General features: G+C 72.0%; 57 protein-coding genes, 2 tRNA genes and 1 other RNA gene (1 of these 60 running past the window's edge). 26 read left to right on the top strand and 34 right to left on the bottom strand.

Features of this window, described 5'->3' with window-relative positions; all coding sequences use genetic code 11:
* The 4 genes from KZQ38_RS21465 to KZQ38_RS21450 form a co-directional block, all read right to left on the bottom strand.
* On the bottom strand, positions 1 to 424 hold the 5' portion of the coding sequence (locus tag KZQ38_RS21465) for a RidA family protein (protein WP_219443913.1). Its footprint begins 35 nt before the window's first position; 424 of the gene's 459 nt are visible here — the first part of the coding sequence; it begins with the start codon at positions 422 to 424; its stop codon lies off the left edge, out of view.
* Entirely contained in the window at positions 421 to 576 is a 156-nt protein-coding gene (gene sp36 / locus KZQ38_RS21460) for a Sp36 family protein (protein WP_219443912.1), read from the bottom strand. The genes KZQ38_RS21465 and sp36 overlap by 4 nt, the downstream gene beginning before the upstream one ends.
* 74 nt (positions 577 to 650) lie before the next feature.
* Positions 651 to 827 (bottom strand): DUF397 domain-containing protein, encoded by a 177-nt coding sequence (locus tag KZQ38_RS21455; RefSeq protein ID WP_219443911.1) that lies wholly within the window; start codon positions 825 to 827, stop codon positions 651 to 653.
* A 10-nt stretch (positions 828 to 837) separates the two neighbouring features.
* On the bottom strand, positions 838 to 1,692 hold the full coding sequence (locus KZQ38_RS21450) for a helix-turn-helix domain-containing protein (protein ID WP_219443910.1): 855 nt from the start codon (positions 1,690 to 1,692) through the stop codon (positions 838 to 840).
* A gap of 123 nt (positions 1,693 to 1,815) precedes the next feature.
* On the opposite strand from KZQ38_RS21450, the gene KZQ38_RS21445 reads away from it, so the two are divergent.
* From KZQ38_RS21445 to bagB, 5 genes are read left to right on the top strand one after another with little or no spacing between them, the layout of a single operon-like run.
* Positions 1,816 to 2,070, top strand: a complete 255-nt coding sequence (locus KZQ38_RS21445) for a hypothetical protein (protein ID WP_219443909.1) — start codon at positions 1,816 to 1,818, stop codon at positions 2,068 to 2,070.
* Positions 2,067 to 2,321, top strand: coding sequence for a hypothetical protein (locus KZQ38_RS21440; protein WP_219443908.1), 255 nt, complete (start codon positions 2,067 to 2,069; stop codon positions 2,319 to 2,321). Before KZQ38_RS21445 ends, KZQ38_RS21440 begins: the two co-directional genes overlap by 4 nt.
* Positions 2,322 to 2,325: 4 nt before the next feature.
* A complete protein-coding gene (locus KZQ38_RS21435) occupies positions 2,326 to 2,577 on the top strand; it encodes a hypothetical protein (protein WP_219443907.1) in 252 nt (83 codons plus the stop codon).
* A 43-nt stretch (positions 2,578 to 2,620) separates the two neighbouring features.
* A complete protein-coding gene (bagA, locus tag KZQ38_RS21430; protein ID WP_219443906.1) occupies positions 2,621 to 3,613 on the top strand; it encodes an ATPase BagA in 993 nt (330 codons plus the stop codon).
* A complete protein-coding gene (gene bagB, locus KZQ38_RS21425; protein ID WP_219443905.1) occupies positions 3,610 to 4,731 on the top strand; it encodes an ATPase BagB in 1,122 nt (373 codons plus the stop codon). The genes bagA and bagB overlap by 4 nt, the downstream gene beginning before the upstream one ends.
* A gap of 35 nt (positions 4,732 to 4,766) precedes the next feature.
* Here the strand turns inward: bagB and KZQ38_RS21420 are convergent, their stop codons facing one another.
* Positions 4,767 to 5,054 carry a WhiB family transcriptional regulator gene (locus KZQ38_RS21420; RefSeq protein WP_219443904.1) on the bottom strand — a complete coding sequence of 96 codons (288 nt, stop codon included), beginning with the start codon at positions 5,052 to 5,054 and terminating at the stop codon, positions 4,767 to 4,769.
* A 259-nt stretch (positions 5,055 to 5,313) separates the two neighbouring features.
* Between KZQ38_RS21420 and KZQ38_RS21415 the strand changes: the two genes are divergently transcribed.
* On the top strand, positions 5,314 to 7,752 hold the full coding sequence (locus tag KZQ38_RS21415) for a penicillin-binding protein (protein ID WP_219443903.1): 2,439 nt from the start codon (positions 5,314 to 5,316) through the stop codon (positions 7,750 to 7,752).
* Positions 7,749 to 8,213, top strand: a complete 465-nt coding sequence (locus KZQ38_RS21410; RefSeq protein ID WP_219443902.1) for a P-loop nucleotide/nucleoside kinase family protein — start codon at positions 7,749 to 7,751, stop codon at positions 8,211 to 8,213. The genes KZQ38_RS21415 and KZQ38_RS21410 overlap by 4 nt, the downstream gene beginning before the upstream one ends.
* On the opposite strand, the gene KZQ38_RS21405 is transcribed toward KZQ38_RS21410, so the two are convergent.
* Positions 8,210 to 8,677 (bottom strand): GatB/YqeY domain-containing protein, encoded by a 468-nt coding sequence (locus KZQ38_RS21405; RefSeq protein WP_219443901.1) that lies wholly within the window; start codon positions 8,675 to 8,677, stop codon positions 8,210 to 8,212. The two genes, KZQ38_RS21410 and KZQ38_RS21405, sit on opposite strands and share 4 nt — an antisense overlap.
* Before the next feature lie 64 nt (positions 8,678 to 8,741).
* On the opposite strand from KZQ38_RS21405, the gene KZQ38_RS21400 reads away from it, so the two are divergent.
* From KZQ38_RS21400 to KZQ38_RS21370, 7 genes are all read left to right on the top strand, one after another.
* A complete protein-coding gene (locus KZQ38_RS21400) occupies positions 8,742 to 9,704 on the top strand; it encodes a metallophosphoesterase (RefSeq protein ID WP_308258512.1) in 963 nt (320 codons plus the stop codon).
* 21 nt (positions 9,705 to 9,725) lie between these two features.
* Positions 9,726 to 9,799 (top strand) — tRNA-Pro (locus tag KZQ38_RS21395).
* A 235-nt stretch (positions 9,800 to 10,034) separates the two neighbouring features.
* Positions 10,035 to 10,388, top strand: a complete 354-nt coding sequence (locus KZQ38_RS21390) for a PadR family transcriptional regulator (RefSeq protein ID WP_219443899.1) — start codon at positions 10,035 to 10,037, stop codon at positions 10,386 to 10,388.
* Positions 10,389 to 10,399: 11 nt separating this feature from the next.
* A complete protein-coding gene (locus tag KZQ38_RS21385) occupies positions 10,400 to 10,981 on the top strand; it encodes an HAAS signaling domain-containing protein (protein WP_219443898.1) in 582 nt (193 codons plus the stop codon).
* Between the two features lie 267 nt (positions 10,982 to 11,248).
* The gene (locus tag KZQ38_RS21380; protein WP_219443897.1) at positions 11,249 to 11,470 is read left to right on the top strand and encodes a hypothetical protein; all 222 of its coding nucleotides are present in this window, start codon (positions 11,249 to 11,251) and stop codon (positions 11,468 to 11,470) included.
* Positions 11,471 to 11,488: 18 nt separating this feature from the next.
* Positions 11,489 to 12,277, top strand: coding sequence for a class I SAM-dependent methyltransferase (locus KZQ38_RS21375; RefSeq protein ID WP_219443896.1), 789 nt, complete (start codon positions 11,489 to 11,491; stop codon positions 12,275 to 12,277).
* A complete protein-coding gene (locus KZQ38_RS21370; RefSeq protein ID WP_219443895.1) occupies positions 12,274 to 14,091 on the top strand; it encodes a S9 family peptidase in 1,818 nt (605 codons plus the stop codon). The genes KZQ38_RS21375 and KZQ38_RS21370 overlap by 4 nt, the downstream gene beginning before the upstream one ends.
* Positions 14,092 to 14,131: 40 nt before the next feature.
* On the opposite strand, the gene KZQ38_RS21365 is transcribed toward KZQ38_RS21370, so the two are convergent.
* Complete coding sequence (locus KZQ38_RS21365; protein WP_219443894.1) at positions 14,132 to 14,608, bottom strand: Dps family protein; 477 nt, start codon at positions 14,606 to 14,608, stop codon at positions 14,132 to 14,134.
* Between the two features lie 129 nt (positions 14,609 to 14,737).
* On the bottom strand, positions 14,738 to 15,298 hold the full coding sequence (locus tag KZQ38_RS21360; RefSeq protein ID WP_219443893.1) for an NADPH-dependent FMN reductase: 561 nt from the start codon (positions 15,296 to 15,298) through the stop codon (positions 14,738 to 14,740).
* 79 nt (positions 15,299 to 15,377) lie between these two features.
* Between KZQ38_RS21360 and KZQ38_RS21355 the strand changes: the two genes are divergently transcribed.
* Positions 15,378 to 16,445, top strand: coding sequence for an alpha/beta hydrolase (locus KZQ38_RS21355; RefSeq protein WP_219443892.1), 1,068 nt, complete (start codon positions 15,378 to 15,380; stop codon positions 16,443 to 16,445).
* A gap of 31 nt (positions 16,446 to 16,476) precedes the next feature.
* Here KZQ38_RS21355 and KZQ38_RS21350 read toward each other — a convergent pair whose 3' ends face one another.
* From KZQ38_RS21350 to KZQ38_RS21340, 3 genes are read right to left on the bottom strand one after another with little or no spacing between them, the layout of a single operon-like run.
* Positions 16,477 to 17,214 carry a hypothetical protein gene (locus KZQ38_RS21350; RefSeq protein WP_219443891.1) on the bottom strand — a complete coding sequence of 246 codons (738 nt, stop codon included), beginning with the start codon at positions 17,212 to 17,214 and terminating at the stop codon, positions 16,477 to 16,479.
* Positions 17,211 to 17,525 (bottom strand): DUF2563 family protein, encoded by a 315-nt coding sequence (locus tag KZQ38_RS21345; protein WP_219443890.1) that lies wholly within the window; start codon positions 17,523 to 17,525, stop codon positions 17,211 to 17,213. Before KZQ38_RS21345 ends, KZQ38_RS21350 begins: the two co-directional genes overlap by 4 nt.
* Before the next feature lie 13 nt (positions 17,526 to 17,538).
* The gene (locus tag KZQ38_RS21340) at positions 17,539 to 17,829 is read right to left on the bottom strand and encodes a YbaB/EbfC family nucleoid-associated protein (RefSeq protein WP_219443889.1); all 291 of its coding nucleotides are present in this window, start codon (positions 17,827 to 17,829) and stop codon (positions 17,539 to 17,541) included.
* An 85-nt stretch (positions 17,830 to 17,914) separates the two neighbouring features.
* On the opposite strand from KZQ38_RS21340, the gene KZQ38_RS21335 reads away from it, so the two are divergent.
* Positions 17,915 to 18,127: a hypothetical protein gene (locus KZQ38_RS21335; RefSeq protein ID WP_219443888.1), complete on the top strand. Its 213-nt coding sequence runs from the start codon at positions 17,915 to 17,917 to the stop codon at positions 18,125 to 18,127.
* Positions 18,128 to 18,187: 60 nt separating this feature from the next.
* Here KZQ38_RS21335 and KZQ38_RS21330 read toward each other — a convergent pair whose 3' ends face one another.
* On the bottom strand, positions 18,188 to 19,633 hold the full coding sequence (locus KZQ38_RS21330; protein ID WP_219443887.1) for a catalase: 1,446 nt from the start codon (positions 19,631 to 19,633) through the stop codon (positions 18,188 to 18,190).
* Positions 19,630 to 20,058 carry a Fur family transcriptional regulator gene (locus KZQ38_RS21325; protein WP_219443886.1) on the bottom strand — a complete coding sequence of 143 codons (429 nt, stop codon included), beginning with the start codon at positions 20,056 to 20,058 and terminating at the stop codon, positions 19,630 to 19,632. Before KZQ38_RS21325 ends, KZQ38_RS21330 begins: the two co-directional genes overlap by 4 nt.
* Before the next feature lie 97 nt (positions 20,059 to 20,155).
* On the opposite strand from KZQ38_RS21325, the gene KZQ38_RS21320 reads away from it, so the two are divergent.
* The gene (locus tag KZQ38_RS21320) at positions 20,156 to 21,331 is read left to right on the top strand and encodes an MFS transporter (protein WP_219443885.1); all 1,176 of its coding nucleotides are present in this window, start codon (positions 20,156 to 20,158) and stop codon (positions 21,329 to 21,331) included.
* On the opposite strand, the gene KZQ38_RS21315 is transcribed toward KZQ38_RS21320, so the two are convergent.
* From KZQ38_RS21315 to KZQ38_RS21305, 3 genes are read right to left on the bottom strand one after another with little or no spacing between them, the layout of a single operon-like run.
* Positions 21,291 to 21,824, bottom strand: a complete 534-nt coding sequence (locus KZQ38_RS21315; protein ID WP_219443884.1) for a GrpB family protein — start codon at positions 21,822 to 21,824, stop codon at positions 21,291 to 21,293. The two genes, KZQ38_RS21320 and KZQ38_RS21315, sit on opposite strands and share 41 nt — an antisense overlap.
* Before the next feature lie 53 nt (positions 21,825 to 21,877).
* Entirely contained in the window at positions 21,878 to 22,942 is a 1,065-nt protein-coding gene (locus KZQ38_RS21310; protein WP_219443883.1) for an aspartate-semialdehyde dehydrogenase, read from the bottom strand.
* Positions 22,939 to 24,204 (bottom strand): aspartate kinase, encoded by a 1,266-nt coding sequence (locus KZQ38_RS21305; RefSeq protein WP_219443882.1) that lies wholly within the window; start codon positions 24,202 to 24,204, stop codon positions 22,939 to 22,941. The genes KZQ38_RS21310 and KZQ38_RS21305 overlap by 4 nt, the downstream gene beginning before the upstream one ends.
* Positions 24,205 to 24,316: 112 nt before the next feature.
* On the opposite strand from KZQ38_RS21305, the gene KZQ38_RS21300 reads away from it, so the two are divergent.
* Positions 24,317 to 25,519: a glycosyltransferase family protein gene (locus KZQ38_RS21300; protein WP_308258511.1), complete on the top strand. Its 1,203-nt coding sequence runs from the start codon at positions 24,317 to 24,319 to the stop codon at positions 25,517 to 25,519.
* Positions 25,519 to 26,091, top strand: a complete 573-nt coding sequence (locus KZQ38_RS21295) for a nitroreductase family protein (protein ID WP_219443880.1) — start codon at positions 25,519 to 25,521, stop codon at positions 26,089 to 26,091. Before KZQ38_RS21300 ends, KZQ38_RS21295 begins: the two co-directional genes overlap by 1 nt.
* 548 nt (positions 26,092 to 26,639) lie before the next feature.
* Here the strand turns inward: KZQ38_RS21295 and KZQ38_RS21290 are convergent.
* Positions 26,640 to 26,939 carry a hypothetical protein gene (locus KZQ38_RS21290; protein WP_219443879.1) on the bottom strand — a complete coding sequence of 100 codons (300 nt, stop codon included), beginning with the start codon at positions 26,937 to 26,939 and terminating at the stop codon, positions 26,640 to 26,642.
* A 223-nt stretch (positions 26,940 to 27,162) separates the two neighbouring features.
* Here KZQ38_RS21290 and leuA point away from each other — a divergent pair, with 223 nt between their 5' ends.
* Positions 27,163 to 28,956: a 2-isopropylmalate synthase gene (gene leuA / locus KZQ38_RS21285; protein WP_219443878.1), complete on the top strand. Its 1,794-nt coding sequence runs from the start codon at positions 27,163 to 27,165 to the stop codon at positions 28,954 to 28,956.
* Positions 28,957 to 28,993: 37 nt separating this feature from the next.
* Here leuA and KZQ38_RS21280 read toward each other — a convergent pair whose 3' ends face one another.
* Positions 28,994 to 29,590: a TetR/AcrR family transcriptional regulator gene (locus tag KZQ38_RS21280; protein ID WP_219443877.1), complete on the bottom strand. Its 597-nt coding sequence runs from the start codon at positions 29,588 to 29,590 to the stop codon at positions 28,994 to 28,996.
* Between the two features lie 91 nt (positions 29,591 to 29,681).
* On the opposite strand from KZQ38_RS21280, the gene KZQ38_RS21275 reads away from it, so the two are divergent.
* Positions 29,682 to 30,245 carry a TIGR03086 family metal-binding protein gene (locus KZQ38_RS21275; protein WP_219443876.1) on the top strand — a complete coding sequence of 188 codons (564 nt, stop codon included), beginning with the start codon at positions 29,682 to 29,684 and terminating at the stop codon, positions 30,243 to 30,245.
* 39 nt (positions 30,246 to 30,284) lie between these two features.
* On the opposite strand, the gene KZQ38_RS21270 is transcribed toward KZQ38_RS21275, so the two are convergent.
* From KZQ38_RS21270 to KZQ38_RS21250, 5 genes are read right to left on the bottom strand one after another with little or no spacing between them, the layout of a single operon-like run.
* On the bottom strand, positions 30,285 to 31,403 hold the full coding sequence (locus KZQ38_RS21270; RefSeq protein WP_308258510.1) for an ABC transporter ATP-binding protein: 1,119 nt from the start codon (positions 31,401 to 31,403) through the stop codon (positions 30,285 to 30,287).
* On the bottom strand, positions 31,400 to 32,395 hold the full coding sequence (locus KZQ38_RS21265; protein WP_219443875.1) for an ABC transporter ATP-binding protein: 996 nt from the start codon (positions 32,393 to 32,395) through the stop codon (positions 31,400 to 31,402). The genes KZQ38_RS21270 and KZQ38_RS21265 overlap by 4 nt, the downstream gene beginning before the upstream one ends.
* A 3-nt stretch (positions 32,396 to 32,398) precedes the next feature.
* Positions 32,399 to 33,337: an ABC transporter permease gene (locus tag KZQ38_RS21260; RefSeq protein ID WP_219443874.1), complete on the bottom strand. Its 939-nt coding sequence runs from the start codon at positions 33,335 to 33,337 to the stop codon at positions 32,399 to 32,401.
* Positions 33,338 to 33,341: 4 nt separating this feature from the next.
* A complete protein-coding gene (locus tag KZQ38_RS21255) occupies positions 33,342 to 34,346 on the bottom strand; it encodes an ABC transporter permease (protein ID WP_219443873.1) in 1,005 nt (334 codons plus the stop codon).
* Positions 34,347 to 34,375: 29 nt separating this feature from the next.
* On the bottom strand, positions 34,376 to 36,058 hold the full coding sequence (locus KZQ38_RS21250) for an ABC transporter substrate-binding protein (protein ID WP_219443872.1): 1,683 nt from the start codon (positions 36,056 to 36,058) through the stop codon (positions 34,376 to 34,378).
* A 230-nt stretch (positions 36,059 to 36,288) separates the two neighbouring features.
* On the opposite strand from KZQ38_RS21250, the gene KZQ38_RS21245 reads away from it, so the two are divergent.
* Positions 36,289 to 39,543 carry an AfsR/SARP family transcriptional regulator gene (locus KZQ38_RS21245; protein WP_219443871.1) on the top strand — a complete coding sequence of 1,085 codons (3,255 nt, stop codon included), beginning with the start codon at positions 36,289 to 36,291 and terminating at the stop codon, positions 39,541 to 39,543.
* Here the strand turns inward: KZQ38_RS21245 and KZQ38_RS21240 are convergent.
* From KZQ38_RS21240 to KZQ38_RS21215, 6 genes are all read right to left on the bottom strand, one after another.
* Complete coding sequence (locus tag KZQ38_RS21240) at positions 39,530 to 40,015, bottom strand: uridine kinase family protein (protein ID WP_219443870.1); 486 nt, start codon at positions 40,013 to 40,015, stop codon at positions 39,530 to 39,532. The genes KZQ38_RS21245 and KZQ38_RS21240 overlap by 14 nt on opposite strands.
* Positions 40,012 to 40,605 carry a recombination mediator RecR gene (gene recR, locus KZQ38_RS21235; protein WP_219443869.1) on the bottom strand — a complete coding sequence of 198 codons (594 nt, stop codon included), beginning with the start codon at positions 40,603 to 40,605 and terminating at the stop codon, positions 40,012 to 40,014. Before recR ends, KZQ38_RS21240 begins: the two co-directional genes overlap by 4 nt.
* The gene (locus tag KZQ38_RS21230) at positions 40,605 to 40,931 is read right to left on the bottom strand and encodes a YbaB/EbfC family nucleoid-associated protein (protein ID WP_219444020.1); all 327 of its coding nucleotides are present in this window, start codon (positions 40,929 to 40,931) and stop codon (positions 40,605 to 40,607) included. Before KZQ38_RS21230 ends, recR begins: the two co-directional genes overlap by 1 nt.
* 67 nt (positions 40,932 to 40,998) lie before the next feature.
* The gene (locus KZQ38_RS21225) at positions 40,999 to 43,272 is read right to left on the bottom strand and encodes a DNA polymerase III subunit gamma and tau (protein ID WP_219443868.1); all 2,274 of its coding nucleotides are present in this window, start codon (positions 43,270 to 43,272) and stop codon (positions 40,999 to 41,001) included.
* A 31-nt stretch (positions 43,273 to 43,303) separates the two neighbouring features.
* Positions 43,304 to 43,398: signal recognition particle sRNA small type (gene ffs / locus KZQ38_RS21220), an RNA gene on the bottom strand.
* A gap of 22 nt (positions 43,399 to 43,420) precedes the next feature.
* Entirely contained in the window at positions 43,421 to 44,128 is a 708-nt protein-coding gene (locus KZQ38_RS21215) for an inositol monophosphatase family protein (protein ID WP_219443867.1), read from the bottom strand.
* A gap of 71 nt (positions 44,129 to 44,199) precedes the next feature.
* Between KZQ38_RS21215 and KZQ38_RS21210 the strand changes: the two genes are divergently transcribed.
* Positions 44,200 to 45,099 carry an Lrp/AsnC family transcriptional regulator gene (locus tag KZQ38_RS21210; protein ID WP_219443866.1) on the top strand — a complete coding sequence of 300 codons (900 nt, stop codon included), beginning with the start codon at positions 44,200 to 44,202 and terminating at the stop codon, positions 45,097 to 45,099.
* On the opposite strand, the gene KZQ38_RS21205 is transcribed toward KZQ38_RS21210, so the two are convergent.
* Complete coding sequence (locus tag KZQ38_RS21205; protein WP_219443865.1) at positions 45,096 to 45,488, bottom strand: hypothetical protein; 393 nt, start codon at positions 45,486 to 45,488, stop codon at positions 45,096 to 45,098. The genes KZQ38_RS21210 and KZQ38_RS21205 overlap by 4 nt on opposite strands.
* Before the next feature lie 25 nt (positions 45,489 to 45,513).
* A complete protein-coding gene (locus KZQ38_RS21200) occupies positions 45,514 to 45,903 on the bottom strand; it encodes a helix-turn-helix domain-containing protein (RefSeq protein WP_257901825.1) in 390 nt (129 codons plus the stop codon).
* Positions 45,904 to 46,035: 132 nt separating this feature from the next.
* On the opposite strand from KZQ38_RS21200, the gene KZQ38_RS21195 reads away from it, so the two are divergent.
* The 3 genes from KZQ38_RS21195 (at position 46,036) to KZQ38_RS21185 (ending at position 46,796) form a co-directional block, all read left to right on the top strand.
* Positions 46,036 to 46,254: a helix-turn-helix domain-containing protein gene (locus KZQ38_RS21195; protein ID WP_219443863.1), complete on the top strand. Its 219-nt coding sequence runs from the start codon at positions 46,036 to 46,038 to the stop codon at positions 46,252 to 46,254.
* The gene (locus tag KZQ38_RS21190; RefSeq protein ID WP_219443862.1) at positions 46,251 to 46,586 is read left to right on the top strand and encodes a hypothetical protein; all 336 of its coding nucleotides are present in this window, start codon (positions 46,251 to 46,253) and stop codon (positions 46,584 to 46,586) included. Before KZQ38_RS21195 ends, KZQ38_RS21190 begins: the two co-directional genes overlap by 4 nt.
* Before the next feature lie 125 nt (positions 46,587 to 46,711).
* A tRNA-Ser gene (locus KZQ38_RS21185) sits at positions 46,712 to 46,796 on the top strand.
* Positions 46,797 to 46,851: 55 nt separating this feature from the next.
* Here the strand turns inward: KZQ38_RS21185 and KZQ38_RS21180 are convergent.
* The 3 genes from KZQ38_RS21180 to coaD form a co-directional block, all read right to left on the bottom strand.
* Positions 46,852 to 49,296: a DUF8508 domain-containing protein gene (locus KZQ38_RS21180; RefSeq protein ID WP_219443861.1), complete on the bottom strand. Its 2,445-nt coding sequence runs from the start codon at positions 49,294 to 49,296 to the stop codon at positions 46,852 to 46,854.
* A gap of 876 nt (positions 49,297 to 50,172) precedes the next feature.
* Positions 50,173 to 53,952: a glycosyltransferase gene (locus tag KZQ38_RS37190; RefSeq protein WP_219443860.1), complete on the bottom strand. Its 3,780-nt coding sequence runs from the start codon at positions 53,950 to 53,952 to the stop codon at positions 50,173 to 50,175.
* A gap of 273 nt (positions 53,953 to 54,225) precedes the next feature.
* Positions 54,226 to 54,663 carry a pantetheine-phosphate adenylyltransferase gene (coaD, locus tag KZQ38_RS21170; protein ID WP_219443859.1) on the bottom strand — a complete coding sequence of 146 codons (438 nt, stop codon included), beginning with the start codon at positions 54,661 to 54,663 and terminating at the stop codon, positions 54,226 to 54,228.
* Positions 54,664 to 54,913: the final 250 nt, after the last annotated feature.

Genomic DNA, 54,913 nt, shown 5'->3' with positions numbered 1-54,913 from the left:
CCGGCGCGCCGAGCGGCAGCTCGGCCACCCCGACCGCGGCCCGCGCGTGCGCACCCGCAGGCCCGAACACCTCGCCCAGCAGCTCCGACGCGCCGTTGACCACGCCGGGCTGGCCGGTGAAGCCCTCGGCCGAGGCCACGTAGCCGGTCAGCTTCACGACCCGGACCACCGAGTCGAGCCCGACCAGCGCGTGCACGGCGGCCAACGCGTTGAGCGCGCACGTCCGCGCGTGTCCCTTGGCCGCCTCCGGGTCGACGTCCGCGCCGACCTTGCCGGTCGCGGCGAGCACGCCGCCGACGAAGGGGAGCTGGCCGGACGTGTGCACCAGGGACCCGGACCGGACGGCGGGCACGTAGGCGGCGACCGGCGCGGCCACCTCCGGCAGTTCGACGCCGAGTTCGGCGAGACGGGCCGACCAGCTCATGCCCTGGGCCGCTTCAGGTAGGCGACGTGCTGCTCACCACTGGGGTTGGGCAGGACGGTGACGAGCTCCCAGCCGTCCTCGCCCCACTGGTCCAGGATCGCCTTGGTGGCGTGGATCAGCAGCGGGACGGTGGCGTACTCCCACTTGGTCATGGCGCGCAGCCTAGCCGCACCCCGCACACCGGCACCCGGGGATCGCCCTCACTACCCGACCGGGTCGTCGGACGTCACCGACCGGACTTCAGGTCGGCGAGGAACGCCCGGAAGGACCGCGCCGGGAACACGAGCGTCCCGCCGGTCCGGTTCTTGGTGTCCCGCACGCCGGTCGCGTCCACCGCGACGGCCAGCTCCACGCACTGCGCGGCCGACGCGCTCCACGTGCTCTTCCGCCAGGTCTGCGTCATCACCTTCTCCTCACCGGGAATCCCGGACCGCCTTGATGAAGTCGACGGACTCCCGCGGCGGCAGGGCCACCTCCGCGGCGTCGCGCCACACCCCGTCCAACGGTGCCACCTCGTGCTGCTCCTCCAGCATCGCGAGGCCGGACACCTCCTCGGTGTAGGCCGCGCAGGGGGCGTCCGGCTCGGGGAAGTCCAGCAGGAGCAGCAACGCCGACGGGGTGGGCCCGTACGCGCCGACGCCGAACGGCAGCACCTGCACGGTGACGTTGTCCCGCGCGGCGGCGGCGACCAGGTGGTCGAGCTGCGCGCGCATGACCTCCGGCCCGCCGACCACGCGGCGCAACGCGGCCTCGTCGATCAACGCGTGCAGCTCGAACGGCGGGTCGCGGTCGAGCAGCCGCTGCCGCGCACGGCGCTCGGCCGCGGCCGTCCGCTCCCAGCGGTCGCCGGTGACCACCCGGTGCGCGGCGCGGGCGACGGCCTCGGCGTACGCGCCGGTCTGGAGCATCCCGGGCACGTACACCACGTCGAGGGTGCGCTCGCGGTGCGCCTCCAGCTCGTCCATCCGGAACCGCCGGTACCTGACCGGCAGCGCGGCGGCGTGCTCGACGGTCGCGTTGTCGACGTCGGCGACCTCCCACATCTGGAGCAGGAACGTCTTCTGCTCCGGTGTCGCTTCCAGCACGTCGAGGATCACGGAGAGAGACGGCCAGCGCGCCAAGTGCGTGCCGGCGAGCAATCGGGTGACCGTGGGGCGCGAGACGCGGATCCGCTTGGCGATCTCTTCGGGGGTGAGGCCGGACTTCTCCTGGAGTTCGCGCACGAATCGGGCCAGCCTGCGCTTGCCGCGGGTGGTGCCGTCCGCCATTCACTTATTCCAATCACTCTGGGCAACGTACCGCTACCGGACTTCACCCGGCTGAACTCCGCGGGCTTGTACTGTACAGATGTTAGGCTCGTCTCATTCGAGGGGCAATTCGGGACGGGGCGGATGGATCGCGACGAGCTGGAGATGGCCGCGGCGGCGGGGCGGGTGCTGGACGACTGCAAGCGGTTCATCGCACGGGTGCTGGACGAGTCGAGCGGGCGGAGCACCACCGAGTACACGGAGCCGGTCGAGGAGTGGGCGCGCCGCCTCGGCGTCCTGATGCTCGGCATCGGCTGGCAGGCACTGCGGTGGGCCGAGGCCCGGGGGCACGTCGTGGTCGACGGCCCGGTCGACACCAGGGAGGAAGAGGACGGATGACGGGAATCGACGTGGACCGGCTCGCACCGCAGCTGTTCGCGGTGGTGCAGCACGACGACGAGGAGGACTGGATCGCCGCGTGGGGCATGGCGTTCGAGGACCACGCGGAGGTCGCCTCGACGTCGGGCGACCTCCGGATGCTCACGGCGAGCCCGGAGAGCGCGTTGCGGTACTTCGAAGAGGGCGACTCCGTCATCACCCGTCTGGTGTGGGTGAACACTGCCCGGACCGGTGGTCCGGCGCTACTTTGATCGCGTGGAGACGTGGCGGATCGTCGCGACCTGCTCGTTCGTGCTGGGCGGGCTGATCCTGGTGCTCGTCGGCGTGGCGCAGGCCCGCGACCGGAGGAACACCCGGGACGCCGACGTCTGGCGGGCCGGCCTGGTCGGCCTCGCCGTGGTGGGTGTCGTGGCGGTGCTGATCGCCTACTGGCTGCCCTCGGTGGCGGCGTGGGGCATCGTCGCGGCGACCGCCATCGCGGTGGCCTTCATCACCATGATGGACTGACCGTGTCCAGCGGGTGCACACCCGGCGCGCATAGGCTGACCTGGTGAACGGCTGGACCGACGAACTCACCCGCGCCCGGCTGCACGTGGTCACCGGCAAGGGCGGCACCGGCAAGACGACGGTGGCCGCCGCGCTGGCCCTGGCGCTGGCCACCGGTGGGCGCCGGGTGCTGCTGGTCGAGGTCGAGAACCGGCAGGGCGTCGCGCAGCTCTTCGACCGCGCGCCGCTGCCGTACGCCGAGGAGCGGATCGCGTCCGCGCCCGGCGGCGGCGAGGTGCGCGCGCTCGCCGTCGACCCGGAGGCGGCGTTGCTGGAGTACCTGGACATGTTCTACAACCTGGGCTTCGCGGGCCGGACCCTGCGGCGGATGGGTGCGATCGAGTTCGCCACGACCCTCGCACCCGGCCTGCGCGACGTGCTGCTGACCGGCAAGGTCAAGGAGTGCGTCCGGCGGGCGGGCAAGTCCGGCCGGCACGAGTACGACGCCGTCGTGCTGGACGCGCCGCCGACCGGGCGGGTCGTCCGGTTCCTCGACGTCACCCGGGCCATGGCGGACCTCGCCAAGGTCGGCCCGGTCAAGGGGCAGAGCGAGGGCGTGGTCAAGCTGCTGCACTCCGGCGACACGGCCGTGCACCTGGTCGCGCTGCTGGAGGAGATGCCGGTCCGGGAGACCCTGGACGCCGTGGCCGAGCTGGACGGCGCCGACCTGCGCCCCGGCGCGGTGTTCGTGAACCGGGTCCGCCCGCCCCGGCTGCCCGCGGCGGCCGTCGCGGCGGCGGCGGCGGGCCGGGTGGACGAGGCCGGGCTGCGGGCCGGGCTCGTCGCGGGCGGCCTGGAGGTGGACGACGACGTGCTGGCCGGGCTGGTCGACCAGACCGCGGAGCACGCCGTGCGGTTGCGGATGGAGCAGGACGCCAAGGAGCTGCTCGCCGAGGCCGACCTGCCGACGCTGGAGCTGCCCGAGCTGACCGACGGCGTGGACGTGGCCGCGCTCTACGAGCTGGCCGAGGTGCTGGTCGGACGGGGTGTGCGGTGAACAAGCTGGACGTGGACGCGTTGCTGGACGACCCGGCGACCCGGGTCCTGGTGTGCTGCGGCTCCGGCGGCGTCGGCAAGACCACCACGGCCGCCGCGCTGGCGGTGCGCGCCGCCGAGCGGGGCAGGCGCGCCGTCGTGCTGACCATCGACCCGGCGCGGCGGCTCGCGCAGTCGCTCGGCCTGCGCGAGCTGGACAACCAGCCGCGCGAGGTGCGCGTGGACGGCTTCGACCCGCCGGGCGAGCTGCACGCGATGATGCTGGACATGCGCCGCACGTTCGACGACATGGTGTGGCAGCACGCGGGTCGGGAGCGGGCCGAGCAGATCCTCCAGAACCCCTTCTACCAGACGATCTCCACGTCGTTCTCCGGCACGCAGGAGTACATGGCGATGGAGAAGCTGGGCCAGCTCGTCGCCGCGGACGAGTGGGACCTGATCGTCGTGGACACGCCGCCGAGCCGCAGCGCGCTGGACTTCCTGGACGCGCCGCAGCGGCTGTCGACCGTGCTGGACGGCAAGCTGATCCGGATGCTGTCCGCGCCCGCGCGAGCCGGTGGCCGCGGCCTGCGCAAGATCGTCGGCGCGGGGTTCGGGATGTTCACCAAGGCCGTGTCGACCATCGTCGGCGGCCAGCTGCTCCAGGACGCCTCGACGTTCGTGCAGGCGTTCGACAGCATGTTCGGCGGCTTCCGGCAGCGCGCCCAGGCCACCTACGAGCTGCTGCGGTCACCGGGCACGGGTTTCCTGGTGATCGCGGCGGCGGAACCGGACGCGCTGCGCGAGGCCAGCTACTTCGTGGAGCGGTTGTCCACCGAGCAGATGCCGATCAACGGGCTGGTCGCGAACCGCACCCACCCGGTGCTGGCCGCACTGCCCGCACCGGGCGCGCTCGCGGCGGCGGACCGGCTGGAGCGCTCGGGGGACGCCCCGCTGGCCGCCGCGGTGCTGCGGGTGCACGCGGACCGCGTGGCCGTCGCCGATCGGGAGAAGCGACTGCTCGCCCGGTTCACCCGCGCGCACCCCGGTGTGCCCCTGGTCGGTGTGCCCGCGCTGCCCGCCGACGTGCACGACCTGGACGGCCTGCACGAGATCGGTCGTCGGCTCGCGGGCGAGTGATCACCCGTTCGGACTCACCCGTTCGGGGGTAGTTCCTACCCGACCTTCTCCTCCTGGTGCTCCTGGCGGGCCGAGTCCAACAACTCGTGCCAGGACGTCACGTCGGGCCGCCGGCGCAGCAGTGCGCGGCGCTCCCGTTCCGTCATGCCACCCCAGACACCGAACTCGATCCGGTTGTCCAGAGCTTCCGCGAGGCACTCGGTGCGCACCGGGCAACCCAGGCACACCACCTTGGCCTTGCGCTGCTCCGCACCGCGGACGAAGAGCTGGTCCGGCTCCTCATCACGGCACATGGCCTTGATCCGCCAATCCCCCTGCTGCATAACCCCCACCTCGGTTCACACAGTGCCCATGACTCTTTTAAATCCGCCACACCCCTGCCGCGGATGCCGTAGGCTTCACCATCGAGTGGTCGTGCCGTTGGCTGCTGTCTTGGACAGTGACGGACTGTAGAGCCTCCTGGTTCCACCTCCAACCCTGGGTTGCCCACCTGTTACCTGTCTTGAGTACGAACACTCATCCTGGGTAATGAAGGTTGCGGATGCTGATCACCCGGCCCGGTCGCGCGTACGCTGACCTGTCATGCGAGCCAGGAACGGCGTGCTCAAACTGCTCGGCCTGTGTCTGCTAGCCGGCGTGTTGCTGGCGGGCCTGATGTTCCCCGTCGTGGGCTCGCTGGGCCTGGTGTCGAACCGGGCGAGCGACACCGTCGACGCGATCTCCGCCGATCTCGTGACCACCGACCCGCCGTTGATCTCCACGATCACGGACAAGGACGGTACGGCCATCGCCTACCTGTATGACCAGTACCGGGTGCTGGTACCACCCGAGAAGATCAGCCCGACCATGAAGGCGGCGCTGGTGTCCGTCGAGGACCGGCGCTTCTACGAGCACGAGGGCGTCGACTGGCGCGGCACCATCCGGGCCGGGCTGACCAACCAGTTCAGCGGAGTGGTCACGCAGGGTGCCTCCACGCTCACCCAGCAATACGTGAAGAACTACCTCGTGCACGTCGTGGCGCGGAACAACCAGGTGGAGCAGCAGAAAGCCCAAGAGCAGACAATTGCGCGCAAGGCACGGGAAGCACGCATCGCGTTGCAGCTCGAACGCAAACTCGGCAAGGACGAAATCCTCGCCCGCTACCTGAACGTGGTGCCGTTCGGATCGACCATCTACGGCATCGCCGCGGCGTCCCAGGCGTACTTCAACACCACGCCCGCCGCGCTAACCGTGCCCCAGGCCGCGATGCTCGCGGGCATGGTCAACAGCCCGTCGGCGCTAAACCCGGAGGCGTACCCGGAGAAGGCGCTGGAGCGGCGCAACCAGGTGATCGACAAGATGGTGGAGAACGACAAGCTCTCCCGCGACGCCGCCGAAGCCGCCAAGAAAGAACCGCTCGGCCTCGCCGATCCGGTGCGCACACCGGCCAACGGCTGCGTCGGCGCCGGGCCGGAGAACGGGTTCTTCTGCTCGTACGTGCTGAACTACCTCCAGCGCAACGGTTTCAGCCTGGAGCAGCTCAAGAGCGGCGGCTACACCGTGCAGACCACGCTGGACCGCGACATCACCCGCAAGGCCAAGGAGTCCACCGAGGCGCTGGTGGCCAAGTCCACCGAGGGCATCGCCAACGCGATGGCGATCGTCCGGCCCGGCCGCGAGCGGCACGAGGTGGTGGCGCTGGTCGCCAACCGCGACTACGGCCTCAACGCCGACCAGAACCAGACCACCTACGACCTGCCGTCCGGCGTGGAGAACAAGTTCGGCGCGGGCAGCGTCTACAAGGTGTTCACCGCGGCGGCGGCCCTGGAGAAGGGCATGGGCATCGAGAACTCGATGGCCACGCCCGCCTCGCACGTGTCCCGCGTGTTCAAGGGCGGCGGCGCGCGGTGCCCGTCCACCGGCGAGCCGGACACCCGCTGGTACTGCCTGGGCAACGCGTCCTCCGGCTACCCGGCGCGGATGTCGTTGCAGACCGCGCTCCAGACCTCGCCCAACACCGGTTTCGTCATCCTGGAGGAGCAGCTGGGCATGGACCCGGTGGTGGACATGGCGTCCCGGCTGGGTATGCGCGAGACCATGGCCACCAACATCGCGGGCGTGCGGCCGGACCCGAAGGCGAAGAACCGCGAGCTGCGCGTGACGCAGACGGAGTTCTACAAGGCCAACGGCGGCAACGCGTCGTTCACCCTCAGCCCGGCGCCGGTCAGCACGCTGGAGCTGGCGAACGTGGCGGCGACCATCATGAGCGGCGGCGTGTGGTGCCCGCCGTCGCCCATCGCGAAGGTGGTGGACCGCAACGGGAAGGCGGTGCCGGTCAACGAGCCGCCGTGCGAGCAGGTGGTGGCCGAGGGGCTGGCCAACGGCCTCGCGGTCGGCATGAGCAAGGACGACCAGGGCGCCGGCACGGCCGCCGCCGCGGCGCGGCAGTACAAGTGGGGCCGGCCGATGATCGGCAAGACCGGCACGACCGAGGACTACAAGTCGGCCGCGTTCATCGGGGCGACGCCGCACTACGCGGCGTCCGTGCAGACGTTCAACGACGGCACCACGCCACGCGGCATCTGCGTCAACGGCGGGCCGCCGCGGCTGTGCCGGGACGGCGACATCTACGGCGGCACCGTGCCCGCGCGGACCTGGTTCGACACCATGACGAAGGTCCACGAGGGACTGCCCGACCGCGATTTGCCGCCCGTCGACGAGCGGTACCTCAAGGGCGGCAAGGAGATCCAGATCCCGGAGGTGGTGGGCCGCAACGTCAACGACGCCATCCGGGAGCTGGAGGAGGCGGGCTACCAGGTGACGACGGCGAACCGGAACTCGGAGCGCCCCAAGGGAACCGTGGTCAGCCAGACACCGCGTGGCAGCGCGTTGCGCGGCACGGTCGTGACGCTGCTGGTGTCGACGGGTTACGTCCCGCCGCCGCAGCCCGCCGACACGCCCACGCCGCCCGCCGAGCCGCCACCCGGTCGACCGACCGAGCCGCCCAGGGTGAGCCTGCCGACCGACCCGCCGGGCCGATGAGCGTCGTGCACCTGCTGGTCGGCCTGCCCGGCGCGGGCAAGACGACGTACGCGAAGGCGTTGGCGCGGCAGGGCGTCGTGCGGTTGGCCGTGGACGAGCGGGTCGTGGCGCGGCACGGCAGGCTCGGCCGGGACTACCCGGAGTCGGCGCACCTGGCGTTGCTCGGGCCCGTGCTCGCGGAGGTGCGGCGGGAGCTGGTCGAGCACGTGCGGGCCGGGCGGTCGGTGGTGCTGGACCACGGTCTCGGGCAGCGGGCCGAGCGCGACGAGTACAAGCGGTTGGTGACCGGGGCCGGCGGGACGTGGCGGCTGGTCCACTTCAAGGTGGCGCGGGCGGAGCTGCTGCGGCGGCTCGCGGCGCGCAACGCCGACGACGCGGTCGGGCTGATCACGCCGGAGGTGCTGGACTGGATCGCCGACCGGTCGGAGGAACCGGTCGGCGAGGGCGAGGTCGTGGTCTAGGCGAGCCGGGCCTTGACGGCGGCGGCGACCCGGCCGCCGTCCGCGCGGCCCGCGACCTTGCCGTTGGCCAGCTTGATGACCTGGCCGAGCTGGCGGGGGCCCGGCTGCTCGCCGAGCTGCGCGGCGACCTCGGCGACGGCGGCGTCGACCAGCGCGCCCAGCTCGTCGTCGGACAGCTGCGCCGGCAGGTAGTCCGCCAAAACCTTCGACTCGATCCGCTCCAGCTCGGCCTGCTCGTCCCGACCGGCGCCCGCGAACGCCTCGGCGGCCTCCTTGCGCTTCTTCACCTCGCGGGTGAGGACCTTCAGCACCTCGTCGTCGGAGAGTTCACGCGCGGACGTGCCCGACACCTCCTCGGTGGTGATCGCGGTCAGCGCCATGCGCAGCGCGCCCGCGCGGACCGTCTCCCGGCCCTTGATCGCCGCCGTCAGGTCCGCCTGCAACCGCGCCTTCAGCTCCGCCATGCGGGCAGACGTTACCGGGCACCGCGCTGCGACCCGAATCGGTCAACCCCCTACCCTCGGTGGCGTGAACACGCTAGGCCGAACCCTGCTCGCCACGTCCGCCGTCGGCACGGCCGCGCTCGCCTACGCGGCGGGCATCGAGCGCAGGCGGTGGACGCTGCGCCAGGCCACCGTGCCGGTGCTGGCGCCGGGCGCCACGCCGTTGCGCGTACTGCACATCTCGGACCTGCACATGATGCCGGACCAGCGGTCGAAGCAGCGCTGGGTGGCCGCGCTGGACGAGTTGGAGCCGGACCTCGTGGTGAACACCGGCGACAACCTCGCGCACCGCCAGGCGGTGCCCGCCGTGATCCGCGCGCTGGGTCCCCTGCTCGACCGGCCGGGCGTGTTCGTGTTCGGCAGCAACGACTACTACGCGCCGCGGCCGAAGAACCCGGCGCGCTACCTGATGCCCGCGGCGAAGACCAAGCGCATCCACGGCATCCCGCTGCCGTGGCGCGACCTGCGGGCGGCGATGGTGGAGCGCGGGTGGCTGGACCTGACGCACCAGCGGCGCACGTTCACCGTCGCGGGGCAGGAGGTCTTCGCGGCGGGGTTGGACGACCCGCACCTGAAGCGCGACCGGTACTCGGACATCGCCGGCGAGGCGCCTCGCACGGCGGCCCTGCGCCTGGGCGTGACCCACTCCCCCGAACCCCGCGTGCTGGACCCGTTCGCGGCGGACGGCTACGACCTGGTCATGGCCGGCCACACCCACGGCGGCCAACTCCGCCTGCCGGGCTACGGGGCGATCGTGACCAACTGCGACCTGGACCGCTCGCGAGCCCGCGGCGTCTCCCGCTGGGGCGCCCACACGTGGCTCCACGTCTCCGCCGGGTTGGGCACCTCGCCCTACGCCCCGGTCCGCTTCGCCTGCCCGCCGGAGGCCAGCCTGCTCACCCTCGTGCCGCGGCCCGTAGACGCAGGTCAGGCCGCGGGTGAAGCGGAAAGGGGTACCCGGTTCGGAGTTGGTGGGAACGTCAGGTAGAGTTCTCCCCGTCAGCAAGACCGGGGTGTGGCGCAGTTTGGTAGCGCGCTTCGTTCGGGACGAAGAGGTCGCAGGTTCAAATCCTGTCACCCCGACGCAGCTCAGGGCCTGTCCGAGATTTCGGACAGGCCCTGACTCGTCTGAACGGGGCTACCACTTCAGGGTGCCTCGGGATTCCGTGGACAGCTTCTCCGCGCGAGCGGAATGGTCCGTGACTACGCCGTAGTCACCCTCATGCAAGCGCCCCCGCGAACGGGTGGTTTCCCGACCGGGGAGTGGAGCGGCACGTTGCGGCCCGGCATCCTTGTGTCGCAAGGTACCGTGCGATGCATGGAGCCCGAAGGGCGCGAACGGAGCTTGTTGACGGAGTTGCGGCGAGGGGTGGTCGAGTTCTGCGTGCTCGCCCTGCTGGATCGGCGGGAGCGGTACGCGGTGGAGGTGGTGCGGGAGCTGGCACAGCGCGGGTTGGTGGTCAGCGAGGGCACGGTCTACCCGCTGTTGTCCAGGTTGCGCGGGCGCGGGCTGGTGGAGACGACGTGGCGTGAGAGCGGACTGGGGCCGCCTCGGCGGTACTACCGGCTCAGCGACAGCGGGGTTGCCGCGGTTGCGCGGTTCAGGCGGGAGTGGGCGGCGTTGAGCGAGGCCGTTGACGGGATCATCGCGACAGGGGGCGATCAAGCGTGAGCAGGTCGGCTGTGGAACATCCGCTCGTCGTCTCGTACCTGGAGACGTTGCGGCAACAGGCGGTGCCATTACGGCCGTTACGGCGCGAAGAGCTGGTGGAGGAGATCCGTGCGCACATAGACGCGTCCCTGCCCGAGTCGCCGTCGGAGGTCGACATCCGCACCGTGCTGGACCGTCTCGGCACCCCGGAGGAGATCATCGCTGCGGAACTGGACGTCGCCGGCGAGAACCGGATCCCCGACGTGCGACACGAACCGTTGCGCCGATGGGATCTGGTGGGACTGTCGTTGTTGTTGCTGGGCGGCGCCGTGGTGCCACCGGTGGGGTACGTGGTGGGGTCGTTGATCGTGGGCACCTCCCGTCGGTGGACGCCGGCGACGCGGGTGCTGTTGGTGGGATTGCCGTGCTTGGCAGCACTGCTGGTGGTGGCGGGGATGGCTCGGGACGGGCAGTGGTACTCGCCGCTCGACCTGATCTCCGACCCACGAGGGACGGCCGGGGGCTTCGTCAACCTCGGCCTGCTCGCGCTCCCCTACACGGCCGTGCAAGTAGTGGTACTGGCGGGAGCCAGGCTGCTGGAGCGACGCCGGTGACAACGCGTAGTTGCGCTCACCCCGGTGACCCGCTATCGCCACGGCATACGCCCGTATTACCGATAGCCCACTAGATCGCTCGAAGGGGTGATTTTACACCCAAGTAGCGGAACCATGACGTAGCGTGGCGAGTAGTCCGAGTGGTCGTCACGTTGTGTTAGCCCAACTGAGTGAAGGGCACCCGACACGGGTCACTGTAGGTAACGGAGGGCTGGGCCGGCGCGACGGAGGAGCAGCGCGTCGATCAAGCAGGCCAAGGAGGGTCCGATGAGCATCGTCTCCGCGATCAAGCCGAACTCGGGGAGCTGGATCCCCCTCATCGCCTGGGCCCTGGTGATCTTCGGGTTAGCCGCGCTCGTCGCCCTCCTCACGACGGCCACCGCGGGCCTCGTCACGGGCGGCGTGCTGGCCGTCGCCGCCCTCGTCGTCAACGCCCTGGTGAAAGCCCGCCGCACGATGGACCGCATCTTCACCGAGGAGCTGGACTGACCCGGCACCATCGAACGCATGACCAGTGAAGTCCTCCGCACCTACGGCACGCACGACCTCGGCGAACTCCGCGTGTTCGCCGGCGGCTTCATCAACTTCGGCTACTGGGCCGGCGTCGCGCTCGACGGTGACCTCACCGTCGAGCAGCGCGTGGCCTCGCAGGAAGCCCTCTACGACGTCGCCCTGGACGCGCTCGCGATCACCGACCGCGACCGCGTCCTGGAGGTCGGCTCCGGCAAGGGCCTCGGCGCGCGCCGGGTGCTCCGGCGCGACCCGCGCGCGTTGGTCGGCGTGGACCTGGTCCCCGAGCAGGTCGAGCGCGCCCGCCGCGCCACCCCGGACGACCGCGTCGACTTCCGCGTCGGCTCGGCCTCGGCCCTGCCCTTCCCCGCAGCCTCCTTCGATCGCCTGCTCTCCGTCGAGGCGGCCCAGCACTTCCCCGACCTCACGGCCTTCGCGCGGGAGTGCGCGCGGGTCCTGGCGCCGGGCGGGCGGCTCGTCGTGACGACCTTCTTCGCCACCCGCGACGACGCCGGCCCGGAGCTGGCCGAGCTGCTGGAGACGTTCGCGTCGGGCCTGGACCGGGCACACGCGGTCGACCGGTTCACCGCCGACCTGGCGACGGCCGGGCTCGTCGACGTCCGCGCCGACAGCATCGGCGAGCACGTGTGGCCGGGCCTGTACCGGTGGCTGGAGGTCATCGGCTCGCAGAGCGCCCTCGACCTGGACTGGCCCGCGGCGACACGACGCGGCTTGCTGGACTACTACCTGGTCACCGCCCGGCAGCCGGCAGGATCGGAGGCGTGACGACGCACCCGACCGCCGACATCCCCGACCCGCTGTTCGACGACCCCGAGGCCCAGGCCCGCTGGCAGGACCGCTTCACGGCGCCCCGCGTCACGCTGCCCGGCTGGGCCGACGACGCGCCCGACCGCAGCCTCTACCTGTCGAACGCCACCGGCGTGTGGGAGATCTACGCCTGGGACCGCCGCACCGACGCGCACCGCAAGGTCACCGACCGCCCCAACGGCACCTCGCACGGCGCGCTCAACCCGGACGGCACGGAGATCTGGTGGTTCGCCGACCACGACGGCGACGAGTTCGGCACCTGGGTCCGGGAGCCGTTCGAGGCGACGGGCGAAGCGGCTCGCCCCGCCGTCGAGGGCGTGCCGGCGGGCTACCCGGCGGGACTGGAGATCGGGCACGGGATCGTCGTCGTCGGCACGTCCACCGACGACGGCACGACGGTGTACGTGTCACGTGACGGCGCACCCGCCGAGGTCGTCTACGCGCACGAGAACGACGGCGGCGTGGCCGCGCTGTCCAAGGACGAGACCCTGATCGCGCTCGCCCACTCCGAGCACGGCGACAACCGGCACACCGCGTTGCGCGTGGTCACACCCGCCGGGGAGAAGGTCGCCGAGAAGTGGGACGGCCCCGGCAAGGGCCTGGACGCCATCGCGTTCAGCCCGGTGCGCGGCGACCAGCGCCTGCTGGTCCTGCACGAGCGGCGCGGGCGGGAGGAACTGCTGATCTGGGACGTCGCCGCGGACACCGAGACGCCGATCGAGATCGACCTGCCCGGCGAGATCAGCGCCGACTGGTACGAGGACGCCTCGGCGCTGCTGGTCGTGCACACCTTCCAGGCGCGCAACACGCTGCACCGCTACGACCTGGCCACCGGCGTGCTGACCGCGCTCGACACGCCGCACGGCACGGTGGGCTCGGCGGGCGTCCGCCCGGACGGCTCGGTCGAGTTCTCCTGGTCCTCCGCCGCGCGACCCGGCGTGGTGCGGGTGCTGGACGTCGACGGCGACGAGCGCGTGCTGCTGGAGCCGCCCGGTCACCGGCCCGCACCGTCCGAGGACTTGGCGGACGTGTTCGTCGGCGACGTGCACGCCCTGGTCGCCCGCCCCGCGAACGCCCCCGACGGCCCGCTGCCGACCGTCTTCAGCCTGCACGGCGGACCGCACTCGGCGGACGAGGACCGGTTCTCCGCGTACCGCGCGGTGTGGCTGGACGCCGGGTACGCCGTGGTGCACGTCAACTACCGGGGCTCCACCGGCTACGGCTCGCGCTGGCGCGACGCCATCGAGGGCCGGCCGGGGCTGACCGAGCTGGAGGACGTGGCCGCGGTGCACGACTGGGCCGTGTCGTCCGGGTTCGCGGACCCCGCGAAGTGCGTGGTCAACGGCGCGTCGTGGGGCGGCTACCTGACCCTGCTCGCGCTGGGCACGCAGCCGGAGCGCTGGGCGGCGGGTGTCGCGGGCGTGCCCGTGGCGGACTACCTGGCCGCGTACGAGGACGAGATGGAACCGCTGCGGGCGTTCGACCGGGCGTTGTTCGGCGGTTCGCCGGAGGACGTGCCCGACCGGTACCGCGAGTGCTCGCCGCTGACCTACGTGGACGCGGTGCGCGCGCCCGTGCTGGTGCTGGCCGGTGAGAACGACCCGCGCTGCCCGATCCGGCAGATCGACAACTACCTGGACCGGCTGGCGGCACGCGGCGCGGCGTACGAGGTGTACCGGTACGACGCGGGCCACGGGTCGCTGGTGGTCGCGGAGACCATCCGGCAGACGGCGGCGGAGGTCGGGTTCGTGCGGCGGGTGCTGGGCGGCTGAGACCACGCGCGGGGGTGGTCGGCCACCCCCGCGCGGCGGGTCACGCCTGCTGCGCCTGCCACATCCAGTGCGCCTGCTCCAGCGCCCTGGTGATCTCGATCAGCAGGTCCTGGGTGACGAGGTCGGTCTTGTCGGTCTCGTCGATCCGGGCACGCAGCCGGTCGATGAGCTTGGCGAGGGCGCCCACGACCGCCGTGACGACGTCCGCCTCCTTGAGCCAGTTGTCCGGGAACTCCGGCACGCCCGAGCCCTCGGCCACCGTCTTCGCCTTGCCGTTGGGCGAGATGCCGAGCGCGGAGGCCCGTTCGGCGACCTCGTCGGTGTAGGTGCGGGCCGTCGTCACCAGTTCGTCGAGCTGGAGGTGGACGCTGCGGAAGTTCTTGCCGACCACGTTCCAGTGGGCCTGCTTGGCGGCCAGCGACAGGTCGATGAGGTCGACCAGGGTGGCTTGGAGGACCGTGCCGACGGCGGCCTTGTCCGAGTCGGAAAGCGGGCTGGTGATCGGGGACTTGCCCATGGTGCTAGCGCCTCCTTCACACGGTGGCGGTCAGCGCCACCTCGATGTCGCCGCGTGGTGTCGGAGCACGGGCAGCCGCGCTGCCCGCACCACGTCTCACGTCCGGTGTCTACCCGCTCAACGGTGCGGTCAACCGGCCTGTGACGCGGCGAACTCGGCGACCTGTCGCCCGATCGTGCGCAACGTGTCCGCGACCGAGGGATCGGTGCAGCCGCCTTCGAGGTCGAAGTCCACCTCCCGCGAGTTGATGGCCGCGCCGAGCGGTGTCGGCCAGCCGCGCAACGCGTGCACGATGGAGCGCAGGGCGGTGAGCGTGGTGACCGACGCCTGCCAGCCGCGGGCGGCGGCGACGCAGCCGACCGCGCGGCCGTCCAGGTAGACGCGCGGGTCGGTGCGCAGGTCCTCCACGTAGTCGAGGGCGTTCTTGATCAGGCCCGACACCGTGCCGTGGTAGCCGGGCGAGACCAGCACGACGCCGTCCGCCGCGCGCAGCGCGTCGACCAGGCGACGTGCGTTCTCGGGGCGCTCGGGCACGGCCGGGTCGTAGAACGGGAGCACCAGTTCGGGCCCGGTGACCTCGATGACCTTCGCGCCCGCCTCCGCCGCGCCGGACAGGGCGATCCGCATCGCGCGCTCGGACTGCGAGTTCGGGCGCAGCGACCCGCCGATGCCCACCACGGTGACCGTCATGGCTCCCGATCCTGCCACCTCGACCTAGGTCGAGGTCCATTCCTGACCGACCGTACTACCCACGAGTAACGTGCGTCTCATGCCGAACCTCGTCGACTCGCTTCCCCCCGGGGTCCTCGCCGGTGCCCTGCGCTTCGTGTTCGGCCTGCCCGCGCCGCTGCGCAGGCTCATCGCGGGTCGGCCGATCACTTTGGACGGTCAGCGCCTGCACCCCGAGGCGCAACTGCTGCTGCGGTTGCAGCGACTCGGCGGCGACGACCCGCGCACCACCACGCCCGCCGCCGACCGGATCGCCATGAGCCGGACGAACGCCCTGGTCGCGGGCCCCGTCGTGGGGAACGTGGCGGTCCGCGCGCTGGACCTGGACGGGGTCCGCGCCCGGTTCTACACGCCACGCGGCCTGCCCGAGGGCTCGCCGCTGCTGGTCTTCTACCACGGCGGCGGCTGGGTGAGCGGCGACCTCGACAGCCACGACAACCTGTGCCGGTACCTGGCCGCCGAGGCGGGCGTGCGGGTGCTGTCCGCGGACTACCGGCTCGCGCCCGAGCACCCGTTCCCGGCGGCGGCGGACGACGCGCGCACGGCGTTCGAGTGGGCCGTGGCGAACGCTTCGGCCCTGCGCATCGACCCGACGCGGATCGCGCTCGGGGGTGACAGCGCGGGCGGCAACCTGGCGGCCGTCACGGCGTTGCACGCGGGCGTCGCGAAACCGGTGTTCCTGCTGTTGTTCTACCCGGCGGTGGACGCCACGGTGCGGCGGCGGTCCCGCGAGCTGTTCGGCGCGGGGTTCTTCCTCACCGACGGCAAGATGGACTGGTTCCTCGACCACTACGCGCCGTCGCCCGAGGTGCACGCCGACCCCCGGCTGTCCGTGCTGCTGGCGGAGGACCTGAGCGGGCTGCCGCCGACCTACCTGGCGACGGCGGGTTTCGACCCGCTGCGGGACGAGGGCGAGGCGTTCGCGGCGAAGCTGGCGGAGCAGGGCGTGCCGGTGGTGCTGCGGCGGCACGAGGGCCTGTTCCACGGGTACGCGAACATCCTCGGCGTCGGCACCGTGTTCCGGGAGGCGGTGGCCGAGGCGGTCGGCGCGCTGCGCACCGGCATCGCCCTGGCGAACGCCCGGCAGGACGTGGCCGAGACCGCGTAGGGCCGCCCCCGCGCGGGGGCGGCCCGAGGTGTCAGCGGGACTGCTGGCCCGCGCCCGCGGCCGGCTCACCCGACCCGGCCACGCCGCCCTCCTGCGCACCCGACCCGGCCACGCCGCCCTCGGCCGCGCCCGGCGTCCCGCCCTGGGCCTCCGGCGTGCCCGTGGCGCCACCCGCCGACGACTCCAGCGACTCGACCGCGCCCGCCAGCCGCCCCGACAGGACCTCCACCTGGTCCTGGGCGGCGAGGCAGCGCTTGATCACGTCCAACGACGTGGCGCCGACCAGGTCCTCCGCCAGCCCCTCCGCGGCGATCGCGGCCGGGTCGGTCGCGGGGGTGTCGTCCAGCACCAGCGCGACGGCCGCGCCGACCTCCGGGTCGCGCACCGCGGCCACGATCCCCGCGCACGCGTCGGACACGACGCGGTCCATGTCGCTCGCGAGCGCGCGCACCTCCTTGATCAGGCCGGCCAACCGGTCGCGCTCCGCCCGCAGCAGCGCCAGGTCCTCGGCGGTCGCCTCCTGGGCCGCGCTCGCGGCCTCGCCCTCGGACGCCCGGCCCTGCTCGTCGCGGGCGGCCTCGGTCTCGGCGATGGCGCCGTCGACCCGCTTCAGCGCGTCCTCCAGCCGGGCCGCGTACTCGTCGACGGCCCCCGGCTCGTAGTCGATCAGCAGCACGGCGGCGGCCGGGTCCTCCTGGCCGATCTTGCGCGCGGCCAGACCCAGTTGGGCGCACGCGTCGTGCGCCTCGCGCACGGCGGGGTGGCTCATCGCACACCGCCCGCGCGCTCGATCTCGACGGCGGACGAGGCGTCCGTCTCGTCGTACGCGTCCGCGTCCTGGTCGATCCGCTCGGCGATGTCGGCCAACCGGGCACGCCGGTCGCGCAGGCGGGACGTGCGCCGCCCGACCGCGTCGTCCAGCACCGCCGCGATGCCCGGCCCCGGTCCCGACGCGCCGAACGCGCCGGCCGGCACCGTCACGGTCGCCAGCACGCCGGCCGCCTCGTCGGTCTCGTCACCCGCCTTGCGGAACCGGTCCGCCGCTCTGCGCATCCGCTCCGTATCCGCGGTGAACGACATCCGCACTCCCCCTTCACTCGACACCCAGGTGGTAGGAACGCCTCTCGGCGACCAGTTCCCGTGCGGCGCGCTGGGCGCTCGTCGCGGCCTCCAGCACCGCCTGCGCCAGCAACTTGGGGTCCACGCGGCCGACCGAGGAGGCGTTCACCGCGACCTCGACCACCTGGGCGGAGGTGTCCACGCCGATCTCCACGAGACCGTGCGCGTCCCGCCGGGTCACCACCCGCCCCGCGAGGTCCTGCTTCAACGCCTCCCGCGCCCGCTGCGCCCGCTCGGCGCGGGCCGCCATGTCCGCCAGACCCACCGCGCGCTCCCCCACGTCACCCGGAACCGGTGAGTTCCACCGTAATCTCGGTGACGTGGACTCGTCGGCAGGTCGGGGATATTGGGTGCGCGCGAGGGTCGGCGACCCGCCGTTCGGCGCAACCGCGCCCGCCGACCGGCCGCCGGTGTGGGTGCGCGTGCCCGACCGCGTGCCCGACCGCGCGCCGCGCCGGCCGGACGCCCACGAGCCGGACGCCGACGAGCCGGAGGCGCGGCAGACGTGGCTGGTCGACTCGTTCGAGATCGTCGCGCCCCGCTACCCCTGGCGGCGCGAATAGCGGAAGGGGGAGAGGTCCGCGTGGGACCTCTCCCCCTTCCGGTGTGGTGGGAGCGCTCGATCAGGCGAACGCGGCGGCGATCTTGTCGCCGGTCTCCTTGTCGATGTTGCGCCAGTATTCGAAGGCCCGCTCCAGGACCGGGGCGGACACGCCGTTGGACAGGTGCGCGACCACGGTCTTCACCAGGCGCGCGCGCTGCTCCTCGGTCATGACCTCGCGCAGCAGCGTGCCGGCCTGGCCGAAGTCGTCGTCCTCGGCGTGCAGCCGGTACGCCGACCGCACGACCTCGTCCTCCACGCCGTACGCGGAGGCCGTCTCACCCGCGGCGGCGGCACTGGCGTGCGGACCGCCGTAGGAGTTGGGCGCGTACACCGGGTCGGACGCGTTGGTGTACCGCATCGCGCCGTCCTTGGAGTACGAGTTCACCGGCGACTTGGGCCGGTTCACCGGCAGCTCGGCGTAGTTCGCGCCGATGCGGTACCGGTGGGCGTCCGGGTAGGAGAAGATGCGGCCGATCAGCATCTTGTCCGGGGACGTGCCGATGCCCGGCACCAGGTTGGTGGGCTCGAACGCGGCCTGCTCGATCTCCGCGAAGTAGTCCGCCGGGTTCCGGTCGAGGACCAGCTTGCCGACGGTGATCAGCGGGTAGTCGGCGTGCGGCCACACCTTGGTCAGGTCGAACGGGTTGAAGCGGTAGTTCGCCGCGTCCGCGTACGGCATGACCTGCACCTTGAGCGTCCACGACGGGAACTCGCCGCGCTCGATGGCGTGCCACAGGTCGGCGCGGTGCGCGTCGGCGTCCTCACCGGCGATGCGGGCGGCCTCTTCCGAGGTCAGCGTCTCGATGCCCTGGTCGCTCTTGAAGTGGTACTTCACCCAGAACTTCTCGCCGGCCGCGTTCTCCCACAGGTAGGTGTGCGAGCCGTAGCCGTTCTGGTGCCGCCAGGTCTTCGGGATGCCCCGGTCGCCCATCAGCCACGTCACCTGGTGCGCGGTCTGCGGCTGCAACGTCCAGAAGTCCCACTGCATGTTGTGGTCGCGGCGGCCGGTGTCGGCGCGGCGCTTCTGGGAGCGGATGAAGTCGGGGAACTTGATCGGGTCGCGCAGGAAGAACACCGGGGTGTTGTTGCCGACCAGGTCGTAGTTGCCCTCGGTGGTGTAGAACTTCAGCGCGAAACCACGCGGGTCGCGCCAGGTGTCGGGCGAGCCCAGCTCACCGGCCACGGTCGAGAAGCGCAGCAGCGTCTCGGTCTTGACGCCCGGCTGGAACAGCGCCGCCTTGGTGTAGCGGCTGATGTCCTCGGTGGTCTCGAAGTAGCCGAAGGCGCCGCCACCCTTGGCGTGCACGACCCGCTCGGGCACGCGCTCGCGGTTGAACTGCGCGTTCTTCTCGATCAGGTAGTGGTCCTGGAGCAGGATCGGGCCGTTCGGGCCCAGGGTCAGCGAGTGGTCGTCGCTGGCCACGGGGATACCCGCGTTGTTCGTGGTGTGACGCGCTTCGGTCACGCTTGTAGCTCCTTCGTAGCGGTGCGGCAGTCGGGGCACAGACCCCAGAAGAGGACCTCGGCCTCGTCCACGGTGAAGCCGCCCGTGGCGGAGGGCTCCAGGCAGGGCGCGGCGCCGTGCACGCAGTCCACGTCCTCGGTACGACCGCACCGCCTGCACACGAGGTGGTGATGGTTGTCACCGATGCGCGTCTCGTAGCGCGCCGGGTGACCGGCGGGCTCGATGCGGCGCAGCAGGCCGGTGCGCGCACATGCGTTCAGCACGTCGTACACGGCCTGGGTGGAAACGGCGCCCAGCCTGGCCCGCACACCCTCCGCGACCTGGTCGGCGGTCGCGTGCGGGTGGTCGGCGAGCCACTCCAGGACGGCCAGCCGGGGCGCGGTGATCCGCAGCCCGGCGTCCTTGAGCAGTTCCCGTGGGGTCATGGCGACACCCACTACACCATGCTTTCTGGAATCAGTCAAGAAAACGAACGGTTAAAGCGCTTGGTCGGCGGTCGCCTGGCCGAGTGAAGATGGCCCGGTGAACCTCGCCCCCTACCGCGCCGTGCTGCGGACACCTCGGCTGCCCTCCCTGATGCTGCTGATGCTCGTCGCGCGGATACCGGCCACGGCGGCGGGCATGACGATCACCATGCACGTGCTGCTCAGCCTGGAGCGCGGTTACGGCGCGGCGGGCCTGGTCGGCGCGATGGCGACCATCGGCATCGCGGTCGGCGCGCCCCTCATGGGCCGCCTCGTGGACCGGCGCGGCCTGCGCGCCATGCTGTTGCTGTCCATGTGCTCGGAGGCGGTGTTCTGGTTCATCGCGCCCGCCCTGCCGTACGAGGTGCTGCTGGTCACCTGCTTCGTGTCCGGCATCGCGGTCATGCCGGTCATGCAGATCGGCCGCCAGATCACCACCGCGCTGGTGCCCGAGGAGAGCAGGCGCACCGCGCTCGCGATGGACTCCATGGCCGTCGAACTCGCGTTCATGGCGGGACCGGCGCTCGGCGTCTTCCTCACCACCCACTGGCACAGCCGGGTCGCGATGTGGGCCATCGGCGCGTCCATGGTGGTGTTCGGATTGGTCCTCTACGCCGTGAACCCGCCGGTGCGTGACGAGTCCGAGCAGGGCCCGCCCGTGCCGCGCGGCGAGTGGCTGACCGGTCGGCTGGTCGGCGTGCTGATCAGCGCGGGCGGCGCGACGTTCGTGCTGTCGGGCGTCGAGGTGTCCGTGGTGGCGAGTATGCGCGGCATGGGGCTCACCGACTGGACGGGCGCGTTGATCGTCGTCATGTGCGTGGCGTCCCTGGTCGGCGGCTTCGTCTACGGCGGGATGACGCGCGTGCCGCCGATCTGGGTGCTGATGGGCGCGATGGGGTTGCTGGCCGTGCCGATCGGGTTGTTCGAGTGGTCGCCGTGGGTGCTGGCGCTCGCGTTGGTGCCGACGAACTTCCTGTGCGCGCCGACCATCGCGGGCACCGGCGAGGCCATCACGCGCCTCACACCCGGCTCGGCCCGCGGCGAGGCGATGGGCCTCCAGGGCTCGGCGTTCACGCTGGGCGCGGCGCTCGGCGCGCCGGTCACCGGTTTCGTCATCGACCACTCCGCGCCCGGCTGGGGCTTCGCGGTCGCGGGCGCCGGCGCGGTGGTGATCGGGCTGGTGTCGATGACGCTCACGGCGCGGACGCCGGCCGTCTCAGCACTTCCGCGATGAACCCGCCCTTGGCCGCGGTGTACGCCTCGCGGTCGTGGGCGAACCGGTCGGCCAGGTCCTGCTTCAACGCCGCGTAGCGGTCGCGCAGTTCCGGTTCGCGGCGCAGCGCGTCCCGGAACGCGAGCTGGTCGTGCCAGCGGTGGTGGCCCGCCCGCAGCACGTGCAGGTGCGCGACCCGGTGCCGGCCGGAGGCGTCCGGCCGCACGAAGAACCGCCGCCAGTCCTGCCCGTCCAGCTCGGGCGGCACGTGCGCCCACCCGTCGTCGACCAGTGCGCCCACCACCGCGGACCGGTCGGACACGGAGGCCATCAGGTCCAGCACGGGCTTGGCCGCGAGACCCGGCACGGACGTCGACCCGATGTGCTCCACGCCGGCCACGAGCCACGGCGCGAGCACCACCACCAGCCGCGTCCGGACGGCCTCGGCGCGCTCCGCCCACCGCGCGTCGTAAGGCCGCAGCACGACCTCTTCGTGCGCCCACGCGGGATCCACGTCCGCCTCCCGGACGAAAAGGGGCGGGGTGGCCGCACCACCCCGCCCCGCCCTCACAGCCGGTTCGCCAGCTCCTCGGCGATCTCGTACGTGTTGAGCGCCGCGCCCTTGCGGAGGTTGTCCCCGCACACGAAGAAGTCCAGCGTGTTCGGGAAGTCGAGCGCCTGGCGCACCCGGCCGACGTAGGTCGGGTCCTCGCCCACCACGTCCGCCGGCGTCGGGAACTCCAACGCCGTCGGGTCGTCGACCAGCACGATGGTCGGCTGCGCGCCGAACACCTCGTGCGCCCGCTCCACGGTGATCTCGCGCTCGAACGTGGCGTGCACCGCGAGCGAGTGCGTCGTCACGACCGGCACCCGGACGCACGTCGCGGACACCTTCAGGTCCGGGATGCCCAGGATCTTGCGGGACTCGTTGCGGACCTTCAGCTCCTCGCTGGTCCAGCCGTCGTCCTTGAGCGAACCGGCCCACGGCACCACGTTCAACGCCAGCGGCGCGGGGAACGGGGAGTCCGCGACCGGCAGGCCGGCCGCCTCCAGCGCCTCGCGGACGTCGCCCGCGCGCACCCCGACCTGCTTGCCCGCCAACGCCTCCAGCTCGCCGTACAGGCGGTCGATGGCGGCCTGACCGCCACCCGACGCCGCCTGGTACGACGCCACGACCAGCTCGCGCAGCCCGAACTCCCGGTGCAGCGCGCCCAACGCCGCCATCATGGACAGCGTCGTGCAGTTCGGGTTGGCGATGATGCCCTTGGGCCGCGTGGCGATGGCGTCGGCGTTCACCTCGGGCACCACCAGCGGCACCTCCGGGTCCATCCGGAACGCGCCCGAGTTGTCCACCGCCACCGCGCCGCGCTCGGCGGCGATCGGCGCCCATTGCGCGGACACCTCGTCCGGCACGTCGAACATCGCGATGTCGACGCCGTCGAACGCCTCCGGCGAGAGCGCGACGACGGTCAGCTCCTCGCCGCGCACGGTGATCTTCTTGCCCGCCGAGCGGGGCGAGGCGATCAGGCGGATCTCGCCCCACGGCACGGACGGCCGGTCGTTGATGATGCCGATCATCACGGTGCCCACGGCGCCGGTCGCGCCCACGAGGGCCAGCACGGGGGCGCTCATCGACCGCTCCCCGCGTACACCACGGCCTCTTCGTCGCCACCCAGCTCGAACGCGTCGTGCAGGGCGCGCACCGCGTCGTCGAGCTGGGTGTCGCGGCAGATCACCGAGATCCGGATCTCCGAGGTGGAGATGATCTCGATGTTCACCCCCGCCGAGGCCAGCGCCTCGCAGAAGGTGGCCGTCACGCCGGGGTGCGAGCGCATCCCCGCGCCGACCAGGGACACCTTGCCCACGTGGTCGTCGTAGAGCACCTGCTCGAACCCGATCTCCTCACGCGCCCGCTCCAGCACCGCGACCGCGCGCGGGCCGTCGTCCTTGGGCAGCGTGAACGTCACGTCGGTGCGGCCGGACACGGCCTGCGAGACGTTCTGCACGACCATGTCGATGTCGAGTTCCGCCTCGGCCACCACCCGGAAGATCCGGGCCGCCACGCCGGGGTGGTCGGGCACCGCCGTCACGGTGACCTTGGCCTCGGACCGGTCGTGCGCGACGCCGGTGATCATCGCCTGTTCCACGGGAAGGTCCTCCACTGACCCGGACACGATGGTCCCGGGCTTGTTGCTGAACGAAGATCGGACGTGCACGGGGACGCCGTATCGGCGGGCGTACTCGACGCAGCGGAGCATGAGCACCTTCGCGCCGCTCGCCGCCATCTCCAGCATCTCCTCGTACGTGATGCTCTTCAGGCGCCGTGCGTTCGGGACGATGCGCGGGTCGGCGGTGAACACGCCGTCCACGTCGGTGTAGATCTCGCACACGTCGGCCTTGAGCGCCGCCGCCAACGCCACCGCGGTGGTGTCGGTGCCGCCCCGGCCGAGCGTGGTGATCTCCTTGCTGTCCTGGCTCACGCCCTGGAAGCCCGCGACGATCGCGATCGCGCCGTCGTCCAGCGCGTCCTGGATGCGGCTCGGCGTCACGTCGATGATGCGTGCCTTGCCGTGCACGGACGTGGTGAGCACGCCCGCCTGCGAACCGGTGTACGACCGCGCCTGCGCGCCCAGCGAGTGGATGGCCATCGCCAGCAGGGACATGGAGATGCGCTCGCCGGAGGTGAGCAGCATGTCCATCTCGCGGGCGGGCGGCACCGGGGACACCTGGCGCGCGAGGTCGAGCAGTTCGTCGGTGGTGTCGCCCATCGCGGACACGGCGACCACGACGTCGTTGCCCGCTTTGCGGGTGGCGACGATCCGCTCCGCCACCCGTTTGATCCGCTCGGCGCTCTCGACTGAGGAACCACCGTACTTCTGGACGACGAGCGCCACAGAACCTCTCCCTCCGAGCCGACGCGTTGAGCGGGAAACCCCAGCTTGGGGGCAGAGTACCCGGATCGGGGAGCGGACTGCGGCCACCGTGACGGGCACTACCCTCGTCGTCGTGTCGACCGCGGAAGCCGTGCACGTGGACCCGGAAGACCCGCCGCACGCGGCGCGGGAGCGGCTGGCGCGCGCGGTCAGACACCGGGTGGTGCTCGCCGCCGCGCCCGCCGTGCTCTACCTCGTGGTGCGCGAGGTGGGGCTGTTCGTGCTCGTGCTGATGGCCGGCCGGTGGGACAAGGACGTCTCGCGCGCGCTCACCTCGTGGGACGGCCAGTGGTTCCTGGGCATCGCCGCGGGTGGTTACGACGACGTGCCGCGCGGGTTGGTCGACGCGTTTTCCCGGCGCACCGCCGAGACGCCGCTCGCGTTCTTCCCCGGTTACCCGGCGCTGGTGCGCTGGGCGGACGGCCTGCCCGGCGTGACGGTGGTCGGCGCGGCGTTCGCGGTGTCCCTGGTGAGCGGCGTGGTGTGCGCGTACGGGCTGCACCGGCTGGGCCGCGCCGTGTTCGGCGGTTCCCGGCGGGCGGGTCTGGTGCTGGTGGTGTTGTTCGCCGCGTCGCCGATGGCGGTCGTGCTGTCGATGACGTACTCGGAGGCCACGTTCTGCGCGTTCGCGGCGTGGGCGCTGGTCGGCGTGCTGGAACGGCGGTGGCTGCTCGCGGGGCTGTGCTGCGCGGCGGCCGGGCTGGTGCGGCCGACGGCGGCGGCGCTGGTGCTCGCCGTGTGCGCGGCGGCGGTGGTGGCGGTCGTGCGGCGGGAGGACGGGTGGCGGCCGTGGGCGGGTGCCGCGGTCGCGCCGCTGGGCCTGCTCGGCTACCTCGGGTACGTGGCGGTGCGCACCGGGCAGTGGGACGGGTGGTTCGCCGTGCAGCAACGCGGTTGGGACTCCCGGTTCGACGGCGGCGCGGCCACCTGGAAGTTCGCGTTGCTCGTGCTGGGCGACCCGCGGTCGGTGCTGGAGCTGGCCACGGTGTGGTTCCTGGTGGTGGCGATCGCGCTGGTCGTGCTGGGCCTGCGGCGCGGCCTGGAGTGGCCGCTGGTGCTGTACGGCGCGGGCGTGCTGGTGATGGACCTCGGCTCGAACGGCCTGATGAACTCCAAGGCGCGGTTGCTGCTGCCCGCGTTCACGCTGCTGATACCGCCCGCCCTGGCACTGGCCCGGCGGCGGACGTCCACGGCGGTGGCCGTGTTGTGCGGTGCGGTGCTTTTCAGCGCGTGGTTCGGCGCGTACGCCATCACGGCTTGGCAGTATGCGATCTGATGGAACTCCACCCGCTCATCGCCAACCGCCGGAGCCCGCGCGCGTTCGACCCGGACGCCGCCCTCGCCCCGGACGTCCTCGAAGCGCTGTTCGAAGCCGCCCGCTGGGCCGCCTCGCACGGCAACACCCAACCCGCCCGGTTCGTCGTCGGCCTGCGTGGCGACGACACGTTCCAGCGCGTCTTCGACGTGCTGCGGCCCGGCAACCAGACGTGGGCGGTCCGCGCGTCCGCCCTCGTGCTGGCGGCCCGTGCGACCACCGACGACCGCGGCCCGATACCCAACACCGAGTTCGGCCTGGGACTGGCCGTGCAGAACCTCGTCCTCCAGGCCGAGCACCTGGGCCTGATCACCCACCAGATGGGCGGTTTCGACCACGACGCCGCCGCGCGGGCGTTCGGGCTGCCCGCCGACGTCGTGCCGGTCGTGGTCGTGGCCGTCGGCGTTCCGGGCGACGTCGGCCTGCTGCCACCGGACCTCCAGGCCCGCGAACACGCGCCCCGCGTCCGCAAACCGCTCAGCGAGACCGTGTTCACCGGCGCCTGGGGCAACCCGCTGCTGCCCGAGAGCTGACCTGCCAACGGCCTCGCGGTCCCGCCGCGAGGCCACCGGCAGGGGCTGGAAGCTGCCCTCAAGCCGAAGCACGACCCGGACCGCTCCCGCCGGCGCGGCGAAGAGGGAGGCCGGGCAGAACGCTAATTTTCAGGCAGGCTCCCTGAAAGTTAGCCACCCGGTATCTATCAGGCAGGCTCCCTGAAAGTTTCGGGGCGGCGACACCTCCCGGGACCGCCCCCGCGGGCGCGGGGTGGCCGGGCGATGCAGGAGGCGAGCGCGGGGAGGACCGCGGCCGGGCCGGGCCTAACTATCAGGCAGGCTCCCTGAAAGATAGCTACCCGGTATCTATCAGGCAGGCTCCCTGAAAGTTTCGAGGCGGCGGCACCTTTCGGGACCGCCCCGCAGACCGCGACCACCCCGCAGGCCGGGACCGCCCCGCGGGCGCGGGGAAGACGGCGGCCAGCGGTTCACTCGCCTGCCGCGTGCTCGTCGGTCAGCCCGTGCCCGCACCGCGACCCAAAGACGAAGCACCCCACCTGAGGACACGCCCTGGCTGAGGACAGGGCCTAGCGCGCGACCACGCGGGCCAGCACGCTGGTGACGACCAGCCAGAAGACCGCCGCCAGGCCGTAGTTGACGATGACGTCGAGGTTGGCGTTGCCGAACTGGAACAGGCCGGGGAAGAACAGCGCCAGCGGCTCCGCGAGCTGCTGGATGAAGCGGAAGAACGCGTTCGCCTGGTTCGCACCGAAGAGGATCATGAGGATGTACAGCACCTCGATGACCGCGAACACGGCACCGACGCCGCTGATCACCCGGGCAGCGGTGAAGCTGCCACTGCGCGTTGAGGTTCGCCATCTGGACATGGCAGAGGCATAACCGAGCCACGGAAGAGTGAAACTCGACCGGGTGAAGTTCCACCATCTGGGCGTGTGGTTACGCCTCCGAGCGCAAAGCGGTTAACCTGTCGCCGTGGCACGTGCCCTCCTGCTTCGCCGCCGTGACGGGGTCTGACCAGACCGGCCCCCCGTCGCGGCATCGAGCGTTGCCGCCGGTCGTCACCTCTCGGCCAGCAGGAGCACCCCAGCCATGACGACCTCTCCCGACGCGTACACCTCCGGTTCCGGCCGCATCCGCCAGCCGGCCCGGCCCGCGCCCGCCGACCAGCCCGCCTGGAACCCCCAGCGGGGCACGTCGATGCCCGTCCACCGCTACCGCCCGTTCCACGAGGTGGTGGAGGCCGTGGACCTGCCCGACCGCACGTGGCCGGACAAGCGCATCACGAAGGCGCCGCTCTGGTGCGCGGTGGACCTGCGTGACGGCAACCAGGCCCTGATCGACCCCATGTCGCCCGCGCGCAAGCGGAAGATGTTCGACCTGCTGGTCCGCATGGGCTACAAGGAGATCGAGGTCGGCTTCCCGGCCGCGTCGCAGACCGACTTCGACTTCGTCCGGGAGATCATCGAGGACGGCGCGATCCCGCCGGACGTCACGATCCAGGTGCTCACCCAGTGCCGCCCCGAGCTGATCGAGCGCACCTACGAGGCACTGCGCGGCGTGCACCGGGCGATCGTGCACTTCTACAACTCGACGTCGGTCCTGCAACGCCGCGTGGTGTTCAAGGCCGACCGCGAGCGCATCAAGCAGATCGCCACGGACGCCGCCCGGTTCGCGCTGGAGCAGGCACGCGCGTACCCGGAGACGGACTTCCGCTACGAATACTCCCCCGAGTCCTACACCGGCACCGAGCTGTCGTACGCGCTGGAGGTGTGCGACGCGGTCTCGGAGATCATCGCGCCGACGCCCGACAAGCCGATGATCGTGAACCTGCCGGCGACGGTCGAGATGGCCACGCCCAACGTGTACGCCGACTCGATCGAGTGGATGTCGCGCAACCTGGCCCGCCGGGACTCGATCATCCTGTCCCTGCACCCGCACAACGACCGCGGCACCGGCGTGGCCGCCGCCGAGCTGGGCTACCTGGCGGGCGCGGACCGCATCGAGGGCTGCCTGTTCGGCAACGGCGAGCGGACCGGCAACGTGTGCCTGGTCACGCTGGCGATGAACATGTTCAGCCAGGGCGTCGACCCGCAGATCGACTTCTCCGACATCGACGAGATCCGCCGCACCGTCGAATACTGCAACCAGCTCCCGGTGGGCGAGCGCCACCCGTACGGCGGCGACCTGGTGTTCACCGCGTTCTCCGGTTCCCACCAGGACGCCATCAAGAAGGGCTTCGAGGCGCTGGAGGAGGCGGCGAAGGAAGCGGGCCGGCACGTGGACGAGTTCCCGTGGGAGGTCCCGTACCTGCCGATCGACCCGAAGGACGTCGGCCGCAACTACGAGGCCGTGATCCGGGTGAACTCGCAGTCCGGCAAAGGCGGCGTGGCGTACCTGATGAAGACCGAGCACCACCTGGACCTGCCGCGCCGGCTCCAGGTCGAGTTCTCGCGGGTCATCCAGGAGGTCACCGACGCGCACGGCGGCGAGGTCTCCCCGAAGGACATGTGGGACGCGTTCGCGACCGAGTACCTGGACCCCACCGCGCCGCTGAAGCTGGTGCGGCAGAAGGTGTCCGCGGACGGCGGCGGCCACGAGAAGATCACCGCGGTGGTGGTCGTGGACGGCGAGGCGCAGGAGATCACCGGCACCGGCAACGGCCCGATCGCCGCGTTCGTGGACGCGCTGGCCGCGGTCGGCTACGACGTGCGGGTGCTGGACTACTCCGAGCACGCCCTGTCGTCGGGTGACGACGCCCGCGCGGCGGCCTACCTGGAGTGCGCGGTGGGCGACCGGGTGCTGTGGGGCGTGGGCATCGACTCGTCCACGGTGTCGGCGTCGCTGCGCGCGGTCGTGTCGGCGCTGAACCGGGCGCACCGCTGAACCGGGGCCGGGCGCGGCACACCGCCGCGCCCGGCGCTCACGCCCGCGTCGCCCGTGCCAGCGCGTCCGCGACGGCCGTGCGGGCACGCGCGTACGCCTCGTCGTCGCCACGCAGCACGGACTTGCCGTTGGCCAGCTCCAGGAACGCGATGACCTCGAACGCGAGCTGGTCGGGGTCGGCCACGAGGCCGGGCACGTCCGCCGCCGTCGACCGGACCAGGTCGTGCCAGCGCCGGTCGAACTCGACCAGCGTGTCGCGGACCCGGCCGGGCCGGGCGTCGAACTCGGCCTGCACCGCGTAGAAGAAGCACCCGCCGGGGAACGTGCGGTGCTCCGAGTACGCCAGCCACCCGTCGAGCAGCCGCTCCAGGCGGGCGCGCCCGGGCGGCACGTCGAGCGCCGGCGTGACGACCTGGTCCACGAACACCTTCGCCGCCGCGCGCACGGTCGCGAGCTGAAGCTCCTCCTTCGACCCGAAGTGCGCGAACACGCCGCTCTTGCTCACCTCCAGCTCGGTGGCGAGCCGCCCGATGGACAACCCCTCCAGGCCCTCCACCGACGCGATCTCCGCCGCGCGCCGCAGGATCTGCCGCTTCGTCTGCTCGCCGCGCTCCACCCGCCCGTCGACCTTCACGCGTCCACGCTAGTTGGCCGCGGTCGCCACGCGCCCTTGACCGGACCCAAACTAATTGTACGATCGTTCGTACACTTACAAGGGAGACCGCATGGACCTGCTCGACCTCGACCGCGCCGCGGTCGACCGCAACCTGGAGCTGCTGGCGACGCTCGAACCCGGGCACTACGACCTGCCCACGCCGTGTGCCGGGTGGACCGTCCGCGACCTGGTGCGCCACCTGGCCGACATGGCGGTCGCGTTCGACGCCGGCGCACGCCTCGCCGCACCGCGCGCCACCGTCACCGCCGACCTGCGCGCGTCCTACGCGGCGGCCAACGAGCTGGTCACCGAGGCGTTCCACGCGGAGGGCTTCCTCGACCGGGAGGCCGAGCTGCCCGGTTTCGGCGCGTACCCCGGTCGGAGCCTGGTCGCCGCGCACTTCGTGGACAACGTGGTCCACTCCTGGGACCTCAACCGCGCGCTCGGCCGCGACGCCGAGGTGCCGGCGGAGTTCGCGCTGGCCGCGCACGAGATCGCCGCCCGCTACCCGGACACGCCCGCCGTGCGGGGACCGGGCGCGGCGTTCGCGCCGGAGGTCGCGGCGCGGGCCGACGCCACGCCGACGGACCGGCTGGTCGCGCTGCTGGGCCGCACGCCCGACTGGCGACCGTGACCACGCGGGGGCGCCCCGGGAGGCGCCCCCGCGCTCACGTCACGGGTTGAGCACCTCGGTCACCGAGGCGGGTCCCACCAGCGGCACGTCCGGCGAGATGCCGTCCTCCACCACCAGCTCGGCCCGCACCTCGTGCGGCCGGATGCGACCCGACCGGATGTCCTCCGCCCAGTGGCAGGCGACCCGGTGGCCCGGCAGCACCTCGCGCAGCTCGGGCCGCTCGGTCGAGCACTTCGTGTCCTGCTTCCACGGGCACCGGGTGTGGAACCGGCAGCCGTTGGGCGGGTTCGCGGGCGACGGCAGGTCGCCGGTGAGCAGGATGCGCTCCCGCTGGTCCTCCACCCGCGGGTCCGGCACGGGGATCGCGGACAGCAGCGCCCTGGTGTACGGGTGTAGCGGCTCGGCGTAGAGGTCGTCCGAACCGGCCTCCTCCACCAGCCCGCCCAGGTACATCACGCCCACCCGGTCGGAGATGTGCCGCACCACCGCCAGGTCGTGCGCGATCACCAGGTAGGTCAGGCCGAACTGCTCCTGCAACTCCTCCAGCAGGTTCACCACCTGCGCCTGCACCGACACGTCCAGCGCGGACACCGGCTCGTCGGCGATGATCAGGTCCGGTTCCACGGACAACGCGCGGGCGATGCCGATGCGCTGCCGCTGACCGCCGGAGAACTCGTGCGGGTACTTGCGCAGCGACGTCGTCGGCAGGCCCACGGCGGACAGCAGCTCCCGCAGCCGCTTGGCCGTGCTCTCCCGGCTCTTGTCCAGGCCGTGCGCCCGCAGTCCCTCGACCAGGATCGACTCGACGGACTGCCGCGGGTCCAGCGACGACATGGGGTCCTGGAACACCATCTGCATCCGCCGCCGCATCGAGCGCAGCTGCTCGCCCTTGAGCGCCGACAGGTCGGTGCCGTCGAACACCACCCGGCCCGCGGTCGGCTCGGTCAGCCGCAGCACCGCCCGCCCGAGCGTGGACTTGCCGCACCCGGACTCGCCGACCAGGCCGTAGGTCTCACCACGCCGGACGGTCAGGTCCACGCCGTCCACCGCGTACACGTACCCGACCGTCCGGTCCAGCACGACGCCCCGGCGGATCGGGAAGTGCACCTTGATGCCCTGCACCGAGACCAGTTCCGCCGCGGTGCTGTCCGCGCTCACACCGACACCTCCTCGGTCACGACCGGCTGGACCGGGTTGTGGCAGCGCAGCAGCCGACCACCGCCCACGTCCTCCTGCTCCGGCGTGCGCTGCACGCACACGTCCAGCGCGTTCGGGCAACGAGGCGCGAACGCGCACCCCTGCTCCCACGGGATGTTGTCCGCCACCGAACCCCTGATGGGCGACAGCTTCTCGCCACGCGGCGCGTCCAGGCGGGGGATCGAGTTGAGCAGCCCGTGCGTGTACGGGTGGCGCGGCTGGGCGAACAGCTCGTGCCGCTGCGCCTTCTCCACCACCCGGCCGCCGTACAGGACGTTCACCTCGTCGCACAGGCCGGCCACCACGCCCAGGTCGTGCGTGATCATCACCAGCGCGGTGCCCATGTCCTGCACGAGTTCCTTGAGCAGGGCCAGGATCTGCGCCTGGATGGTCACGTCCAGGGCGGTGGTCGGCTCGTCCGCGATGAGCAGCCGCGGCCGGCACGCCAACGCGATCGCGATCAACGCGCGTTGCCGCATCCCGCCGGAGAGCTGGTGCGGGTACTCGGACAACCGCCGGCGCGGGTCGGGGATGCCGACCTTGTCCAGCAGGTCCTCCGCCTCGACCATGGCCTTCTTGCGCGGCATGTCCCGGTGCCGCTCCAGCACCTCGGTCACCTGGACGCCGATCGGGATGACCGGGTTCAACGACGACAGCGGGTCCTGGAACACCATGCCCAGGTCACGCCCGCGCCGGTCGCGCATCTCCCGGTCGGACAGGGCGAGCAGGTTCACGCCCTCGTAGTTCACGGTCCCGCCGATCCGCGCGCCGCGCCGGGGCAGCAGCCCCATCACCGCGAGCGAGGTGACCGACTTGCCGCACCCGGACTCGCCGACCAGACCGACGGTCTGACCGGGCTCCACGTCGAAGCTCACGTGGTCGACGGCGGTGAAGGGCTGCTCCCCCTTGCGCTCGAAAACCACGGTGAGGTCACGCACTTCCAGCAACGCCATGACTCACCGCCTGCTCTTGGGGTCGAGGGCCTCACGCAGGGTCTCGCCCATCAGCGTGAACCCGAGCGCGACCACGATGATGCAGCCCGCCGGCCAGAACGCCAGCTGCGGGTGCGTGTCGAACACGTTCTGCACGTCGCCCAGCATCTGGCCCCACTCCGGCACCCGGTCGTCCGGGTTGCCCAGGCCGAGGAACGACAGCGCCGCCGCGTCGATGATGGCCGTGGCCAGCACGAGCGTGGACTGCACGATCACCGGTCCGAGCGAGTTGGGCAGCATGTGCCGGAACACGATCGCGCCCGGCTTCACGCCCAGCGCGGTCGCCGCCAGCACGTGGTCGCTGGAGCGCTGCGCCAGCATCGAGCCGCGCAGCAGGCGGGCGAACACCGGTATCTGCACCACCGCCACCGCGACGATCACGGTGTACTGGTTGGGGCGCGCGAACATCGCGCTGATGCTGAACGCCAGCAGCAGGCTGGGCAGCGACAGCATGACGTCGACCAGGCGCATCACGACCGTGTCGACCCAGCCGCCGAGCGCGCCCGCGAGCGTGCCCAGCGTCAGGCCGCCCGCCAGCCCGATCAGGGTGGCGAGCACGCCGACGATCAGCGTCTGCTGCGAGCCGACCAGCAGGCGGGAGAAGAAGTCCCGGCCCTGGAGGTCGCCGCCGAGCAGGTGGCCCGGCTGCGGTGGCGGGATCTCGTTGCGCGCCTTCACGACCTGGTCGATCAGCATCGGTTCGGCGGTGTCCTGCGGCGCGAGCCACGGCGACAGCAGCGAGATCAGCACGAACAACGTGATGATCGTCGCGCCGGTGAGGAACACCGGGCTGCGGCGCAGCGTCCGCCACGCGCTCGCGGCCAGGCTGACGCCTGCGTCGGACTCGCCCGACGACGCGGCGAGCGCGTCGATCCGGTCCTTCTTGCGGGTAGGGGTCACCATGCGCCTACCTCGTCCTGATCCGCGGGTCGATGAACGCGTACGAGAGGTCCACCAACAGGTTGACCACCACGTAGACGACCGTGGCCATGATGATCAGCAGCAGCAGGACCGGGTAGTCGCGCCGCTCGAAGCCGATCGCGAGCGCTTGGCCGACCCCGGGCAGCGAGAACACCTTCTCGGTGAGCACCGCGCCCGCGAGCAGCGCGCCGGTCTGGAGGCCGATCGTGGTCACCACCGGCAGCATCGCGTTGCGCAGCACGTGCCTGCGCCGGATCACCGGCGAGGTCAGGCCCTTCGACTCGGCCGTGCGCACGAAGTCCTCGTTCAGCACGTCGAGCACGGCCGCGCGGGTGATCCGGAAGACCACCGCGAACGGGATGGTGGACAACGCGATCGCGGGCAGGATCAGGTGCTCCAGCGCGTTCAGCGCCGCGTCCCACTCCTGCGTGATGACGCCGTCGACCACGAAGAACCCGGTCACGCGGGTCGCGCCGATCGCGTCCTGCCTGCCCTGGGTGGGCAGGCCGAGCGCCGCGGACAGCACGTCCTTGAGCACGTAGGCCAGGAAGAACACCGGCACGGCCACGCCGATCAGCGAACCGGCCACGCTGAGGTTGTCGAACCAGCCACCGCGCCGCTTCGCCGCCAGGTAGCCGAGCGGGATGCCCAGCGCCACCGCGATGACGATCGCGAGGAAGCTCAGCTCGATGGTCGCGGGGAACCGCTGGAGGAAGATCTCCATGGCCGAGTCGCCCGGCTGGACGCCGGTGGAGACACCGAAGTCGCCGGACAACGCGCGGCCGAGGAACTTCACGTACTGGACGAAGATCGGCTGGTCCAAGCCGAGCTGTTTGGTGAGGGCTTCCCGCGACTCGGGCGTGGCGCGCTCTCCCAGGAGGGCCGAGACCGGTCCTCCCGGGAGAGCGCGGAGCCACGCGAAGAGCAGCAGGGACAGCACCAGCACCACGCCGACGAGCTGGATGAGCCGTCGGATCGTGTAGCGGAGCATTGTGCTACCCCGTGGTCTCTATCCGTGGGTCAGCCCTTGGAAGCCGAGCCGAACCTCTCGTCGGTCAGCGGGCTGGGCGTGACGCCCTGGATCTCCTTCTTGAACACGATCGCCGGCGGCGCGTACGACAGCGGGACGGCGGGCAGGTACTCGGTCATGATCTTCTTGTTGATGCCCTCGTAGAGCTTGGTGCGCTTGGCCTCGTCCGGCTCGGCGTTGGCCGCCGCCAGGTCGTCGGCCAGGACCTTGCCCCACGGCGACTTGCCGGTGTTGAACCGGTTGTCGGTGCGGCCGAAGAACGTGCCCACCCAGTTGTGGGCGGTGCCGTTGTCACCGGTCCAGCCCAGCATGAACAGGTCCGGCACGCCGTTGTCGACGTCGGTCAGGTAGCCGCCGTTCCACGGCTTGCTGGTGGCCTCGACCTTGATGCCGGCCTTCTGGAGGTCGCCCGCGATCGCGCCGTACAGGTCCTTCGGGCTCGGCATGTAGGGCCGGGTGACCTCGGTCGGCCAGTAGAACTTCAGCGTCAGGTCGCTCGCGCCCGCCTCGGCGAGCAGCGCCTTGGCCTTCTCCGGGTCGTACTTGACCGCTTCCAGCGACTTGTCGTAGCCGTTGACCAGCGGCGGCATGAACTGGGACGCGACCGTCGCGCCCTCGGGCAGCTGGGACTTCACGAGCTGCTCGCGGTTGATCGCGTACTGGAGCGCCTGGCGGACCTTGAGGTCCTGGAGCTTCGGGTTGTTGAGCTGGTTGATGCCCAGGTACAGCACGTTGAACGCGGGGCGCACCTTGACGTCGAACCCGTCGGACTTCAGCCCGGCCCAGTCGGCGGCGTTCGGCAGGTCGTACCCGTCGATGTCGCCCGCCTTGAGCGCCTGCTTGCGGGCGGTCTCGTCGGGGATGATCTTGAAGACGACCTTGTCCAGCTTGGCCTTGTCGCCGTGGTAGTCGTCGTTGCGGACCAGCTCGACGACGTTGTTCGCCTTGTCGAACTTCCCGAACTTGAACGGGCCGGTGCCGGTGGGGTGCTCGTTGGCGTAGGCCGGGTAGGTGAACGCGTCACCCGACGCGACGACGTTGTCCGCGTCGTACTTCTTCAGCGCCTCGGGGCTGGAGATCGAGAAGGACGTGAAGCCCAGCACCGACGGGAACTGCGAAGTCGACTTGGTCAGCTCCACGACCGCGGTCTTCGGGTCCTTGGCCGCGCACGACTTGAACAGCGAGGGCTTGTCCGGCGTGTCGGCGAAGCCGCCGAAGTTGTCCAGCCAGTACTGCGAAACGGCCTCGCTCTGCGCGGCGCCCTTCTGGTTGTACCAGCGGTTGAAGTTCACGCAGACCGCTTCCGCGTTGAACGCGGTGCCGTCGTGGAATTTAACGTTTTCCTTGAGTGTGAACGTCCACGTCTTGCCGTCCGCGGACGACTCCCACTTCGTCGCCAGCGCGGGCTGCACCTCGGCGGTGCCGGGCTTGAACCCGACCAGGCCCTCGAACATCTGGCGGGACACGCGGAACGTCTCGCCGTCGGTCGCGTAGAACGGATCCAGCAGCTTCGGGGCACCCGCCGCGCCGAAGGTGAGGGTGCCGCCGACCTGACCGCCACCGGTCTCGCCACCGCGCTCGGATTGCGCGCAGCCGGACAGTGCGAGCGCGGCGACGCCGGTGAGGCCGATCGCGGCCGACCAGCGGCGCCGGGCCGTTCGGGAATGAGCCATCAAACACCCCTAGTGGAAATCCGGGATCACACGGTGTGGTCAGCGACACTAACCGGTCCTGACAACTCTTCGAGAGGTAACGGAGGTCACGATCCGGCCACGCGAATGAAGTTTCTCGTACTTCCGGCTCATGGGTGATGACCCAACGTGACGACCTCGGGTCGGGCAAACGCTCTCCTACGCTGTACAACGGACAACAGAAAGCCGCACGCGCGCGGGAGGAGTCGGGGATGGGACCACAGGTCGAGTTCCGGGTCCTCGGGCCGTTGCAGGTGCTGGTCGACGGCGAACCGGTGGCGGTACGCGCAGGTCGACAGCGGTCACTGCTCGTGTCGTTGCTCATGCGTGCCGGGTCGAGCGTGTCGGTGGACGAACTCGCCGAGCACATCTGGGGCGCGGAACCACCCGCGCGGGCACGCGGCACCCTCCAGACCTACGTGATGCGACTTCGGCAGGTCCTCGGTCCCGCCGTGCCGATCCGCACCGTGCCGGACGCCTACCTGATCGACGTGGACGAGCGGACCATCGACGTCGTCCGGTTCGAGCAGCTGGTCGAGGAGGGCGAGCAGGAACGCGCGGCGGGCAGGCTGGAAGCGGCGTCGGCGATCTTCACCGCCGCGCTCGCCCTGTGGCGGGGACCGGCGATGGTGGACGTGCCGTCCGAGGTGCTGCACCGCGACGAGGTGCCCCGCCTCGGCGAACGCCGCCTGCACGTCGAGGAGCGCCGCGTCGAGGTCGACCTGGAGCTGGGCAGGCACGCCGAGCTGATACCCGAGCTGGCGCGGCTGACCAGCGAGCACCCGCTGCGCGAGCGGTTGTGGGCGCAGCTCATGGTCGCCCTGTACCGGTCCGGCAGGCAGGCCGACGCGCTCGGCGCGTACCGCAAGGTCAGCGCGCTGCTCGCGGACGAGCTGGGCATCGACCCCGGCGACGAGCTGCGCCGCGTGCACCAGCAGGTGCTCAGCGGCGCGCCGGCGCTCGACCTCGGGACCACCGCGCCACGCGAGCGCGTGGTGCCGTCGCAGCTGCCCGCCGACATCGGCGACTTCGTCGGCCGCGGCGAGGCCGTCCGGTTGATAGAGGCGTTGCTGCGCACCGCCCAGGGCGTGCCCGTGGTGACCCTGGCCGGCCCGCCGGGCGTGGGCAAGACGGCGTTGGCCGTGCACGCCGCGCACCAGCTCCGGCGGTACTTCCCGGACGGGCAGCTCTACGTGAACCTGCGCGGCTACGCCCAGGGACCGCCCCTCAACGCGGTCGACGTGCTGCCGCGGTTCCTGCGCGCGCAGGGCGTGCCGCCGGAGTCCGTGCCGCTGGACCAGGACGAGCAGGAGGCGATGTTCCGGTCCCGGCTCACCGGCCAGCACGTGCTGCTGGTGCTGGACAACGCCGCGAACGCCGAGCAGATCCGGCCGCTGCTGCCCGGCTCGCCCGGCTGCGCGGTGCTGGTCACCAGCCGGGACACGTTGCGCGGCCTCGCGGTCAGCCACGCGGCGTCCAACGTGCGGCTGGACGTGCTCGACCGGCACGAGACGCGTGCGCTGCTCGCCGGGATGCTGGGCGAGGACGTGGTGGCGGCGCAGGAGGCGGCGGCGGACGAGCTGGCCGAGCTGTGCGCGCACCTGCCGCTCGCGCTGCGCATCGCGGCGGCCAACCTGCTGTCCCGGCCGGAGACCACCATCGCCGCCTACGTCGAGGAGCTGCGGGCGGGCAACCGGCTCGCCGCGCTGGCCGTGGAGGGCGACGAGCGGGCCGCCGTGCACGCGGCGTTCGACCTGTCGTACACGGCGCTCAAACCGGAGCTGGCCGCGTTGTTCCGGTTGCTCAGCCTCGCGCCCGGCGACATCACGCCGGACGTGGCGGCGGCGCTGGGCGGCCTCACCACGCAGGACGCGCGGCGGCGGCTGGACCGGCTGGCCACGGCCAACCTGGTCGACAACCACGCGCCCGGCCGCTACCAGTTCCACGACCTGCTGCGCGACTACGCCGCCGAGCGGCTCGCGGTCGAGGACGGCCCGGTGGACAGCGAGTCGGCCCACCGCAGGCTGATGGACTGGTCGATCCGGTCCGTGGACAACGCGACCGCCACCGCCAAGGCCACCATGATGCGGTTGCCGCGCGAGTCGACGGCGACGGGCGTGACGCCCCGGCTGTTCTCCACGCCCGCCGAGGCGCTGGCGTGGCTGGACGCCGAGCGGGCCAACCTGGTGGCGCTGGTGCTGCACGCGTCCGACCGGCGGCCCGACAGCGACTGCTGGCACCTGGCGGACGCGTTGCGCCGCTACTTCTACGCGCAGGGCCTGCCGGTGGAGTGGCTCGCCACCGCCAAGGCCGGGCTCGCCGCCGCGCAGGGCATCGGCGACCCGGTGGGCGAGGTCGCGATGCTCGCGTCCCTGGGCACCCTGTACTGGACGATCGGCCAGCACCGCGTGGCCGTGGACCACTTCCGCCGCGCCATACCCATCCAGCAGCGCACCGGCGCCGCGCCCGCCGCCGAGGCCGGCGTGCTGGTGAACCTCGGCGGCGTGTACATCGACCTGGGCGAGCTGGAGCAGGCCGCGGACTGCCTGGAGCGGGCGTTGCTGATCACCCGGGAGATCGGCGCGTTGCAGCAGGAGGGCATCGCCCTGATCAACCTGGGCGGCGTGTACCTGCAACTGGGCCAGCTCGACCGGGCGGTGTCGTCGTTCGAGCGGTCGCTCGACGTCGGCAACCGGCTCGGCGTGTGGATCACGCAGGCCGACAGCTACCGCGCGCTGGCCGAGGTGTACCTGTTCCAGGGCAGGCCGGAACGCGCCGCCGAGCTGTACGAGCGGGCGGGCGACCTGTACGAGCGGGCGGGCGCGCGGGGTTTCGCCCACATGCCGCACGAAGGTCTGGCGAACACGTACGTGATGCGCGGCCGGTACGAGGACGCCATCGCGGAGGCGTCACGCGCGCTGGCCATCGCCGAGAACATGGGCAACCTCAAGGGTTTGTGCGACGCGAAGAACGCGCTCGGCGTCGCGTTGCACCACGTGGGCCGCATCGACGAGGCGGTGCGGCAGCACACCGAGGCGTTGCGCATCGCGGAGGAGACCGGCTACCTGTGGGGCATCTCCGCGGCCCGGCGCGGGCTGGCCCTGGCACACCGCGCGGCGGGGCTGCTGGACGAGGCCGCGTACTCGGCGACCCAGGCGTTGGACAACGCGGTCCGCTACCGGCTGCGGCTCGCCGAGGTGGACGAGCTGACGCTGCTCGGCCGGGTCCGGCTGGACCAGGGCGACGTGGCGCAGGCGATGGACCACGCGAAGCGGTCGTTGGAGCTGAGCCGCACCACCGGGCAGCGGTTCGTGCGGGCGCGGGCCGCGCACCTCGCGGGTGACGCGGCGGCGGCGGCCGGCGACGTCGAGACGGCACGCGTCCACTGGGCCGACGCGCTGGCGGGCTTCACGGCCGTCGGGTCGCCGGACGCCGAGGTCGTGCGGGCCGCGCTCAACCAGGCGTGACCACGCGGTCGGCGCGGTCCTTCGCGCCGTCCACCGCGAACCAGCCCCGTTCGAACGCCTGCCAGCGCACCAGGTGCGGGCGGCTGTCCTCGCCGTCACGGGCCACGGCCCGCTCCAGGCGGGTCCGGGCGTCCGGCACCTCCACCCAGACCGCCTCGGCCAACCGCGGCGCGATGGACCGCCGGGCCGCCGACACGCCCTCCAGCACCAGGATTTCCGGCACGTCGACGGTGATCCAGTCACCCGGACGCGGCCGGCCCGTCGACCAGTCCACCCGCCGGTAGCGGCCCGGTTCGCCACGCCACAGCGGTGCCAGCACGCCGGAGACCAGGCGCGGCCACCACGACACGGGGTCGTCCCAGGTGGCGAAGTGGTCGGTGGGCACCAGGGCCGCGCCCAGATCCGCGGCCAGCGCCGCCGCGAAGGTCGACTTGCCCGACCCGGACGGCCCGTCGACCGCGATCAGCCTCACATGCTCCGCCGGCCGGACAGCGCCCGGCCGAGCGTGAGTTCGTCCGCGAACTCCAGGTCGCCGCCCATCGGCAGGCCGGACGCGAGCCGCGTCACGGTCAGGCCGGGGAAGTCGCGCAGCATCCGCACCAGGTAGGTGGCGGTCGCCTCGCCCTCGGTGTTCGGGTCGGTGGCGATGATGATCTCGTTGACGTCGGTGCCGATCCGGGTCAGCAGCTGCCGGATGCGGAGCTGGTCGGGGCCCACGCCGGACAGCGGGTCCAGCGCGCCGCCGAGCACGTGGTAGCGGCCCTTGAACTCGCGGGTCCGCTCCACCGCCAGCACGTCCTTCGGCTCCTCCACCACGCAGATGAGGGTCAGGTCGCGGCGCGGGTCGCGGCAGATGCGGCACGTCGCCTCGGCCGAGACGTTGCCGCACACCTCGCAGAACACCACGCCGTCCTTCACCTTCTGCAACGCGTCCTGGAGCCGGCCGATGTCGGCCGGGTCCGCGGCGAGCAGGTGGAAGGCGATGCGCTGGGCGCTCTTCGGACCGACGCCCGGCAACCGGCCGAGTTCGTCGATCAGGTCCTGGACGGGCCCCTCGTACATCAGCCGAACAGCTTGCCGAGGTCGTCCAGACCACCCATGCCGCCCATGCCGGACGCGAGCGGGCCCATCTTCTGGGCGGCCAGCTCCTGCGCGGCGCGGTTGGCGTCCCGCACGGCCGCGACGACCAGGTCGGACAGCGTCTCGACGTCGTCCGGGTCGACCACCTTCGGGTCGATGGCGAGGCTCTTCAGCTCGCCGCCGCCGGTCACGACGGCGGTCACCAGGCCGCCACCGGCGGTGCCGGTCACCTCGGCGTCGGCCAGCTCCTGCTGGGTGGCGGCGAGTTGCTCCTGCATCCTCTGCGCCTGCTGGAGGATCTGCTGCATGTTCGGCCCACCGGGTTGCACCGCGGGTTCCTCTCGTCGGGTTTTGCCACCAGGGTAACCGCGTGGATCAGCCCTTCAGCGGGCGAGCACCCAGTTCCTCCCGGAGCAGCTTGAGCACGACCTCTTCCGGGTCGAGCTGGTCACCGGCCGCGCCCGGCCGGGCCGCCTCGGCGAGCATCTCCTCCTCGTCCACCGGCTCCGGCGGCTCGTCCGGTTCCGGTGGCTCGGGCGGCGGCGGCACGTCGTCCGCGGGCGCGGGCCGCACCGGCGCCTGCCGCGCGGGCTCCGGCGCGCGGGCCGCCTGGCTGGGCCGGGTCGGCGCGGGGCGCTGCTCGCGTTGCGGCGGCGCGGACCGGGTCGGCGCCTGGTTGGCCGCGCCGTGCACGCAGCGGACCTGCCACGTGCCGCCGAAGACCTGGTTGAACGCCGCCGCGATGGCGTCGACGGTGCGTGGTTCGGCCAGCCGCCGGGCCAGCGGCGCGGAGGTGTGCGCGACGGTCACCGAGAACCCGTCCACCTCCGCCACCGTCGCACCGCTGGTGAGCAGCGCACTGGCACTGGGCCCGGCCAGCCCCTTGACGATGCCGCACAACTCCGCCCACCGCCGCCGGATCTCCGCCGCGTCCACACCGCCGGCAGCGCCCGCGCCACCCCCGTCGACACCGGCCGCGCTCGCACCACCCGCGTACCCGCCGGCCGCACCCGCGCCACCCGCAGCACCGCGAGCCGCGCTCGCGCCACCCGCGTACCCACCGGTCGCACCCGCGCCACCCGCAGCACCGCCGGTCGTGCCCGCGCCGCCCGCGGCACCGCGAGCCGCGCTCGCGCCACCCGCGGACCCACCGGTCGCATTCCCGCCGGCCGCACCGGCAGCCGCCTCGGCACCACGTGCCGGCGTCCCGCCCGGCCCCGCCGCACCCCGGCCTGCCGGCGAACCCGCTCCGCCCACCGGCTCGGCACCGGCCGGCACACCCCGCCCGGCGTCCGGCTCGGCCCGCCCCGCGGCCCCGTGCCCCGGCGCACCCGCAGCCTGCGCCCCCGGCGCCTGCGCACTCGAAGCCTGCGCCCCCGCAGGCTGCGCGGGCGGCTCCTGCCCCGCGCGCTGCGAAGGCCGCTGGAACGTCCGGCCGCCCTCGCCGGCCCCGCCGCTCGCAGCCGCGCCGCTCCCGCCCGCACCCGCCGGCGGCCCGTGCTGCTCCAGCCGCTCCAGCCGCTGCAACAACGCCGACTCGGCATCACTCGCCGCCGGCAGCAGCATCCGCGCCGACACCAGCTCCAGCAGCAACCGGGGCGCGGTCGACCCGCGCATCTCCGTCAGCCCCTGGTGCAGCACCTCCGCCCACCGGGTGACGGTCCCCGGTCGGGTGGCCTCCCGCTGCGCCACCATCTTCGCCAGCACGTCGTCCGGCACGGACACCAGCCCGCGCTCGGCCGCCTCCGGCACGGCGTGCATCAGCACCAGGTCGCGCAACCGGTCCAGCAGGTCGGACGCGAACCGCCGCGGGTCGTGCCCCGCGTCGACCAGCCGGTCGATGGTGCCGAACACCGCCGAGCCGTCACCGGCCGCCAAACCGTCCACCACGTCGTCGATCAACGCCACGTCGGTCACGCCGAGCAGCGAGATCGCCCGTTCGTAGGTCACACCTTCGGGCCCCGCACCGGACAGGAGCTGGTCCATCACCGACTGCGTGTCCCGGGCCGACCCACCACCCGCCCGGATCACCAGCGGGAACACCGACGGCTCCACGGCCACGCCCTCGGCCGCGCAGTTGCGCTCCAGCAACGCGCGCATCGCGGACGGCGGGATCAACCGGAACGGGTAGTGGTGCGTCCGCGACCGGATGGTCGGCAGCACCTTGTCCGGCTCGGTGGTGGCGAAGATGAAGATCAGGTGCTCGGGCGGCTCCTCCACGATCTTGAGCAGGGCGTTGAAGCCCTGCGTCGTGACCATGTGCGCCTCGTCGATGATGAACACCCGGTAGCGCGATTCCGCCGGCGCGTAGAACGCCTTGTCCCGCAGCTCGCGCGCGTCGTCCACACCGCCGTGCGACGCGGCGTCCAGCTCCACCACGTCGACGCTGCCGACGCCGTTCGGCGCGAGCCCGACGCACGAGTTGCACTCGCCGCACGGGTCGGGCGTGGGACCGCGCACGCAGTTCAGCGACCGGGCGAGGATGCGTGCCGACGACGTCTTGCCGCACCCGCGCGGCCCGGAGAACAGGTACGCGTGGTTGACCCGCCCCGCACCCAGCGCCGTGCGCAGCGGGTCGGTGACGTGCTCCTGCCCGACCACCTCCGCGAAGGTGGCCGGTCGGTACTTGCGGTAGAGGGCGAGCGCCACGGCCGAGACCCTACCGAAGGGGTCCGACAGAAGAAGGGGACCCCGTGCACCCACCAGAGCCCGCTTATCCTTGCTGCCTTCCGGCCCTGGGGAGGTTCGCGAGATGTGTGCCGCACGAGGTCCGCGTCCAGTGTAGCCGGTCGCCCGATCACCCCAGCAACCCCACCGCCGCGGCGTGCAGGCCGGGTGCCGCGACCAGGAAGCTCTCCGCACCCGCGTGCCACGCGTCACCCCCGGCGGTGGTCACGGTGGCACCCGCCTCGCGGGCCACGAGGGACGCGCCGAGCAGGTTCTCCGCGTCGAGGCCGAACTCCCAGAACAGGTCGAGCCGCCCCGCACCGACGTCCGCGACCTGCCACGACGTCGGTCCCAGGTTCCGCACCGCCGCCACCCGGTCGACCACGGCGGGCAGCTTCCGCCCGGCCAGGGCGTTCGCGGCGGGCTGCGGCGCGAGGGCAGGCGGCTGGCTGGTCGCCGCCACGGCCGCGGCCAGTTCGGTCTTGCGTGACGGTGCGATGCGCACGCCGTCACGCCACGCGCCGGCACCGCGTTCGGCGGAGTACGTCTCCCCGAGCAACGGCGAGTGCAGCACGGCGAGCACCGGTTCCCCGTGCTCGACGAGGGTCGCCGTGACGCACCACTGCGGCAGTCCTTGGAGGAACTGCACCGCGCCGTCCAGCGCGTCGAGCACCCACTCCCCCTCGGGCAGGCGTGCGCGCAAAGCCGCCGACAGCGGTTCATCAAGGGCCTGGAAAACCCGGAACATCGCGTCCCGCGAGGTCGGCGGCCGGCCCGGCCGGAGCGCGGGGATGCCGGCGGCGACCTCGCGCACGATCTCGATCACGTCGTTTCGCATGGCACGAGCGTGTCCCCGAGGTCGGCGTCTACAGTCCTCAAGAGCCTCCACATGAGCGGATCAGGACACCGATGGCCGAAGAACTGGCGATTTTGGACCAACGCGTGATCTCGGCGCTCCAGGTGGACGGCCGCGCGGCACCCGGCCGGATCGCCGAGGTGCTGGGCGTTTCGGCCCGAACGGTCACCCGCAGCCTCACGCGCCTCGCGCCGCACGTCCGGGTCGTGCGCGTGCCGAGCCCGGAACACGGCCTGCGTGGCGCGACGTTGCTGCGCGTGCGCGTCCTCCGGGGCCGTGTGGAGGTGTTGGCCGATTCCCTCGCCCAACGCCCCGAGGTGCTGTTCGTGGACGTCCTGGCGGGCGGCGAGGAGATCAGCGCCGTGGTGCTCGGCGGCGTGCCACGGCTGCCGTCGAACGCCATCACGTCCGTGCAGCCGTTGTCCGTGCTGCACGTGTTCTCGGACGCCGCGGACTGGCGAACGGGGCTGCTCACCCCGGACGAGACCGCCGCCCTCACCCCGCCCGCGCCCACCGACCAGGTCACCCCGGACGACCTGGACCGCAACCTGCTGGACCGGCTCACGACCGACGCCCGCACCGGTCCGGGTCCGCTCGCGGCGGCGTCGGGCGTGCCCGAGTCGACGGTCCGACGTCGACTGGACCGACTCACGGCGGGCGGCCACGTGCGCACGTACACCGTCGCCGACCCACGCCTCTTCGGACTGACGGTGGACGCCAACGTGTGGATGACCGTGCCACCGGGCCGTCTCGACGCGTTGGGCCGTCGTCTCGCCGAACACCCGATGGTGCACGGAACACTCGCCACCACGGGTCCGACGAACCTCACGGCGGCCGTGTTCTGCCGTGACCTGCCCGCTCTCTACGAATTCGTGACGGGTTTGCACGACATCCCGTCCGCGGAGGTCACAGTGGTCGGTTCGGCGGTCAAACGCGCCGGTTTGCGTCGTTAGGCGCGTAGGGCGCGCAACGCCTCGATGAGACCGTCGATGGCATTGACGTCCAACAACAGCTCGCCACGTGGTTCATCCACGCGCCAGTAGGTGACAAGCCCGTTCTTCAGGCCGTATATGAGCGCCGTCCGCCGACGGCTGTCCTCTTCGGTCACCACGACGCACCACTGCTGATCGGTCGGCACACCCGCCCGCTGCCTGCGCCCGAGTTCCTCCCACAGGTGCAGCAACTGGTCGACTTCCGCGCGGGTGAACTCCACGGCCTCCAGCTCGCTCTCCTGGAACGACGCCCACAGCCCGCCGTCCGGGAGCGCCTCCACCCACAGGTGCAGCCGCTCGCCGGTCGCCGACGAGCACACGTAGCACTCAGCACCGTCGTGCGACGTCACCGTTCCTCCAGCGCCGTGGGCCTTCTCAGCCGCCGTGCCGCGCCTTCAGCCGGCGCGCGATCTCCGTCAACAGGTCCTCGTCGGACACAGCGGACAGGTCCAATGGTCGCGCCCGGCGGCCGGGCGCGCGCGGGTCGTCGGCGTCGATCCCGACCAGTCGCAGGGCTTCGGCGACGTCCGCGCCCACCGCGCGCGCGACCCGTTCCACCGTGGTCTTGGTGGTGCCGACGGGGTAGCGCCGGCCGTCCCGCACCGCGTAGCCGCGTTCGAGCTGGCGCACCTTCGCGTGACTGACCTCCGCCAAACGGGCGACTTCCGCAATGGCCAACCCGGCCTCGTCGCGTGCTCTGCGTAAGTAAGGGCCGAGTGGCCAGTCCGGAAGCCGGTGGTCGTCGCCGTCCGCCGGAAGCGTCATGGATCAAGTGTGGCAAACAACCGCAAACTGACAACCCCGCGTAATCGAAGCGCGCTGACGCAACGCTGACGACCTGCGCAAACTCTTGCAAACCCCGTTCCCGTACCCGGTTTGTTTGGTTAGAGTTTGGCCATGACGCAGTTTCCGATCGATCGAGAGCGACTGCGGTACCTGCGGGTGATCTCACGACGGAGCGTGACCGCGCTGGCCGCCGAGGTCGGCTGCACCAAGGGCGCGCTGTCCGCGATCGAGAACGGCCACCGCGCGCCCAGCCCCGACCTCCTCGGCCGTCTGGCGGACGCCCTGCACGTGGCACCCGCCGACCTCCTCCTCCGCAGGTGCCGGGCGTGAGCGCCACCGACCGCGCCTACCTCCTGGTGCTGCCCAAGGCACGCCTGCCCGTCGACCCAGGCGACCGGGACTCCGCCCTGGCCGAGATCCGCGAGGCCCTGGTCGACGTGGCGAGGTCCGTGGCGATCCCGCCCCTGGGCCGCTGCGCGGTCCGCCTGTGCTGGACCGTCGCGGACGACCTGCACCGCACGTCGGAGCAGGTCGAGGCGAGCGCGCGGGCGTGCGCGGACGCCCTCGCGGCGGCCGGTGTGGCGACCACCGTCGTCGACCACCCGCCGCGGCTGAACCGGGGTGCCGCGACGGCCCTCTTGGTGGACGTGCGAGCCGCCTGACCAGGTCGTTCGAACACCCGTTCGAGTTATCCCCAACCCTGTCCACACGTGTGGAGAACCCTGTCCACACCCGCCCTGACCAGCCGTTTTGGCCGGTCAACCGCCCATTGGGTAGGCTCTTCCGCGGAGGATTCGCATAGCGGCCTAGTGCGCACGACTGGAAATCGTGTTGGGTTAACCCCCTCACGGGTTCAAATCCCGTATCCTCCGCGCTGAACGGCCCCGCCCGGGAGATCCCGGACGGGGCCGTCGCGCGTGGGAGGGGTCAGCGGCGGGGCAGGTGCTCCGCCAGGTCCTCCAGCAGGAAGACCAGCCGGTCCACCTTGGCGTTGCCCGTGCTCGGGCGCAGCTTCACGACCTGCGGGTCGTGGTCGCTGGCCTGGTCGGCGAACTCCGCGTTGACGTGCACCACGTCGTACCGGTAGCGGTTGATGTTGGCGCTGATCAGGATGTGGTCCAGCGTCTGCGAGTTGCCGTCGTACACGTAGCCGTAGCGCTCCGCCTCCGGCAACGTCGAGACCAGGTCCACCACGGCGCCGCCCGCCGTGAGCGTGCTGATCGCCGGCGAGAACTGGAAGTCGTTGATGTCGCCCGCGAGCACCACGTTCGCACCGCGGTCAACGGCCTTCACCTGGTCCACGAACGCACGCAACGCCGTGGCCTGCGCGGCGCGCTGCACCTCCGACGAGCGCACGGGCTCCTGGTAACGCCCGTGCAGCGCCTGGTCACCACCCTTGGAGTTGAAGTGGTTGGCCACCACGAACACCGTGCGACCGCGGAACTTGAACTCGCCCGCCAACGGCTTGCGACTGCTGTTCCACGCGGGGTTCGCGGGGTCGATGCGGCCCGGCGACACGGACAACGTCGCACGGCCGTTCTGCTTCACCACGGACACCGGCGTGGTCGCGTCGCCGCCCGCGCGGTCCACGAACGACACGCGGGCCGGGTTGAACAGGAACGCCACGCGGATGTTGCCGCCCGGTTCACCGCCGTCGGTCTTGTTCTGCGGGTCGATCTGCCGCCATTGGTAACGCGGCCCGCCCGCGGCGACGATCGCGTCCGCGAACTTCGCGAACGTCTCCTCCGCCGTCACGGTGCCGTCGTCCACCGCGCCGTTGTTGTCCTGGATCTCCTCCAGCACCACGACATCCGGCGACAACAGGTTCTTCACCACGGCCGCCGCCAAGCGGTCGAACTTCGCCTGGTCGTTGGTGGCGGCCAGGTTCTCCACGTTGTACGTGGCCACCGACAGCTCGTGGGAGCGCGTGGCGTCCGTGGTTTCCGGCTTGATGCCACCGGATTCGTAGGCGCCCACGGTCTTCGTGGCCAACGTGTAGCCGCCGTAGTTCGTGTACTCGATGTTGCCCACGGTCGTACCGCGCCACACGTCGCCCACGTTGCTCGTCTGCGGCGTGGCGCTGCCGGCCTTGACCTTGATCCGCCCGCTGTTGGGCTGGTCGTAGCCGAGGTAGTTCGTGCCGCCACGTGCGGTCGGGTTCTGGTTGGGCTTCGTGGTGATCCACGTTTCGCCGAAGTTGTTCGTCGGGCCGACCACGCGTGCGTTGTCGACCTGGACGTACATGCCCTCAAGCGACTCGTAGTAGTCCTGGCCGTACACGGCGGGGTTCAGCTCCAGGCCCTCGATGCTCCCGCCACCCGCCGCGGGGATGAACCCGTCGGGCGGCGTGAGGGTGACCGGCGCGGGCAACGCGTTCCCCTTGGACAACACGGTGACCGTCGCGCTCGTGATCTCGGTGAGTGTCTGGTTGGAGTTGGCCGCCGTGTCGCCGCCCGGCCGGTACTCCGCCACCGTGCCGCTGACGAGCACGGAGTCGCCCGGCTCGACGGTCGGCGTCAGGTCGGCCGTGTAGACGAACAGGCCGTCGCTGGTGCGCGGGTCCGTGTCGGGGTTCGGGTCCTGGAACCAGAAACCGCGGTCGCCGGTGGCACGCGTGGCCGTGACGACGCCCGGCACGCCCACGACCTTGCGGCCGAGGAGCGGCGAGACGCGGGTGGTGCCCTGGACGTCGTGGATGCGCTTGTCGCCCGGCTCGGGCTGCGGCTCCTCGTCGCCGGGGCCCTGGCCCTTGGCGTTGACCGGCGTGGGCGCGCCCACGGTGAAGTCGGCGGCGTTGTTGTCGGTGTCGGTCAACGCGGGACGTGCGGCGGACGTCGTGTTGCTCAGGTTCGCCGTGGGCGTGCCTTCGCGGACGACGGTCGACGTGCCGTAGCCGACCAGGTCGCGCACACGGGTGTCGGCGGCGCAGTCGGCGGTGGTCTTGCAGGTCAACGCGGTGGTGCCGGCGACGAGCGCCACCGTGCCGCCGGTGGCGGACATGGCGATCGAACCGGTCGCGTCCGGCGCGGGCAACGCGACCGTGCCGCCCGCGCCCTTGGCCTCGGCGACCAGGTAGCGGCGGCCGGGCTCGACGGCGCCGGCCAGCGGCGTGACCTGCCACTGGCTCGCGGCGGACGCGCTCGCGGGCAGGTACTGGACGCTCCAGCCGGCCAGCGCGACCGGGGCGGAGCCGCGGTTGGCCAGCTCGACGAAGTCCTGGACGAGCGTCGCGCCGGAGTTGCCACCGCCGCCGTACACCTCGGCGATCAGGGCGTCCGGGCTGGGCGCGGCGGTCGCGGGCGCCACCAGGGCGAGCGACGCGGCCGAAGCGGCGGCGACCGCTAATCCGACGCGGAGCGGGCTTGGTCTCACGGATCCTCCCGGAGGTTGACGGGTCCGCGAATCCTCCCCGGATCGAGTGAACTGCGAAAGAAGCCGTCACTAACTGTTGACCATGCCCAGGCGTGCGACGAGCACAAACACCACCCCGCCTGCCACACCGCAGGGTGATTCCCCATCATCACTCGAACGTGTGTTCGAGAATGCGGTACAGTCGATCACGTGCACTCCGGTGGCCCCTCCCAGCGCCGGAAGGCACAGCGCATGCGACGGGGGCGCGCCCGCCTGACGAGGCAGCCGCGCCCCCGATGCGCAGCCCTTCGACTCCGCCTCCCGCCCCTCGCCCCCGCTCCGCCGGCCAGATCCCGCCGGCACCGCACGCAGGGCGGCCAGGCACCACGCAGTCGACTACGCGCGCAGGCCGCACTCCTCGGCCACCAGCCGCGCTCACGCACCACCAGCCACGCTCCCGCTCAGCAGCCGCGCTCCCCGACCACGGGCCGCACTCCCCTGCCACCAGCCACGCTCCTCGGCCGCCAGCCGCGCTCACGCACCAGCAGCCACGCTCCCCGGCCGCCAGCCGCGCTCACGCACCAGCAGCCACGCTCCCCGGCCGCCAGCCGCGCTCACGCACCAGCAGCCACGCTCCCGCTCAGCAGCCGCGCTCAGCAGCCGCGCTCAGCAGCCGCGCTCCCCGGCCACCAACCGCGTCCTCCGACCACGGGCCGCACTCCTCAGCCGCCAGCCGTGTCCCCCGGCCACGGGCCACGCTCCCCCGGCCACCAACCGCACCCCGGCCACGGGCCGCACTCCCCCGCCACGAGCCGCGTCCCCCGACCACGAGCCGCGCACCCCCGCCAGCCGCGCCCCCGACCACGAGCCGCACCCCCCGTCAGCCGCGCCCCTCGATCACAGCTCGCACTCCCTGATCAACAGCTCCGCGGCGGCAGCCCAGGGCAGCTGCCGGGCAAGCCGCTCCCGCAGCCGGGCGGCGTCCGCGAACGCCGCCTTCCGGTCCCGCAACGCGCCCACGATCGCGCGCCCCCACACCAGGGCGTCCTGCTCCCGATCCCCGGTCACCGGCACCACCACGCGAGCCCACTCCTCCTGGTCGAGGACGTCCTGGAGCAGCTGCCCCAGCCCGCTCTCCTCGCTCACCAGCAACGGCGTGCCCGCCGTGATCGCCTCCACCCCGGTCAGCCCGAACCCCTCCGCGCGCGAGGGCACCAGCACCAGGCTGGCGGTTCGCAGGTCGCTGCTCAGCTTCTCGGCGTCCGTCGAGTAGGAGCGGACGAGCGGCCGCAACGCCGCCGACTCGCCGGCCCACTCCAGCAGCCGGTCCCGCACCAGCGCGGACGAGTTCTCCGGGGCGCCCCGGACCTTCAACTCCAACCGCGCCGCACCAGGTCCGCGGTCGCCGATCGCGTGCGCGACGGCGCGAGCGGCGATGTCGAGCCCCTTGAGCTTCGCGTCCTCCAGCCGCCCGAACAACAACACCGACCAGGGCTTGCCCGGCGGCGGCTCCCGGTCGGCCGGGTTGTCCACGTCGAAGCCGGGGTCGAGCCGGACCACGGTGGCCGTGTCGATGGACGAGAAGTCCCGCACGTACCGGTCGTACAGCCGGGGCCCGACCGCCACGACCCGGTGCGCCCGCGCCCCCAGGTCCAACTCCTCCTGGTGGCGTTCCTCGGTGCGCGTCCCGACGTCGTCGTCCCGATCCGGCTTGAACCACTCGATCTCATCGGGCGCCATGTGGATGAAGTGCACCCGCCGCGCGTCCGGGAAGTCGTCCAGCAAGCTGTCCGCGGCATGACCGGTCACCCGCCCGTGCCCGATCACCACGTTCGGTTCCACCCCAACGGGTAACTCCGGCCGCCGCGACAACGCCTCGTGCACCGCCCCCGGCCGAACCCGAGCCGGCTTGACCAGCTCCACCCCCACCGCGGCGGCCTGCGCCTTCTCCTCCTCGGAGGCATTAGGGGCCGTGGCGAAAACCCGAACCCCGGCAGTCGCCAACGCCACGCACAGCCGCCGGTTGAACGTGCTCAACCCCCCATGAGCCGAATTCCACTCAGTCCCCACCGCGAGCACAACCCCCCGCCGCCCACCGCCGCTCACACCCACCACACCCTCATCCGACGCACTCCCCACAACCGACCCCACGCCCTCAACACCCGCGTCCCCGGCACCAGGCACCGCCCCAACCCCGGCCGCACCGCCGACAACCTCGGCACCCGCCCCCAACTCCGGAACCGCCGCCCCGACTTCCCGCACTCCGCCCCGCTCCCCCACAACCCGGCTCGCACCACGCCCGTCCTCGGCGCGGGCACCACCGCTCCCGCCCCCGGCGCGGCCCCCGCCCTCCCGCACGCGGCTCGCGCCACTTCCGCCCTCCTCGATCCGGTCGGCCACCCGAGCCGCGGCTTCGCGGTGCTGGGGCAGGACCGGTCCGCCGTACTGGGGCCGGTACACGTTCTCCGGCTGGCCGGTGATCGCAGGCGGCAGGATCGGGATGTGGAAGGACGGGTTGAACTCGCCCTCCGTGGCGATGCGGTGGTCCCAGATGTCGAACAGGGCCGCCCGGATCTCCTGCGGCTTGGTCGGCGCGGTGGCGGTGCCCAGGTACCGGGCCAGCTTCTCCGAGGCCGGCCGGGGCCGGTTGTCGCACAGCTCGACCAGGGCGGCCAACCAGGTCTTCCCCTCCCGGGCCATCCGGCGGCTGGAGGTGTCGCGGGCCGAGTTCAACGCCGTCCGCGCCTGCCCCGGCTGGTTCAACGCCAACCGGCCCACCGCCTCGCAGACGTGGAAGTGCACCAGGGACCGCGGCGCTTTCGCCGCGCGGTGCGCCAGTTCCACGCTCTCCGCCCACTCACCCCGGTGCTGGTGCAGGAGGATGTCGCCCAACGTGGCCTGCGGTTCCAGACCACGCAACCCGTGCAGCCACTGGCACACGTCGGCCAGCAGGGCGGGGTCCTCCTCGCCCGCGGCGTAGAACAGGGCGTGCTGGGCCAGCCGGTACCGGTCCACCCTGGGCACGAGGCGGCACCCCTTGCGGAGTTCGGCCACCGCCTCCGCCGGACGCCCGTCGGCGGCCAGGGCCGCACCGGTCGCGGTGTAGATCCGGTGCAGGTAGTGGGTCACGTGGCGCGCCGCCTCCCGCCCGGCCTCCGCCGCCGCGGCGTAGCCGTCGACCTGGCGGACGAGCTGGATCCAGAAGTTCCACGAGAAGCTCTCGACCTGACCACGCGTGGCGCGCCGGGCGTGGTCCAACGCCCGCACCGCGTCACCGGGCCCACCCCTGGCCCGCAGCAGCCGGGCCAGGTGACCGCTCAACCCGGGCACGTCCACGTCGGTCAGGTAGGTGCCCAGCAGGGCGATCCGACCGTCCCGCTCCACCGCCAGCTCGGGCACGTCGCGCTCACCGTCGTACCGGCCGAGGTAGGCGGCGACCCGGGACCGCACCTCCACCAGGAGGTCGTCCGCGTCCGCCTTGCGCAGGTGGCGTTGCGAGCGGTCGAGGGCGGTCGCGAGGCGGTACTCGTCCACCCGGGACAGGTCCTTGGCGAGCAGCGGACGCGCGTACCACTCGCCCGCCCGGCGGTGCGCCGAGCGCCACGCGGCCTCGTTGCCGTGGTGCCGCAGGAGGTTCAGCTCCCGCACGACCGGGTGCACCTGGTACGCGGCCCGGCCCGGCGTCGCGCCGGACGACGAGGGCCGGCTCTCCAGCAGGTAGCGGTTGAGCAGTTCGCGGGTCAGCTCGCTGGTGTCGCCGAGCCTGCCGATCATCGCCTCGCGCAGCTCCGCGCCCGCCCAGTCGTCCAGCACGGAGAGGTCGTCCAGCGCACGGCGCACGGCGTCGTCGGTCAGCCCCTCCATCGCCTTGACCACCAGGTCGCGCTCGATGGCGTCCACCAGGTGCGTCTCGTCGGGACCGGTCATCGGCTCGACCTCGGGTCCGAGCAGGTCGTCCAGCGTGTACATGCCGAGCAGGCCGCCGAGCAGGCGCAGCACCCTGGGGTTGGCGCCGAGCCGGGCGACGGTCCGCGCGCGGCGTTCGGCGGGGAACCACTCGTCGGCGTCGTAGCCGGAGCGGATGCCGGCCAGCACGATCCGGATCGCGTCCGCCTCCGGCGGCTTCGGGAGGGTCGCCACGTGGAAGGACTCGGTCCAGATCGGGTCCACGGACCGGTTGGAGACCAGCCACAACCCACCCCGGCCGGCCCGCCCGACGATTTTGACGAGTTCGTCCGCGAACGGCGCCACCGGCCGCCCGTCCGGCCCCAGCAGGCGTTGGAATTCGTCCACCACCACCAGCGCGCCGCTGCGGAACAACGTCAGCATGGTGATGAACAGCCCCCGCCGGCGCTGCTTCTCCGCAGGCACGACGATTCCGGCGTACTCCATTTCCACGCGGAGCTGCTCCAATAACTCCGCTTCCAGATCAATCGGCTCGTCACCCGGTTCCGCGGGCCGCGGCGGAACCTCGACCAACACGGTCCGAAACCCCCGTTCCTCGGCCCGCTTGAGCAGCGGCGCGACCACACCCTTCGACTTCCCGATCCCGGAAAGCCCGGTCAACACCGCCCCACCGCTGGGCCCGGACCGCCAGGCCTCCCACAGCCCGGCGGCCACCGCCTGGCGCTCATCCCCGTCCAACCCCGCCAGGCCCTCGACCGCGTCGCTCTCCATAGCGCTTTTCCTACACCAGCGGGTCCCCGCACACCACGAAAGCCGACGGCGACACGACCACCCAGAGCCGACCACCCCACCAACCGTCACCAATGGCTACCGAGAGCCGATTCACCCGAAACCCGACGCGCCAATCACCGGTCTCCGACGCACCGCCGCAAAAACCCCAATTCTGCGGGCCACGCCGACCAACGGAGCAAATGAACTGCACCATCCGGAGCAATCGCCATTTCGCGACGCCGCCTCGCGTTCCCGCTCCAGCCCGCTGGAGAACTAGCGGTTGCCGCCCACCTCACGGCCGCCACCCCGGGCCGTCGCCACGACGAGGGTCGAGGAGACATGCGCCCGCGCAGGACTAGCCGGCACGAACACCGTCTCGATGCCGCTCAGGTGAAGGTTCATCCCGGCCATGGGCAACTCGTGCGCCAAGTCGCCCGGGGTGCGCACGCCCCGCACGACCACACCGACGCCCGCCTCGCGGCAGTAGTCGACCAACAGCCGGCCGGGACAGGAGTCCACGGTGACATTGCCCAGCTCGCTGGTCATGTCCGCCAGCAGGACCAGCCGTTCGGCAAGGGGGTACCGACCCGTCTTCGCCGGGTTGGTCAGGACGCACATGACGACTTCGTCGAACATGCCCGCAGCCCGACGCGCCACATCCAGGTGTCCCTGCGTGGCCGGGTCGAACGAGCCGGGAAACACAGCGCGCACGGCTCGCCATGCTAACGATCAACGACGGCTCCGCGGTCGACCAGTGGCCGGAGTCTCCGCAGGGACAACTCCAGCTGTGCAGGTCATGGGTCCGGCTCAGCCCGTTGGCGACCGCAGGTCCGCGAGGCTGTGGACCGAGCAGCACACACCATCGGACCGGTTGCTGAGTGCCCGATAGCTGGTGTTCGCGGTCACGGCTGATCGGCACTCGATCAGGTAGTCCGTCCGGCCGGTGATTTGACCCGTGCGA

The sequence above is a fragment of the Saccharothrix obliqua genome (assembly GCF_019375475.1).
Taxonomy (GTDB): domain Bacteria; phylum Actinomycetota; class Actinomycetes; order Mycobacteriales; family Pseudonocardiaceae; genus Actinosynnema; species Actinosynnema obliqua.
This window is presented reverse-complemented; position numbering and strand designations above follow the sequence as displayed.

What these genes read in the sequence shown, in the direction of transcription:
- sp36 (WP_219443912.1), bottom strand. Translation starts at nt 576, where the DNA reads ATGACCAAGTGGGAGTACGCCACCGTCCCGCTGCTGATCCACGCCACC.
- KZQ38_RS21455 (WP_219443911.1), bottom strand. Translation starts at nt 827, where the DNA reads ATGACGCAGACCTGGCGGAAGAGCACGTGGAGCGCGTCGGCCGCGCAG.
- KZQ38_RS21450 (WP_219443910.1), bottom strand. Translation starts at nt 1,692, where the DNA reads ATGGCGGACGGCACCACCCGCGGCAAGCGCAGGCTGGCCCGATTCGTG.
- KZQ38_RS21445 (WP_219443909.1), top strand. Translation starts at nt 1,816, where the DNA reads ATGGATCGCGACGAGCTGGAGATGGCCGCGGCGGCGGGGCGGGTGCTG.
- KZQ38_RS21440 (WP_219443908.1), top strand. Translation starts at nt 2,067, where the DNA reads ATGACGGGAATCGACGTGGACCGGCTCGCACCGCAGCTGTTCGCGGTG.
- KZQ38_RS21420 (WP_219443904.1), bottom strand. Translation starts at nt 5,054, where the DNA reads ATGCAGCAGGGGGATTGGCGGATCAAGGCCATGTGCCGTGATGAGGAG.
- KZQ38_RS21415 (WP_219443903.1), top strand. Translation starts at nt 5,314, where the DNA reads ATGCGAGCCAGGAACGGCGTGCTCAAACTGCTCGGCCTGTGTCTGCTA.
- KZQ38_RS21410 (WP_219443902.1), top strand. Translation starts at nt 7,749, where the DNA reads ATGAGCGTCGTGCACCTGCTGGTCGGCCTGCCCGGCGCGGGCAAGACG.
- KZQ38_RS21405 (WP_219443901.1), bottom strand. Translation starts at nt 8,677, where the DNA reads ATGGCGGAGCTGAAGGCGCGGTTGCAGGCGGACCTGACGGCGGCGATC.
- KZQ38_RS21390 (WP_219443899.1), top strand. Translation starts at nt 10,035, where the DNA reads ATGGAGCCCGAAGGGCGCGAACGGAGCTTGTTGACGGAGTTGCGGCGA.
- KZQ38_RS21380 (WP_219443897.1), top strand. Translation starts at nt 11,249, where the DNA reads ATGAGCATCGTCTCCGCGATCAAGCCGAACTCGGGGAGCTGGATCCCC.
- KZQ38_RS21375 (WP_219443896.1), top strand. Translation starts at nt 11,489, where the DNA reads ATGACCAGTGAAGTCCTCCGCACCTACGGCACGCACGACCTCGGCGAA.
- KZQ38_RS21365 (WP_219443894.1), bottom strand. Translation starts at nt 14,608, where the DNA reads ATGGGCAAGTCCCCGATCACCAGCCCGCTTTCCGACTCGGACAAGGCC.
- KZQ38_RS21360 (WP_219443893.1), bottom strand. Translation starts at nt 15,298, where the DNA reads ATGACGGTCACCGTGGTGGGCATCGGCGGGTCGCTGCGCCCGAACTCG.
- KZQ38_RS21355 (WP_219443892.1), top strand. Translation starts at nt 15,378, where the DNA reads ATGCCGAACCTCGTCGACTCGCTTCCCCCCGGGGTCCTCGCCGGTGCC.
- KZQ38_RS21350 (WP_219443891.1), bottom strand. Translation starts at nt 17,214, where the DNA reads ATGAGCCACCCCGCCGTGCGCGAGGCGCACGACGCGTGCGCCCAACTG.
- KZQ38_RS21345 (WP_219443890.1), bottom strand. Translation starts at nt 17,525, where the DNA reads ATGTCGTTCACCGCGGATACGGAGCGGATGCGCAGAGCGGCGGACCGG.
- KZQ38_RS21325 (WP_219443886.1), bottom strand. Translation starts at nt 20,058, where the DNA reads ATGACCCCACGGGAACTGCTCAAGGACGCCGGGCTGCGGATCACCGCG.
- KZQ38_RS21310 (WP_219443883.1), bottom strand. Translation starts at nt 22,942, where the DNA reads ATGAGCGCCCCCGTGCTGGCCCTCGTGGGCGCGACCGGCGCCGTGGGC.
- KZQ38_RS21295 (WP_219443880.1), top strand. Translation starts at nt 25,519, where the DNA reads ATGGAACTCCACCCGCTCATCGCCAACCGCCGGAGCCCGCGCGCGTTC.
- KZQ38_RS21290 (WP_219443879.1), bottom strand. Translation starts at nt 26,939, where the DNA reads ATGTCCAGATGGCGAACCTCAACGCGCAGTGGCAGCTTCACCGCTGCC.
- leuA (WP_219443878.1), top strand. Translation starts at nt 27,163, where the DNA reads ATGACGACCTCTCCCGACGCGTACACCTCCGGTTCCGGCCGCATCCGC.
- KZQ38_RS21275 (WP_219443876.1), top strand. Translation starts at nt 29,682, where the DNA reads ATGGACCTGCTCGACCTCGACCGCGCCGCGGTCGACCGCAACCTGGAG.
- KZQ38_RS21265 (WP_219443875.1), bottom strand. Translation starts at nt 32,395, where the DNA reads ATGGCGTTGCTGGAAGTGCGTGACCTCACCGTGGTTTTCGAGCGCAAG.
- KZQ38_RS21260 (WP_219443874.1), bottom strand. Translation starts at nt 33,337, where the DNA reads ATGGTGACCCCTACCCGCAAGAAGGACCGGATCGACGCGCTCGCCGCG.
- KZQ38_RS21255 (WP_219443873.1), bottom strand. Translation starts at nt 34,346, where the DNA reads ATGCTCCGCTACACGATCCGACGGCTCATCCAGCTCGTCGGCGTGGTG.
- KZQ38_RS21250 (WP_219443872.1), bottom strand. Translation starts at nt 36,058, where the DNA reads ATGGCTCATTCCCGAACGGCCCGGCGCCGCTGGTCGGCCGCGATCGGC.
- KZQ38_RS21245 (WP_219443871.1), top strand. Translation starts at nt 36,289, where the DNA reads ATGGGACCACAGGTCGAGTTCCGGGTCCTCGGGCCGTTGCAGGTGCTG.
- recR (WP_219443869.1), bottom strand. Translation starts at nt 40,605, where the DNA reads ATGTACGAGGGGCCCGTCCAGGACCTGATCGACGAACTCGGCCGGTTG.
- KZQ38_RS21230 (WP_219444020.1), bottom strand. Translation starts at nt 40,931, where the DNA reads ATGCAGCAGATCCTCCAGCAGGCGCAGAGGATGCAGGAGCAACTCGCC.
- KZQ38_RS21215 (WP_219443867.1), bottom strand. Translation starts at nt 44,128, where the DNA reads ATGCGAAACGACGTGATCGAGATCGTGCGCGAGGTCGCCGCCGGCATC.
- KZQ38_RS21210 (WP_219443866.1), top strand. Translation starts at nt 44,200, where the DNA reads ATGGCCGAAGAACTGGCGATTTTGGACCAACGCGTGATCTCGGCGCTC.
- KZQ38_RS21200 (WP_257901825.1), bottom strand. Translation starts at nt 45,903, where the DNA reads ATGACGCTTCCGGCGGACGGCGACGACCACCGGCTTCCGGACTGGCCA.
- KZQ38_RS21195 (WP_219443863.1), top strand. Translation starts at nt 46,036, where the DNA reads ATGACGCAGTTTCCGATCGATCGAGAGCGACTGCGGTACCTGCGGGTG.
- KZQ38_RS37190 (WP_219443860.1), bottom strand. Translation starts at nt 53,952, where the DNA reads ATGGAGAGCGACGCGGTCGAGGGCCTGGCGGGGTTGGACGGGGATGAG.